The sequence below is a fragment of the Ruegeria sp. 6PALISEP08 genome (assembly GCF_001238295.1).
GTDB lineage: Bacteria > Pseudomonadota > Alphaproteobacteria > Rhodobacterales > Rhodobacteraceae > Ruegeria.
In genome coordinates this window covers 1-44,589 of the sequence record NZ_LGXZ01000019.1, presented here as the reverse complement: position 1 = coordinate 44,589, position 44,589 = coordinate 1, and the positions used below count along the sequence as shown (strand labels likewise).

Here is a 44,589-nt window from a genome sequence, read left to right as displayed (position 1 = left end):
TATTTACGGATTAGGTCTGGGACCTGCAACCCCCATTTTGAAAAAACTTCACATTTCTCGTGGATTTCTTCCGTCAGTTAATAAAAACAACATGTTACGTTAATAAATCAATCTCGCGGGTACACTTTGAACGTGCCGAACACCTGAGAAATAAGGCGAAACACAATTCAGAGGCGGAATCGCGGCGCTCAAAGGATCATGACTGCGGCAAAAGCACTTGCGGACCTTCGGTCTGCGCCCGCCGGGCTTTAGATTGGAAGCTTGAAATCATCGGAAACTGACTTGGGGTTACAATTGTTTTTTTACTTAAATACCGCAGTGTTTCCGAAACCGGTACATCAGGACGCCAAAGACCCGCTGGTCACTGCTGAAAGAAGTTGGGAGCACTGAATTGCAATTTGACTATGTCATCGTTGGCGGAGGTTCGGCGGGATCAGTCTTGGCACACCGCCTCAGCAAAGATCCCAGCATACGCGTATGTGTGCTAGAGGCTGGCGGTCATGGCAATGGCATGGTTGTCCGGGTGCCATCTGCCGTTGTTGCGGCTTTGCCAGGGCGACCACGCATTAACAACTGGGCCTTTGAGACCGTCCCGCAGCCGGGCTTGAACGGGCGCAGGGGCTATCAACCGCGCGGCAAGGCCTTGGGCGGTTCAAGCGCAATCAATGCGATGCTTTATGTCCGAGGACAACGACAGGACTTTGATGGTTGGGCAGACCTGGGATGCGATGGGTGGGATTGGACCGGTGTACTGCCCTATTTTAAACGCGCCGAGGACAATGAACAGGGCGCAGATGACATGCATGGAGATAGCGGACCTCTGCATGTCTCGCACCAAAAAGAACCGCGCCCGATTACCCGCGCCTTTGTTGAAGCCGCTAAGCAATTGCAACACCGCGGCACAGACGACTTCAATCGCGGTGACAATGAAGGAGTTGGCCTTTATCAGGTCACACAATTCCACGATCCGGCGAAAAATGGTGAGCGTTGCTCTGCAGCGGCCGCGTATCTGTTTCCAGCAATGAGCCGCCCCAACCTGACCGTCATCACACACGCCCATGTCAAAGAGCTGGCGTTCGAAGGAAGACGTGCCAGCGGTGTAACCTATCAGACAAAAGGCAAAGGTGCAGACATCACAGTGACAGCTACACGCGAAGTCTTGCTGTGCGCTGGTGCACTGAAATCACCACAACTACTACAATTATCAGGAATTGGTGCGACAGCTGATCTGAAACCGCATGGAATCACGGTACGTCATGAGTTGCCGGGCGTTGGGCAAAACCTACAAGACCATCTGGACTTTGTTCTAACGTACCGCAGCAAAGACACAAACACATTCGGCATTGGTCCTGTTGGGGCCGCCCGACTGCTTGGACATATTTACAGATGGTGCAGGACAGGTGTTTCCATGGCCGCCACCCCGTTTGCCGAAGGCGCAGCTTTTCTGAAAACCAGCCCTGATCTGAAGCGTCCGGATATTCAGCTGCATTTCACAATCGCAATGGTCGATGATCACGCACGCAAACTGCATTACGGATACGGTTATGGTTGCCATATTTGCAAGTTGCGCCCGGACAGCCGCGGAACAGTTGGGCTCCGCAGTGCTGACCCGATGGACACACCCGTCATTGACCCGGCCTTTCTGTCAGACGACAGGGATATTGAGACCATGATCAAAGGTGCGCGGATGACGCGGGATATCCTCGAAGCGCCAGCTTTGGCGAAATACCGGCACAAAGAGATGTTCGGAACAGATACCGCCCGAACCGACGCGGATTGGGAAAAGCACATCCGCGCCCGCGCCGACACTATTTATCACCCGGTCGGCACCTGCAAAATGGGCGTCGATCAGATGGCAGTTGTTGATCCCCAACTGCGTGTGCACGGGTTGGAGGGGCTGCGCATTGTCGATGCGTCAGTCATGCCGACGCTGGTGTCCGGCAACACGAATGCCCCGACCATCATGATCGCTGAAAAAGCGGCGGACATGATCAAGGCAGCTACGGGCTAGGCGCTATTGGCCTTTCATCAAGGCGTCTAGTCCGGCCCGATAGTCTGAGTAGATCAAAGTCACGCCCAGCTCATCCTTGATCCGATTGTTCCGCACACGCTTGTTTTCATTATAGAAGCTACGGGCCATTGGCGTCAGGTCCGCTTCATCAAACGACACCGCCGGTGGCAGCGGAAGACCTTGCAATTCAGCTGCGTAACCAATGACGTCCTGCGGCGGGACGGGTTCATCGTCACATACATTGTAGACGCGGCCCGGATTGGGCTTGGTCATCGAGGCTTCTAGGATTTGCGCGATGTCATCCACATGAATGCGCGAAAACACCTGCCCCGACTTGATAATACGCCGCAGCCCACCGCGTTTAAGCTTGGAAAAGGGACCTCGGCCCGGGCCATAGATACCCGCTAGCCGGAAGATATGAACCGGCAGGCCGGGAATAGACGACCACTGCTGCTCGGCCAGCATGCGCCACTTGCCGCGTTTGGCGGTTGGTGCCGGAGGCGTGTTTTCGTCAACCCATCCGCCCTGATGATCCCCATAGACCGCTGTTGTCGACAAATACCCGACCCACGTGAACTGGGCTGCACGGCGGGCGATTTCATCACCCAACACCGCCAGGACCGGATCACCCTCTGCATTCGGGGCGGTCGAAATCAGCAGATGCGTCACACCATCCAGGTTCGGTTCCTGTCCTGGCCAGATCAACGGTTCTGCACCCGAGTCACGGATGGCTTCCATGCCATCGTTGTCTCGTGTGGTTCCAATAATGCGCCAGCTTTTTGGAGCGACACGTCGGGACAGGGCCTGTGCGGAATAACCATGGCCAAAAGAAAAAAGCGTCTGAATCATATCCCTTTGATGGGCTTCAGTACACCGGGATGCAAGCGCTGCATGGACGCACTTGAATCGAATCTTTGGATGCGGCTTTCTGTTGGGTATGAGCGACAAAAAACCCGATTTGAATTCGGCCTATGCGCTGAACTCTCCTGATGAACACAAACGCCTCTATGCGGAGTGGGCCGGAGATTATGATGACAGCTTCGCCGCGCGCGAAGATTACCAGCTGCACACTCGTACGGCGCGGGCGTTTGTGGGTGCGGGCGGTCAGGGTCCGGTTCTGGATGTCGGCGCGGGCACAGGTCTTTGCGGCGCGGTGTTGTCTGGACTGGGCGTCGGGCCGATTGATGCGACCGATATCAGCGCGGAAATGCTGGATCAGGCCATGCGCAAGGATATCTACCGCGACGCGATCGAAGCAGACCTGACCCAGGGTATCCCGGTGCCGCGTGAAAGCTATTCCGGCATCGTTTCATCCGGGACCTTCACCCATGGCCATCTCGGCCCCGAGGTCTTTCCCGCACTTTTGCGCGTCGCACGGCCCGGAGCACAGTTCGCCATTTCGATCAATGCCCGTCATTTCGAAAAACTGGGTTTCGCAGACACGCTGCGCCAATTGGAGGAGGTTCAGATTCGCAGTCTGACCCTGTCCGAGGTTCGTATTTATGGTGATCTCGCTGCAGGCCTCAACAAAGATGACACGGCATTCATTGCTTTGTTTGAACGGATTTAACCCAAGGCAACCAATTCGGATCCATCAGGTATACATCTGCTTTTTGTATGCGCGCGTGCGCGTTGTCGCCTCAGCCGACCCATCGTGGTAGGTGCCAAACCACTTGTCGAACGGGATTTCGGAGGTACCATAGTTGCACTCGAAATACCGATGGTGAAGCTGATGGAAGAAATCCCCGGCCCGCGCGGCCTCGGTTTCTCCTGCCTTTAACTTTTCGAATCCTGAGTGTGACAGAACCGGGCTGATCTGCTGGAAGGAACTGTGAAACAACAGATGCAGCGGGTGGGACGGCACGATCAGATGTATGAAATAAGTGGTGAAATACAGCAAGTTTTCATACCAGTGGTTCGAAATACCAGACCATGGCCCGATATTGACATTGCGGTGATGCACCGCGTGGACGTGTTTGTAGAGCTTTGGGTGATGCTCCAACCGGTGCACCCAATAGAAGTGCAAGCCGGACCACATCGGAATAAACATCATCCATAAGACAAACCAAACCGGAGCCTCGGCCCAGGTGATCGTCGGCGCCCAGCCATTGGCCATCGCCCAGTAGATGATCCATTGATAAATGGTGGCAACTGTCATGGCGCTACCCAGCGTCCACCAGACATTGTCCCAGACCTGATTGCGGAAGGTGAACGTTCCGTTGTTCCGTGTCAGATCCCGGCGGTCGAACTTTTTATACATGCCCTGCCCTTTGCGCATGTAAAGCCACCAATGCAGACCCCCGGCCACCAGGATTTGCGGCACCATATTCAATAGCCAGATCCGAAACATCCAACCGGGCGCAAAGCTTTGCATTGTCTCTAATGCAGGGAAAAAGAGTACATAAGCGGTTATCGCAAGAACCATGCACAGGGTCAGGGATGTGATCTGTAACCACGCGCCGCTGTACCATTTCAGCACGGCCGCGGGGTGCGGTGGCCAGCAGAACAGAGGGTTCAGGCCCACAGGACCTTCGGGGTGATAGTGCCAGCGGGCGGTCTCGGGATCCGGGGCGATATCTGTCATGAGGTTCTCTCTGGGATATGCAGTCAGGATGCGTAGTCCGAGTCCTCTGCGTCGAGAATCGCCTTGATCTCGCGCAGATGGGCTTCGGCCTGATCGGGGTAATCGTCCAGTTCCTGTGCGGTTTTCTCGGCAATCTCATCCGACAGCACACGCAGGGGCAGGCCCGTTTGCAACGCGCGGATATACGTCTCGGCGGCGCGTTCGAAGTAATACAACCTGTTGAACGTATCTGCAGGGTCGCTGCCTATGATCAAAACGCCATGGTTGCCCATGATCATGACCTTTTTCTTCGGGTCAGTCAGCATTTCGGCGCAGCGTTCGCCTTCGCTTTCGAAGGCCAGTCCGCCGAACTCCTGGTCAATCACATAGCGATTGAAGAAAGTTGCAGTGTTCTGATCGATCGGTGGCAAGGTGCTATCGGCCAGCGAGGCTAAAACAGTTGCAAAGATCGAATGCACATGCATGACACACCGCGCGTGCGGGCAGTGGCGATGGATTGAACCATGCAACCCCCATGCCGTCGGGTCCGGCGCGCCGGGTTGGGACATAACCTCAGGATCATTGGCGTCCAGCAACAGCAAGTCAGATGCGCGGATGCGCGAGAAATGCGCCTGGTTGGGGTTCATCAGGAACTGCGTGCCGTCTTCGTTCACAGCAAGGCTGAAATGATTGGCGACAGCCTCATGCATATTCAACCGCGCAGTCCAACGGAACGCGGCAGCCATATCCACGCGCTCGGACCAGTGATCAATATTGGGGCGAAGGTTGGTGACACTCATGCGATGGCTCCTCTTGCGGCTGAACGTGAAAAAATCCTGCATTTGACCTGCCCGTTTGACCAACGAAAAAAACAGCGCTATCCCATTAGCTGAACTTATGCCGAGGTTATGTCAATGCAGAACAAGCTGCCTCCGCTGGGCTGGCTGCGCACGTTTGAAGCCGCAGCACGGCATCTTTCGTTCACCGGCGCCGCGCGGGATCTGAACATGACGCAAAGCGCCGTCAGCCAGCAGATCAAATCGCTGGAAGGCCATCTGGGGCAGCCCTTATTCCTGCGTCGTCCCAAGGCATTAGAACTGACCGAGGCCGGAATCACCTATCTGCCGGTGGTCCGAGATGCATTTCGAACATTGGTGCGCGGCACCCAAGCCGTCACCGGTGCGCAGCAAAATGCGGTTCAGGTACAGTGCAATATCAGTTTTGCCGTCAACTGGCTGGCCCCGCGCCTACCGGCGTTTCAGGCCGAACATCCCGATGTACAACTGAACATCTTCACCGAACTTTGGGAACCACGAGAGATGGCTGAAGGCGCTGCGGTAGAGATTCGCTTCTCGCTACGCCCATCGGACACCACCCGGACCGAGATTCTGCGCACCGAGCACTATTATCCAGTCTGTGCCCCGGGGTATCAGGTAAACTTGGAAGATCTTCAGGAAAAGCCCTTGTTCGATTGTTCCAACCTGCTGTCCAATTGGTCAAGTTGGGCAGAAGAACAGGATCTAGCTTGGGGAAATCCATCGATAACCTATGCGACAACCTATCTGGTTTGCCTATCCGCAGCGATGGCCGGTGGGGGGCTGTGCCTGGCGCATGACGCAATCGCACAGAATCTGATCGAACGAGGGCAGCTGGTCGCGCCATTTGAACATCGTGCCCGGATGCCCGAAGCATATTATCTGCTTCTTTCGCCCCAGGCCGAGGACACACCCGGCGCAGTGGCCTTTGCGAATTGGGTTCGGCGCGAGATTGGGTCAGGCACGTAAACGGGCAAGCTCTCGCTCATCGTCAAGGCCATTCCGGGCCAATCCGATGGTTGGGCCAGGCAACGCTGGCGCGTACATGCCTGAGTTAGGGTTTGTGATCTGTTAGTGACAGCGTAGAACCGGGGTTGCACCCGCTGGCGCATTCGTGAAAGTTGAGCCATGGAATACACACCTTTCCCAAGTTGGCCCGATGTCGCCCCCAAATTGATAGCAGTTGCAGCCGGACGCGAGTCTGCAGACACGATCATTCAGGGCGGCGTGTGGGTAAACGTACATAGCCGCGAGTTGCTGCCGGATCATTCCGTTGCGATTGCAGCAGGGCGGATTGCATTTGTCGGGCCAGACGCATCGCATTGCATGGGACCAAACACACAGATCATCGACGCCCGTGGGCGCTATATCCTGCCCGGACTATGCGACGCGCATATGCATATCGAATCCGGCATGCTCACCCCCGCCGAATTCGCCCGTGCCGTTATCCCTCACGGTACCACGAGCATGTTCACCGACCCGCATGAGATTGCCAATGTGCTTGGTCTTGAAGGCGTGCGCATGATGCATGACGAAGCGATGATGCAGCCGGTCAATATCTTCACCCAAATGCCCTCCTGCGCGCCATCCGCGCCGGGGTTGGAAACGACGGGGTATGAAATCACTCCCGAGGATGTGACTGAAGCGATGAGTTGGCCAGGCGTCATCGGGTTGGGTGAAATGATGAACTTCCCCGGCGTGATCCACGGCGATCCCAAAATGCTGGCCGAGATTGCAGCCACGCAAAGGGCGGGCAAAACCGTGGGCGGACATTACGCTTCGCCTGATTTAGGGTCTGACTTTGCAGCTTATGTTGCTGGCGGCCCGGCGGATGATCATGAAGGCACGTGCGAAGCTGACGCGATCGCACGTGTACGGCAGGGAATGCGGTCGATGATGCGCTTGGGCTCGGCCTGGTACGATGTCGAAAGCCAGATCACTGCCGTGACCGAGAAGGGGCTGGACCCGCGCAACTTCATTTTGTGTACCGATGACTGTCACTCGGGAACCTTGGTCAACGAAGGGCATATGAACCGCGTGGTGCGCCACGCGATTGCTTGCGGATGCGACCCGCTGATCGCTCTGCAAATGGCAACGATCAATACAGCCACACATTTCGGGCTGGAACGCGAAATCGGATCGGTCACGCCGGGACGGAGGGCGGATATCATTCTCAGCTCTGACCTGACCGAGTTGCCGATCGAGATAGTGATTGCCCGTGGGAACGTGGTCGCGGAAAACGGTGTGATCGCTGTAGACTGCCCGCATTTTGACTGGCCCGAAAAAGCTCGCAACACCGTTCACCTGGGGCACGACCTGAGCTCGGCCGATTTTGAGATCAAGGCGCCAAACGGGGCAAACCGGGTGCAGGCCAATGTCATAGGCGTGGTCGAGAACCAGGCCCCGACCAAAGCGTTGAAAGCCGAACTGCCAATCATTGGCGGGCTGGTCGAAGGCGAAGATGATGTCTGTCAGATCGCTCTGGTCGAGCGGCATCGCGCGACGGGCGGCGTGACGAATGCTTTTGTCTCGGGTTTTGGCTATCAGGGAAAGATGGCCATGGCCTCAACCGTGGCACATGACAGCCACCATATGATCGTTGTCGGCACGGATCGGGAACAGATGGCGCTGGCCGCCAACCGTCTGGCCGAAGTGGGCGGCGGCATCACCCTCTTCCGTGACGGACAGGAACTGGCGCTGGTGGAATTGCCGATTGCGGGCCTGATGTCTGACAGCCCCGCCGCAGAGGTAGCAGCCAAGGCCGACAAAATGGTGCAAGCCATGCAAGACTGCGGGTGCAACCTGAACAACGCCTATATGCAGCACTCTTTGCTGGCACTGGTCGTGATCCCCGAGCTCAGGATCTCGGATCTCGGGCTGGTAGACGTGCGAACTTTCGAAAAAATCGATCTTCTGGAACCTTTGGCATGACGACACTCCTGACCCCCGAAACACTAGCGCCAGAGCAATTTACCGATCCGGCAGCCGCCGTCGCCCGGTTGGAAGAACTTTACACGCAAGCCACAGAATTCCTGTGCGACAGCTTTTCAAAAGCGATGCAGGAAGGTGCGCCATCCGCGCGATACAGAGCCTATTACCCTGAAATTCGCATTCGAACCTCTACCTACGCGCAGGTCGACAGCCGCCTGAGTTTTGGTCACGTCTCAGAGCCCGGCGTCCATGCCACCACCGTGACGCGGCCCGATCTGTTCCGGTCTTACCTGACCCAGCAGATTGCTTTGTTGATCAAGAATCACGGCCAGCCGGTGACAATTGCGGCGTCAGATACGCCTATCCCCGTACATTTCGCCGTGGCGAACAATTCTGATCTGGTTGTGCCACATCAGGGTGCGGCCGCGTTCACCCTGCGCGATGTGTTTGACGTACCGGATCTGAGCACCACCAACGACGATATCGTCAATGGTGTGCATGATCACGAGGACACTGTTGGGCCCTTGTCCCTGTTTACCGCCCAGCGCGTGGACTATTCGCTGGCCCGCCTGGCGCACTACACGGCGACGGATGCGAGCCACTTCCAGAATCACGTGCTGTTCACGAACTACCAGTTCTATGTCTCGGAGTTCGAAAACTACGCCCGCGAGCAATTGGCAGACTCCGCCAGCGGCTATACCAGCTTTGTCTCAACCGGGAATGCCGAGATCACGGACCCCAAAGCGACGATTGAACAGCCGCTGAAACTGCCGCAGATGCCGACCTATCACCTCAAGCGTAAAGACGGCTCCGGAATTACCCTAGTGAATATCGGTGTTGGCCCGTCCAACGCAAAAACCGCAACAGACCATATCGCGGTGTTGCGCCCACATGCCTGGTTGATGGTTGGCCATTGCGCGGGTTTGCGCAACACGCAGGCTCTGGGGGATTTCGTACTGGCCCATGCCTATCTGCGTGACGACAAGGTTCTGGATGACGATCTGCCGGTCTGGGTTCCGATCCCGCCGCTGGCCGAGATTCAGGTAGCACTGGAACGGGCCGTGGCCGAAGTGACCAAGCTGGAAGGTTATGAACTGAAGCGGATCATGCGGACAGGCACCGTAGCCTCGGTCGATAATCGCAACTGGGAATTGCGCGATCAAACAGGCCCGGTCCAGCGCCTCAGCCAATCCCGGGCGATTGCGCTTGATATGGAAAGCGCCACCATCGCCGCAAATGGCTATCGCTTCCGCGTACCCTACGGCACTTTGCTGTGTGTTTCAGACAAGCCGCTGCATGGCGAATTGAAATTGCCGGGTATGGCGTCGTCCTTTTATACCACTCAGGTCAGCCGTCATCTGGCCATCGGTATCAAGGCGATGGAACACTTGCGCGGCATGCCACTAGAGCGGTTACACAGCCGGAAATTGCGTTCGTTTGACGAAACAGCCTTCCTCTGACGCAAAAAAGCAACGTTTTCCCCATATTTTTAGGGGTTTCAGCGCTACTATTCGTTGTGTTCGATCACAATATCCCGTTACAGTTACGCGGTGAGGCCCTATAGATCGGGCACGTTAAGGAGACCAAGAAATGGCAAAGCCTATGACTAAGACTCAGCTGGTTGCTGCTCTCGCTGAGGAAATGGGAACCGACAAGAAGTCGGCGAACGCCGCGCTTGAGGCCGTAACCGGCCTGATCACACGCGAAGTTTCTGCCGGTGGCGCAGTCACTCTGCCCGGTGTCGGCAAAATCTACTGCCGCGAGCGCCCCGAGCGTCAAGTCCGCAACCCGGCCACTGGTGAGACCTTCACCAAAGAAGCCGACAAGGTTGTGAAAATGACCATCGCGAAAGCGTTGAAGGACAGCGTGAACGGCTAAGTTCCGTCTTTTCGACATGATCAAGGGCCGCCGTTCGGGGGCCCTTTTTCTTTTTTACGCCAAATCAATCCAGCTAAATCACTCAGAAACGCAGGCGGAAGTGTCACTGCTTGCGCAACATATATACTATCATCGGATTGCATTGTCCGGCACGATCACGGAATCATGTGCTTTTGAAGGGCTGCCTCACTTTTTGTTTTCAAAACGGGAAGGAACAAATTTTGGCCTCCGCTTACACGTTTGAAACCAAAAGACTACGTGTTCAAGCTTGGAGCGCATCATCGTTGCCTTCAATCGGCACGCTTGAGTTTCGCGAAGAATATTCGCCGCTACTTACACCAACAGTTTTAAAACACCTGCCCGAGGCCTTACAGCTCTCGGATTCTGAAAACGCGATTGAGCGCTGGCTGGAAGAAAGGGTGGCGGAATCTGATCTACTAACCGTCCGCGACAGCAAAGGAATACTGATCGGCCTTCTGATCCTGGCCCAACTTCCAGAGCAGGAGACTTTGGCGACGGTGCATGTCGGATATCTTTTTTCCGAAGCCGCTTGGGGACGGGGATACGCGACGGAACTGATTGCCGGTTTGATCGATTGGTACCGTGACACGCGGACCTCTGTCCTGATTATCGGCGGAGTCGAAAAAGGAAATGCAGCGTCGGCCAGAGTGCTGCAAAAGAACGGCTTTGAAAGGATGAAAGACTATTCCGATCCGGAAACTGACATGTTCAGCAAACGCATAACAGAACATTCCTAGCACTCATTCCTCTGCGCCAAGCAAGGTTCCAAAGGCAAACCCGAAAGGCCGAGTCGGAAGGCATCCTTGTCACTAAACGGGCACCAGCATGGGCGCCCGTTTACTTTGTTCAACGGTCAAATCAGTGAACCGTTTCGATCTTTTGGAAATCCATATCCTGACCTTCAGGCATGGAGTCGATGCTCAGCACCTCATTGCGTTTGGTGATCAGGATATAGACCACGCAGGCCAGATAAAGTCCGACAACAATGGCCCCGATCCACTGGATCTGCAGCCACTGGCTTTGGAACAGCAGCGTCAGCATGAACAACATTGCAACATTGCCCGCCACGTACACCGCCTTACCAAACCGTTCGACCGTCAGGTTCAGGTTGTCAGTGTACAGACGGATCAGCGAGTCCAACGAGTTGATCACAAAAGTCACGCCCACGATTACCATGGCAATGTTGGTAATACCTGCGGTGCTGATGCCGTTCAGATGGTAATAATAAAGAACGGTGAACCAGATCCCCAGCGGGATCGACGGGAAGATCAGCAGCGCGGCCAGCAACTGCCACGTGGTCAAACCGCCTACGAAGCGCGAGGTGAATTGGCCGATCATGATCGACCAAGCAAACCACCAGAACAGGTAGAATGCGTGATAGTCGGTCAGCGGCAGGACAAATTTGTGCAGGTTGGCGAAATAGGCCCCGATATTGCTGCCGGTTTCCACAAAGCCAGTCACGCCCATGCCTGCAGCGGCCCACATGCCCAGGATCAATGCCAGGAACAGGAACGTCGATCCAACCGACAGGATACGCACGTACTTCAAGTCAGTGGACGAGTAGGCTGCTGCCAGAATGACAACGAAAACAATGATGTAGAAGGTGGTTACAACGGACTCCCCGTCTCCGACCTCAGGCAGGTAACCGGGCAGGTAGATCAGGAACAGGCTGGCGGTGAAGGCGCAGGTGCCGATGATGACCACGTTGTTGATCAGCTTGACCAGCGGGATTTCAAAGAACTTCACGCGCGGTTCGATGACGCAGAAATAGAAGGCTGTCAGGAAGTAGAATGCCCAGATCAGGAAACCCCAGAACCCGAATTCGATCGCCAGCGGGTTGGCAAAGGCATAGGCCGGATCCTCGGCATAGCCGCCGAATTCAGTCAGTGGGAACATGATCAAGCCAACATCCAGACCGGATGTGAACAGGATCGCGATGAACGTGAATAGATGAACCGGTGTCACGCCAACACAGCGCAAGTTCCACCATTTCACGACGAAGAAAGCGACCAGGCCTAATGCCAGCAGGACGCCAAAAGATAGAATGTACTCCAGAAGCACCGACAAACCTCCCTTGTTTGGTCAGATCGCACAGCGGATAACTTTAATTGGTCAGTCAATCAATAAAAACATACCGGCGCCTTTCCTTGCATCACGGATGTTTCTTTTTTGACGCGCGGCGCTTGCGACCCATCGGAAAATCGGGAACAGTCCGCGCAAACTGACAGGGGGTCTCCATGGATCTGCGCGCCATAGCCATGGGGCTGACATTTGCCCTGATCTGGTCCTCTGCCTTTACATCGGCGCGGATCATCGTGGCCGATGCCTCTCCTTTGTTTTCGCTGGCCTTGCGGTTTCTGATCTCCGGTGTTCTGGGGGTCATGATTGCCCGCGCGATGGGGCAAAGTTGGAACCTGACCCGAAATCAATGGCGTGCCACGATCCTGTTCGGAATCTGCCAAAATGCCCTGTATTTGGGCCTGAACTTCTACGCGATGCAAACGGTCGAGGCCTCGGTCGCGGCCATTATCGCATCCACTATGCCCTTGTTGGTGGCACTGGCAGGTTGGCTGATGTTCGGGGATAAGCTGCGCCCGCTTGGTGTATTGGGTCTGTTCGCCGGTTTCGCCGGAGTCGCCCTTATTATGAGCAGCCGGATCAGCGCGGGCGTCGATATGTTCGGGGTTGCACTATGCGGTGCGGGGGCGCTTGCTTTGACTTTTGCTACGCTTGCGGTTCGCGGCGCGACGTCAGGCGGGAATTTCATGATGGTCGTTGGCTTGCAGATGCTGGTAGGCTCAGCCGCGCTGTTCCTGGCCGCTCCGATCTTTGAGACCATCTACATTCACCCGACACTTCCGCTGGCGCTGGCGTTCATCTACACAACCCTTTTCCCCGGATTGCTGGCCACATTGATCTGGTTCCTACTATTGGATCGGATCGGAGCCATTCGGGCCGCCACTTTCCACTTTTTGAACCCTGTATTCGGGGTCACGATCGCAGCGATCCTGCTGGGCGAAAAGCTGGGTGCGATGGACGCGGTCGGCGTTGCCGTCACGACCCTTGGCATTCTTGCGGTTCAGATTTCACGACAGGGCGCTCAGGGCAGCAAGGCCTCGACCTGAGACAACAGTTTACGGGAATCGGGTTTGGCGTTCGACCCATAGGTCGCAACCACTTCCCCTTCAGAATCGATCAGGATCTTGTTGAAGTTCCATTTGGGCGTGAAACCGGTCCGGGCGGCAACGGCTTTGTAGAACGGATGGGCGTCTGCGCCTTTCACCGGAGTGATGTCCGTCATCGGCAGGGTCAGCCCATAGTTCATCTCACAAAACTGTTTAACCTCATCTGCCGATTCCAGCTCCTGATTGAATGAATCCGACGGCACCGCAAGAACGACCAGACCTTTGCCGGAATAGGTCTCATGCACCTTTTGCAGAGCCGCATATTGCCCGGTGAATCCACAATGTGACGCGGTGTTGACCACCAGTACAGGCTGGCCGTGCCAATCTTCGATGGCCAATGTGCCCCCGTCGATCGAGTTGAACTCACCGGTCAGCGGCGCGGCTTGAACGGCACGACCCAATAAAACCAAGGCAGTCAAAAGCAGCAATCTGATCATGTCTTGTTCTCCCTTTTAATCTGATACGCGGATCGGCACTCATCAGATCACTTGCACGAGTGCGAGAGCGGTTTGAAATATCACTTTGCATTCCACTCTTAAGCCCCCAGATAATGGCGCAAACAAAAAATTCAGCCGGAGGATTCATGACACGCTTTACCAAAGACCCCACGGCCATCGCTGCGCTTTCGCCCGAAGAGTTTCACGTCACGCAACGCAGTGGTACCGAACGTCCGGGCACCGGGAAATATCTGAATAACAAGGAACCAGGCATCTACGTGGATATCGTATCAGGTGAGCCGCTTTTTGCCTCGGCCCACAAGTACGAGTCCGGTTGCGGCTGGCCCAGTTTCACCAAACCGATCATCCATGAGCATGTGGAAGAGTTTCGTGATACAACGCATGGTATGATCCGGACCGAGGTTCGCTCGAAACACGGCGACAGCCATCTGGGACATGTCTTCCCCGACGGCCCACGTGAACATGGCGGACTGCGCTACTGCATCAACTCAGCCTCGCTCAGATTCATCCATCGAGACGAGATGGAAGCAGAAGGCTATGGCGAATATTTGATTCATGTGGAGGACATCTGATGACCGAACAACGCGCTGTACTGGCCGGAGGCTGCTTTTGGGGGATGCAGGACCTGATCCGCAAACTACCGGGCGTTTCACGCACCCGTGTCGGCTACACCGGTGGCGATGTGCCCAACGCGACCTATCGCAACCACGGCACCCACGCCGAAGGGATTGAGATCTGGTTCGATCCGTCGCAAACCAGCTATCGCGACCTGCTGGAGTTCTTCTTCCAGATCCATGACCCAACAACAGTGAACCGTCAGGGCAATGACCGCGGCATGAGTTATCGATCCGCGATCTATTACGTGGACGACACGCAAAAACAGGTCGCTGTCGATACCATTGCCGATGTGAACGCCAGCGGATTGTGGCCCGGCAAAGTCGTAACCGAAGTCGAACCCGTCGGAGATTTCTGGGAGGCAGAGCCAGAGCATCAGGATTATCTGGAGCGCATCCCGAACGGCTATACCTGTCATTTCCCGCGCCAAGATTGGGTCCTGCCCAAGCGTGCCAGCGCCGCAGAGTAATGCACCACCTACCCGGCCCCTCTGAACATTTCAGAGGGGCTAGCCTGCCGCCACCCGCGGTCGCCCGCTTGCCTCGACCGTAATCATGGCCTCGACAAAAACATCCTTGGCCTCGACCCGCGCCGTTTTGATATCACGCTCAACGATCACCCTGATATCTTCCGCGCCAGCTTCTCTTACCGCGCCCTCAGCCTCGGATCTGAGAACACGCTCTAACAAATCCAGGGCCTCCTCAGACGCCGCGAAATCCTGCGGTCCGTCCCCCAGATGCACACGATACCGACCCTCAGACGGAGATGTGACAGTCCCCGAACGCCGCATGGTCAGCCGGCCAACAACAGCTCCGATTGCATTGGCCACACCCGCGTGTTCCGGCAGGATCATGCGACAATGCAAGCGCTCACCAACTGCAGGGTAATAGCTGGGGGCTGACGCCCCAAGACCGACCACATCTACATTCAAAGCAGCACTCAGCGACAGCAAACCACGATGCTGAGCCAGTCCGCGTTGGGTCAGCACATGGCGCGCCAAGTCATGTGGCGGCAGGCCAAACCCCTCTTGTTCTTCGTCAAAAGCAGCCTCTAACAAGGTCAAACTGGTCTGTTCCGTCAATTGATCCACGATCATCTGCGCCAATGCTTCTGGCGAATTTGCCAGCATGTCCCCGGAGCCGACCCGTTTACGCGCCACCAGTTCCAAGGCCTTGCGCGCCGCCTCGGCGTCCCAAGCATCGACCCGCCCTAACACATGACTCGCATCCGATGGCGTCACGCCCGAGACCTGAACGATCCCGCGATCGACCAAGCGGTTCAGTGCGCCATTCTCCATCCGAGACCGCAACAATGCGCCAAGAGGCAGAACCTGATCGCCCAGACGCTCCAACAGAATCTCTTCCCGCGCGCCGATACCATCGGCATGGATGTTGGGGACTCGGCGCACAATTCGGGTGTCGTGCTCGCCCACTGTTGTGGCTCGCAATTGTTCGTCCAGAATGGCGTGAACAACCTCAGGGGCTTCTGCTGCGATCAAAGACACGGGCAGAACACGCCGTGGCCCCAGAAACACACCGCCCTGCAACCCCTCAGCCACCACATGAACCTGGCTGTCGCCGCCCAGACCATGGGTGCGCATCGCCACAGCCTCGACCATGGTTCGAAACCCACCAACCTGCGCACCGGCCGGGTCAATTGCGGGCTTGCCGTCCCGGATCAGCGCCACATCGGTTGTGGTTCCCCCAATGTCGGACACCAGCGCATTGTCGGCCCCGGTCAGCCAGCGCGCGCCCACAATCGAGGCCGCCGGTCCACTGAGGATCGTCTCAATCGGACGTTCTCGCGCCTGCTCGGCGCTCATCAATGCGCCATCGCCGCGCACCACCATCATCGGGGCCGAGATCCCCAAGGCACGCAATTGATCTTGCGCCCGCCCGATCAGACGGTCGATCATGCCGATCAGCCGCGCATTTAGAACAGCCGTCACAGCACGTTTCGGACCGTTCAACTTGGCCGACAGGTGGTGCGAGCATGTCACCGGCGCGCCGGTCTTTTCCGATACGATCCGCGCCGCCTCCAGCTCATGCGCCGGATTACGGGTCGCGAACTGAGCCGCAATGGCAAAGCCCGAAATCCCTTTATGAGTGTCTAAAAACGCCTCCAGAACGGCGACCTCCAGTGGCGCGGCCTCGCCTCCGGAATGTGTGTGACCACCCGCGATCACAAGGGCCGGATCGTCCTTTAGTGCGTCCTTCAAGCCATGCTTTTGCAGATCGCTGTCCTTGAACCCGATATAGATCAGAGCCACGCGCCCACCCTGCCCCTCGACCAGGGCATTTGTGGCCAGTGTAGTGGACAATGACGCCATAGCGATCTGATCCGGTGCAACCTGCGCCTCTTCCAGCACAGACGAAATCGCATTTCCCACGCCAATTGCCAAATCCGCGCGTGTGGTCAGAGACTTGGCCGAGGCAATCACCTCTTTCTCATCCCGGATCAACACCGCGTCGGTATAGGTCCCGCCTGTATCCACCCCCAAAGACAGCGTCATCGGGTCCTCCTTACTGTTCGCTGCGAATGGGTGTAGCGGTTATGCGCGACGCGTCCAGCCTGTTTGCGGCATTTATGACAGCTGTTCCACCGCCCAGCGCGCCGCATCGGCCACGGTAGGGTCCGGGTCTCCCGTCAGCGCCTGAGCGACAGACCTCAAACCCGGCTGCCCTGAGTTACCAATGGCATAAAGCACATTCCGCACGAATCGATCACGTCCGATGCGTTTGATGGGGGAACCTGAAAACTTCGCGCGAAAACCCGCATCATCCAGCGCGGCCAATTCGGCCAGGGCAGGCGCTTTCAGATCGTCCCGGGCGGCATAACGTATGTCACTTGCGGCAACGGCAAACTTGTTCCAGGGACAAGCCGCCAAGCAATCATCGCAACCATAGATCCGGTTGCCCAACTTCTCGCGCAGGTCAGTCTCCACCGGGCCTTTATGTTCAATGGTCAGATACGATATGCACCGCCGCGCATCCAATTGATACGGGGCTGGAAATGCATCGGTTGGGCAGCTGTCCAAGCAAGCGCGACACGAGCCACAGTGGTCTACTTCCGGCTCGTCCGACGGTAGCTCAATTGTTGTAAAAACAGAGCCTATAAAAGCCCAATTTCCCCATTCCCGACTCACAAGGTTGGTGTGTTTACCCTGCCATCCAAGACCTGCCGCGTGCCCCAAAGCCTTTTCCGGAACCGGCGCGGTGTCGACAAAAACCTTCACCTCACCCCCGGATTCAGAAATCAGCCACCGCGCCAATCGCTTGAGCCGTTTCTTGACCAGATCATGGTAATCCTTGTTTTGCGCATAAACCGAAATCGCACCCCGGTCCGGGTGATTCAGAACCCCTGTCGGATCATGCTCTGGCGTGTAACTTTCGGCCAACATGATCACTGACCGCGCCTCGGGCCATAGGGCAGCCGGATCAGCGCGCCACTGCACGCGCTCGGCCATCCACCCCATCTGCCCATGATATCCAGCATCCAAAAACGCCCCCAGGCGCTCGGGCACTTGTGGAACATCCCACGGACGACACACACGACAGGCCACAAACCCCTCTGCCAGAGCCTGTAGCACCAACTTTTCCTTAAGATCCGGTCCGCTCTTCATCTGGCCAAAAGTATCCTCGGGGGGAATCGCGCACTGGCGCGATGGGGGGCAGAAAGCCCCCCAGTTGCACCCTATCAGAAATCCAGATCGGCGTAATGAGCCGGTGGTCGAAACCCTGGCACTTGATCCGCTAGAATCGACCGAAACGCCGGGCGCGATTTGATCTTCGCGTACCAGTCCTTGACCACGTGACTGCGATTCCAATCCACATCCGAAATATAATCCAGCGACGACAAATGCGCCGCCGCCGCGAAATCAGCCAATGTCATCTGATCCCCGGCCAGCCAACGACGGTGATCTAGCAGCCACGCCATGTAATCCAGATGATACTTGATCGCCTTGGCACCCTGTTTGACATTCTTGCTGTCCGGGTATCCTTGTCCCATCACCTTCTTGTTCACCCGCTCATACAGCAGCTTCGATGTGACCTCGTGATGGAACTTGTCATCAAACCAGCCCACAAGCCGCCGGACTTCAAAGCGGGCTTCGGGGTTTTTCGGCATCAAAGGCGGTTCAGGACGGGTTTCCTCGATGTACTCGCAGATTGCTGCGCTTTCCGACATGATTTGCCCATCCAGACGCAGCACCGGCACTTTACCCGCCGGGTTGCGGCGCAGAAAGTCCGGATCCTGTTCCCAGTATCGCTCCTCGACCAATTCAACCTCGATCTTCTTCTCTCCCAGAGACAAACGGACCTTGCGGCAATACGGTGAGAGGGGAACGTGAAACAGACGCGCCATGGGCTTCCAATCGAACCAGTGAGTACCCGACTGATTTAGCCCTTGAGGGCGACGGGTTTCAATCCTCGAAACAATTTGCGCGACCATCTGCGCGGATGGTGGCCGCCCCATCCAGAATCGCAGCCGCACGCCTGCGCGTGCGCACGCTTGGATCCGTGACCGAACGATTGCGCGGAGATGGCAGAATGGCAGCAATCCGCGCCGCCTGAACCGAGGTCAACTGCGCAGCACTTCTGTTGAAGTAACGCTGCGCCGCGGCCTCGACGCCAAACACGCCATTCCCGGTTTCTGCAACGTTCAGATAGACCTCAAGAATGCGCTGCTTGCTCCAGAAAATCTCAACCACCGGGGTGATCGAGGTTTCCATCGCTTTTCTGACCCAACTGCGCCCCTGCCACAGGAACACGTTTTTCACCACCTGTTGCGTGATGGTCGATGCACCACGATTGCCGCCGCCCTCAAGCGCGTCACGGATGGCCTCGACATCGAAGCCCCAGTGTAGACAGAAATTCGCATCTTCCGCAGCGACCACTGATCGCGCCATAATTGGAGAGATGTCTTCAATCTGGACCCACTCGCGTTCAACCTTGCCCAACCGCCGCCATTCCGACCAGATCGTGTGGGTTACCGGGGGGTTCACAACCGAGTAGAGCAAGACCAGCGCCAGAACGACCCCCACAACCGCAAGAACGGCGAGTGTCATCCAACGACGAATCTGCTGCGCCACTGGTGTTTTCTTCCTGGATGCCTTTTTTTTCTTACCGCCTGATGTGCGGGCTGCTTTCTTCGCCATGTTTCAGCTATACGACGCGTCGTCAGGGTTTGAAACGGCCTAAATTGCGAAGGCGCGTGCCTCGCGCGGATGAATTACCGGACGCGCGGTTTCCAGCGACATCGGTTCCGTCCCGGCCAGTTCGGGAAACAGATGCAGCACTTCGCTTTGCGTTTCACGATCCGAGGCCGACAACGCATGCCCAGGATAGTAGCTTTCGCTTTTCGCTCCATTGGCGAAGACGATCTCATGTTGCTTGAACAAGAGGTGGAAATACTCGATTTCACCGCCTTCGACCCGTGTTACCGTGTCGCCATTGACAAGGGTGTGTGCCGGAACCAGCGCTTCGGCATGGCCGAACAGGTATAATGCCTGCCAGTCTTCAACCAGCATCCGATGCTGAGGTGATACCAGCAAAGGGCGAACTAGGCCAAACACACCGGCGTCCAACCGGATTGGTGCCAGTTTACCTTCCGCAGCAACCACTGTGCGTCCGACCCAGATCAAAGGCTGCGGCCCGTGATCCACCGTTATGACCATGTCGCCAGCTTTCAGATCTTCCACCGCGCATTCGCCTTCGGGGGTCTCGATCATAGTTCCAGATGTGAAACACGGAGGGCCAAGGCTTCCGACCGGCAGCGGGCCTTGTGTGTTAACAAACGTGGTTGATACGAGTGTTCCTGGCTGCAACACCTGCCCGTCCGTCGGGGTGAAAACCCGAGATCCGTCAGCCAGATAAAATGTTGTTCCTACATAGGTAACATTCCCAACGCCTGACACGTTGACTGTTACAGTGTCTCCGGGCCAGGAATTCGTGACATCCTGGCCGTTGACCGTATCTCCGCTGGGCGCGTCAATTTCGCCGTCATCATCTACATCTGTCAGATCCAGACTGGTGACCGTGATGGCTGTTCCCAAGGGCGGAGGGTTTGCAGGATCGAAGGTATAAAACTGATCGCGATACGTTGTTGGCATCAAACTGTCCCCATTTTCACACCACACAGCCGCTTCAACGGCCGATGGCTTTCGCTGGAACGTGGAGGGAGATTGGCGAAATTCACGTGTTCAGGCAAGAATCGCGCAAAAACAGCGTAAACAAACCAAGCCCCGCGTGGTGGAAATGACACGCGGGGCCAATTTTTCGTGCGTTTCAGCCTGCGAAGCTTCGCGGAAGACTTTATTCCGCCGGAACTGCGGTGGCTTCGGTGGTTAGCGGATGACTTAGCTGGTTCAGCATCTCTTTGGGACAAACCTGAAGGAATTTCCCTTTTTCCACATCCCAGTGTTGCAGGATATCTGCGGCTTTCCGGCTATAGGTCTCTTCAGCGTGGCGCGTGATGAGCATTTTCAACTGCTCTACCCAATGCGCGACTGAAACCGGGCAGGTGACCAGTGTTTCCTTGTTCATCAACGCTTCGGCCTTGCCTTCGGGATCGTAAAGATAGGCCATGCCACCGGTCATACCAGCACCAAAGTTGGCGCCGATAGTACCAAGAATCACGGCCACACCGCCCGTCATGTATTCACACCCGTTCGAACCGCAGCCTTCGACCACAACTTTGGCACCCGAGTTACGCACGGCGAACCGCTCACCTGCGCGACCTGCCGCGAACAGGTGTCCATCTGTGGCCCCATACAGGACTGTGTTGCCGATGATCGTGTTCTCATCCGCCTTCAGCGGGCTGACCTGCGGCGGGCGCACAACAATCGTACCGCCCGACAGACCCTTGCCAACATAATCGTTGGCGTCGCCTGACACTTCCAGCTTCAGTCCCGGAGCAGCGAATGCCCCCAAAGACTGACCAGCGGAGCCCTGAAGCTTCACATGCAGGTGGTCGTCCTGGAACGTGTTCCGCATACCAAAGTTCTGCACGATATGGCTGGAAACACGGGTGCCAACGGTCCGATGCGTGTTCTGCACCGCATAGGACAGCTGCATCTTTTCACCGTCTTTCAGGAACCGGGCCGCGTCGCGGACAATCTCGGCGTCCAACGTATCCGGTACCGCGTTGCGATCTTTGTCACGGTTGTAGACGATGTCATGCGCACCATCGACCGTGATCAGCAGCGGATTGAGGTCCAGATCATCCAGATTCGCCGAACCACGGCTGACCTGCGCCAGCAGATCAGCCCGGCCGATGATCTCGTCAATCGACCGCGCGCCGAGGCTGGCCAGCAGTTCGCGCACTTCCTGCGCGTAGAAGGTGATCAGGTTGACGACCTTGTCCGCGTTACCGGTGAACTTGGCGCGCAGGCTTTCGTCCTGCGTGCAGACGCCAACCGGGCAGGTATTCGACTGGCACTGACGCACCATGATACAACCCATCGCGATCAGGGCGGCGGTGCCGATGCCGTATTCTTCGGCCCCCATCATCGCGGCCATAACAATGTCACGCCCGGTGCGCAGGCCACCGTCGGTCCGAAGGGTCACACGGTCGCGCAGATTGTTCATCGCCAGAACCTGATGCGCTTCGGTGAGACCCATCTCCCATGGCAGACCGGCATATTTGATTGAGGTCGCGGGTGACGCGCCCGTACCCCCATTGTGACCCGAAATAAGGATAATATCCGCTTTTGCCTTGGCCACACCGGCCGCAATCGTGCCCACGCCCGAGGACGCAACCAGCTTGACCGTCACTTTGCAGCGCGGGTTGATCTGCTTGAGGTCATAGATCAGCTGCGCCAGATCCTCGATCGAGTAGATGTCGTGGTGCGGCGGCGGCGAGATCAGCGTCACGCCTTTTGTCGAATGCCGCAGACGCGCGATCAGGTCAGTAACTTTCATGCCAGGCAACTGGCCACCCTCACCGGGTTTCGCGCCTTGGGCGACCTTGATCTCTAGCTCTTCACACTGGTTCAGATATTCGGCGGTTACACCGAACCGGCCCGAAGCCACCTGTTTGATTTTGGCCGAAGGGTTATCGCCATTGGGCTCTGGCACGAAATGCGCGGGGTCTTCGCCGCCCTCGCCCGAGTCCGATTTCGCGCCGATCCGGTTCATCGCCACGTTCAGCGTCTTATGCGCCTCAGGCGACAGCGCCCCCAGCGACATGCCCGGCGTGACAAAGCGTTTGCGGATGGAGGTAATCGACTCGACCTCTTCAATCGGCACCGGCTTGCTAAGCGGTTTGAAATCCATCAGATCGCGCAGGTGGATCGGCGGGTTTGACTGCATCTTCGCCGAATACTGCTTCCACAACTCGTAAGAGGCGCGGTTACAGGCCATCTGCATCATGTGCATCGAGGTCGCTTCCCACGCGTGGGTCTCACCCGATTTCCGCGCTTTGTAGAAACCACCGATGGGCAATACATCCAAGGCGCCGTCCCAAGCCTTGGCGTGGGTTTCTTCCAACTTGGCCTGAATACCGGTCACACCGATTCCCGAGATCCGGCTGGTCATGCCCGGGAAATACTCGGCCACCATCGCACGGCTGAGGCCCACGGCCTCAAAGTTCAGACCGCCACGATAAGACGAGATCACCGAAATCCCCATCTTGGCCATGATCTTGAGCAAACCCTGGTCGATGGCTTCACGATACCGCGCGACGTTTTCGGTCAGGGTGCCGTCCAGCAGGCCGCGGCCAATGCGGTCAGCAAGCGAATCCTCGGCCAGATAAGCGTTCACGACAGTCGCACCGCATCCAATCAGGACGGCAAAGTAATGCGGGTCGACACATTCTGCAGAACGTACGCTCAGGGAACAGAATGTGCGCAGGCCCTGGCGTGTCAGATGCGAGTGAACCGCGCTGGTCGCAAGGATCATGGGCATTGCTATCCGACCAGAGCCCGAGCTCATGTCAGACAGGACGATATGCCCTGCGCCGGACCGCACCGCTTCTTCTGATTCGGCTCTAACACGAGCCAAAGCGGTACTCAGCGCGCCGCGACCGGGTTCAAAACTGCAATCGATTTCCGCCAGCGGGGCATCAAAACTCTCGACCAGCTTGTCCCACTGCGCGTTGCCGACAAAGGGGCTTTCCAGAACCACGATCTCGGTCTGGCTGCTGTCTTCGTCCAACACGTTCTTGAGGTTGGCAAAGCGTGTCTTCAGCGACATCACGCGGTATTCACGCAAGCTGTCGATTGGAGGGTTGGTGACCTGGCTGAAGTTCTGGCGGAAGAAATGGCTGAGCGGGCGGTATTGCTTGGACAGAACCGCCGATGGTGTGTCGTCCCCCATGGAAGCCAGCGCTTCTTTGCCGTCTTCTGCCATCGGAGTCAGGATTTGCTCCAGTTCCTCAACCGAATAACCCGCCGCGATCTGACGCTTGCGCAGCTCTTCGCCCGAGAAGATCGGAGCCTCAGTTACGCCCGCCAGCGTGTTGTCCAGATCGTTGATCTTGCCGACCCATTCACCAAACGGCAACGCGCGCGCCAGTTTGTTCTTGATCTGGGTGTCGCGGTACAGCTTGCCCTTTTTCATATCCACAGCCAGCATCTGACCAGGACCAAGCGCGCCTTTTTCGGTCACGGAGGCTTCGTCGATCGGAACCATGCCGGCCTCAGAGCCCGCGATCACCAGACCATCGCCAGTCACTACGTAACGCATCGGGCGCAGACCGTTCCGGTCCAGACCGGCGCAGACCCAGCGACCATCGGTCATGGCCAGCGCGGCGGGGCCGTCCCATGGTTCCATCACCGAGTTGCAGTAGGAATACATATCACGCCAGGCTTGCGGCAGTTCGACCGCCTGTTTGGACCAGCTTTCCGGCACCAACATGGTTTTCGCCATCGGGGCCGAGCGGCCAGCACGCACCAATACCTCAAAAACAGAGTCTAATGCAGCCGAATCCGACGATCCGCCCGCGATGATCGGTTTGATATCTTCCGCATAGTCGCCAAAACTGTCCGAAGTCATCCGGATCTCGTGGCTTTTCATCCAGTTGATGTTGCCTCTCAGCGTGTTGATCTCGCCGTTATGGGCCAACATCCGAAACGGCTGCGCCAGCCACCACTGGGGGAAGGTGTTTGTAGAATAGCGCTGGTGATATATTGCAAACGCCGATTCAAAGCGTTCATCCATCAGGTCGGGATAGAACACGGCCACCTGCTCGGCCAGCATCATGCCCTTGTAGATGATCGAGCGGCAAGACAATGACGCTAGGTAAAGCCCCGAAATCCCCGCAGCAGCGGCGGCTTTTTCAATGCGACGACGGATCACATAAAGCTCACGCTCAAATGTCTCTTCATCTACGCCTTTTGAGTTCGAGATCAGGATCTGCTCGATCTCGGGTCGCGTGGCGTTGGCTTTGTCGCCCAGACACGTCACATCGACCGGCACGTGACGCCAGCCATAGATGTAATAGCCCATGCGCAGCACTTCGGTTTCCACGATGGTCCGGCACTGTTCCTGTGCGCCAAAATCGGTGCGCGGCAGGAACACCTGTCCAACGGCGATCAGCTCATCCATATTGGGTTCGTGACCAGTGCGGCGTATCTGGTCATAGAAGAAAGGAGCAGGGATCTGCACGTGGATGCCCGCGCCGTCACCGGTTTTACCATCGGCATCAACCGCACCCCGGTGCCAAATCGCCTTGAGCGCATCGATCCCCGCGTCCACCACCTTGCGTGAAGGCTTGCCATCGACGGATACAACAAGGCCCACCCCGCAGGAAGAATGCTCTTCTTCCTCAGAATAGAGACCGTTTTCCGCCATCCATTTGCGCTTGGCTTCTTCGGCCCGCACCCAATCGGCATCATATTTGGTCATTGGCTGTCTCCTTCTTCCGGCTGGGCATACATGACTTCGACCTCAGCTTTGGTCATCTGCCGGCGTTCGCCTGCGAACGCATACCCGTCGGGCTTTTTGTCGATATAAAGTTCCAGTTTCAGCGGATGGCGTGTGTCGTCGAACAAGCCCGCTGCCATTTGAGTATGTCCGTGCATCTCACCCGGAAGAGTGATCCGGTACCAAAGCGCCGAACCACAATCGGCACAAAAGGCACGCTCGGCCCAGTCGGATGAGGTATAGTTTTTGACCGGTCCCAACGCGGCGTATCCCGCTTCCGCCGGAAATGTCACCAACATCGAGCTGGTCCAGCGACGGCATTGGTCGCAATGGCATGCACCGAGTGCGTCCTTCGCCGGAGTGGCGGTCACAGTGACCGCGCCGCACATACATTGGCCTTGCAATTCGGGCATCGGACCCTCCTGTCGTTGGGCGTTGGGTTACTCGGCAGCTATAGCCGCCTTGGCGTTGAAACCGTCGATGATCGCGTCGGCACAGTCGCGACCGTCCCGGATTGCCCAAACCACCAGAGAGGCCCCGCGCACGATGTCACCGATGGCATAGACGCCGTCCATTTCGGTTTCACCAGTTTGGAACGCCGCCTTGACAGTGCCCCAGCGGGTCACGGGCAGGTCTGGCTGGCCGAACAGAGCGGGCAGGTCTTCGGGCTCAAAACCCAGCGCCTTGATGACCAGATCGGCCTCTTCCACATAGTCCGCACCTTCGATAACCTCGGGAGCCTGACGACCCGACGCGTCGGGCTGTCCCAGACGCATCTTCTGCACCATCACACCAGTGACCATATCATCACCGGTGAACCCTTTTGGCGCGCTCAGCCACTCAAAAACAACGCCTTCTTCCTCGGCATTTTGCGTTTCACGCTGTGAGCCCGGCATATTGGCCCGGTCGCGGCGATACAGGCACTTGACCGAGGTCGCGCCCTGACGGATCGAGGTGCGCACGCAGTCCATGGCGGTATCACCGCCACCGACCACGACCACCTTTTTACCTTCGGCATTCAGGCGGCCATTGTCGAAATCGTCGACGGCATCACCAAAACTTTTGCGGTTCGAAGCTGTCAGGAAGTCTATTGCCTTTTCGATCCCGGTCAGACCGCTTCCCGGCATAGACAGGTCGCGGGACTTATACACGCCGGTTGCAACAATTACCGCGTCGTGCCGGGCACGAATTTCATCAAACTTGGTGGCGTCAACGTCACAATTCAGCTCGAACCGGACACCGCCGTCAGCCAAAAGGTCATTGCGTCGTTGCACGATGTCCTTTTCAAGCTTGAAACCTGGAATACCGTACATCAACAGGCCACCCGCACGGTCATGACGATCATAAACCGTCACCTGGATTCCGGCGCGGCGCAGCATATCCGCCGCAGCCAACCCACCGGGGCCACCTCCGATGATGCCCACGCTCTCGCTGCGCTCTGCAGCGGGCGCGACAGGTTTCACCCAGCCTTTGTCCCAAGCAGTGTCCGTGATGTATTTCTCAATGGTGCCAATGGTGACTGTGCCGTGACCCGATTGCTCGATGACACAGTTGCCTTCGCACAAACGGTCTTGTGGACAGATGCGTCCGCAGATCTCGGGGAAGGTATTTGTAGCCTGGCTTGTCTCATAGGCTTCTTCCAGGCGACCAGTGGCCGTCAGATGCAGCCAATCCGGAATATTGTTGTGCAACGGGCAATGTGACTGGCAATACGGCACGCCGCATTGGCTGCAGCGACTGGCTTGTTCGGCGGCTTTCTCGGCGGCGTACTCTGCATAGATTTCGTCAAAGTCTTCCTTGCGGTCGCTTGCAGCACGCTTTTCCGGCATGACACGGTCGATCTGCACAAATTTCAGCATCGGTTGCTTGGCCACGGGTCAGACTCCATGAATTGGCTTGGTCTGGTTTCTCTAAGGGATACGATTGGGGATTAAAAGTCAAATATACTGACCTAAATTGAGAAAGTTGGTTGCAGCGAGCTAAATTATTGAGAAATTCTTTATTTTTTAGATCCGAATCGGACCTATATGTGCGCTTTCCTTTTCCCCACCACCCTTATACCCATAATTCGCAAGTATAATGTGACCGCAAATCGGCAGGGCAGATGAGTCTTTTCCACCTGATTCTCGTAGCAATCATTCAGGGAATCACTGAGTTTTTGCCCATTTCTTCATCCGGTCATCTGATCCTTCTGCCAAACCTCACGGGCCTTGAGGATCAGGGACAAGCCATAGATGTTGCGGTTCATGTAGGAACCCTGGGCGCGGTCATTCTGTATTTCTGGTCGGACGTCAAACACGCCCTTGCCGGCCTGCCGCATGCCCTGATCGGCCGGACAGATACCGCACAAGCACGCCTGGCCCTGGGCCTGATCATCGCTACAATCCCGACCGTGATCGCAGGCTTGATCCTGCATCTGACAGGGTTGAGCGATGCCATGCGTTCGATCTCTGTAATCGGCTGGACCATGCTGGGTTTCGGTCTGTTGCTGTATTGGATGGACCAGAAAGGCCCCCAAATCAAAGAAGCCGCCGATTGGGGTGTGCGCGATGCATTCATAATGGGGTTGTGGCAGATTCTTGCCTTGATCCCAGGCACTTCCAGATCCGGGATCACCATCACCGGTGCACGTCAATTGGGTTACACCCGAGAAGATGGCGCGCGGATTGCCATGCTGATGTCGATTCCGACGATTCTGGCATCTGGCACATTGCTGGCATTGGATGTGATACGCGACGCCGATGCGCAGCTGGCGCGTGACGGCGCCATTGCCGCAGCGTTTGCGTTTATTTCCGCCCTTCTGGCGCTCAGCCTGATGATGCGGCTACTGCGCAGCGTTAGCTTCACGCCCTACGTCATCTACCGCGTCATTCTTGGCGCGATCCTGTTATTCATCGCCTACAGCTGATCAGTACGCAGGTTTTTGGCCGAATTCTGAATGTCGTCATACTGACCTGAGGGGCGGAACTTCCACAGGTATTCCGGCAGCACCGATTCCAGCGTGGCCGGCGTGATCCCGAGATCGGCAAAAGATCTGGCACCATCGGACACAACATTGTCGTTCCGCAAGTTCTTGAGCTGATCGCGGGTCAGAATGTTGTTCGGGAACAACTGAAAACTGACGAACTTCACGATATCCAGAACACCCGCCATGATCCGCGCGGCGAAGAACGGCATTCCGATGATGACACGACGACGGTGGATCACTTCCAGCATCTGCTGCATCAAAGCGCGGAAGGTTTTGACCTCGGGCCCGCCCAGTTCATACACGCCGGGTTCGGCCTGTCCCAGAACACCTTTGACCGCTGCATTGGCAACATCATCCACATAAACCGGCTGGAACTTTGTTTGAGCCCCGACCAACGGCAGAAACGGCCCCATGCGCGTCATTCCGGCAAAGCGGTTGAAGAATTGATCTTCGGTGCCAAAAACCACAGACGGCCGCAGGATCACTGCATTTGGCATATGTTTCAGCACGCCCGCTTCGCCCTGCGCCTTGGTCTGAGAATATTCGCTGGCGGCATTGGCATCCGCGCCAATGGCCGAGATATGAACCATCCGTTCAATCCCCTGATCCGCCGCCAATCGCGCGATACGCTCAGCCCCTTCGGCCTGTACGGCACCAAAGTCGTTTTTACCCATCTCGTTCAGCACGCCGACGCAGTTGACTACAACATCTGCACTGTGCATGGCCTGCGCAACCAACGCATCATCGCGGATATTGCACAGCACCGGCTCAACTTGACCAACCACACCATAGGGTTTCACGAACATCGCCTCATTCGGGCGGCGCACGGCCACACGAACGCGCCACCCCTCACTCGCCAGGCGCCGCGCGATGTAGCGACCGACAAACCCCGATCCGCCATAAATCGTCACAAGTTTCGACATGAGAGGGCTCCTGCTGAGAAATTGCGCCCTAGACCTAACGCCCGCAGCCCCTCCAAACAAGGCGCTAATTCGCCGCGAGGGTGTTGAAATTTTCAGGCGTGAAAAGCGGGGCGGGGAGCAAATTCAAAAAACTTTCAAAAATCTACCCGAATCTGGTTGACGCCCTCCGCCACTGGGCTTAAACGCCCCTCCACGACACCTGCCCAGGTGGCGGAATTGGTAGACGCGCTAGCTTCAGGTGCTAGTGTCCGTATGGACGTGGAGGTTCGAGTCCTCTCCTGGGCACCAATCCAACAAGCCTAAATTATTGAAATAAGTTAGCTTTTCCGGATTGCTGGCCTAGTGAGGTCCACAATCAGGTCCACAAAGCCAATGACAAGAACACTCGTGTTAAAACACCTCAGAATCGAAAAGAACGGCACGTACAAGTATCGCAGAAGGGTTCCAGACAGGCTTCAAGCAGTCCTCGGAAAGAGCGAAATTGTCAGGGTTTTGGGTAAGTCTGAAACTGAGGCAATGCGGAACTACCCTTCGATTCACGATCATGTCGATCTTCTATTCAAATCAACGAGTTCGATCTCTTCAACTGCCGAAACTTGGGCGATCAAATCAGCTATAGAGGCTCAATTTCTTGAAGCTGGTATCGACCCTTATTCGAGAGGGCGTTCAGACGACGAAGAGCTTTCTCGCTCAGAACGAGCTGAGTCAATTCTATCCAAGTACCCAACTAACCCAGAGACCGGACAACCCGACCAAGAAGACCTGTCGTTCAAGGACTCTGCGATGATCACCGCTCTACTGCACGGTGTTCAAAACATCGATGCAGAGCTTACCATAAAGCAAGCATTCGCCTTCTACCTGGACGAGAGGCAAGAACCGGACGCGTTCAAGCGGAAGAAACAGGTTCAGAGAATCGCTCGTGCCGAACGCAATCTCCTCAACGTAACCAAGCAGGATATTGCTCTAAAACATGTTACTCGTGCACATGCTAGAGCGCTCAGAGACAACCTTCTTAAGAAAATGTCACCAGCTTCCGTGAAACGGAACATCAACGACGTTAAGGCGGTTTTTTCATTGGCAATTGAAGAACATGACCTCAACACCAACAACCCCTTCAACAAGCTGAAGTATCCCAAACCAGATGATGCATCAGTGGATTTGAGGCACCCTTTACCAGCTATCGTGATCCAAGACATGTATCGGGAATTGGAAAACAACCGGACATTGCAGGATACGCTGTCTTTCCAGCATCAGCTCACGCTCAAACTGGGCTACCGAACCTAGAACGTTTAGCATCAGCTTCCCAGTTGCATTTGATGTATCCAGCCCAAGATCAAGTATTCTCAGCTCGACTCTTTTGACCTCCAACTCCTCGATGATCTCACCCAGATGCTTTACTGAGCGAGCTAATCTATCCAACTTGGTGACAACCAATGTGTCTCCTTCTCGACAAAAGCTCAGAGCGTCCCTAAGCGCTCCTCTGAAAGCTGTAGAGCTTACTTGTTCCTCGAATAGACGCTCACAGCCATTGCCCTTCAGTGACTCTCTCTGAGCTTCTAAGCCAGCATTCTGCTCTAGGGTCGATGTTCTGGCGTATCCAATCAACATGGCGATGGTCTCCTTGTCTGCCATTAGGTTCTAAGGAGTCGAGGCAGAGTGTCTGCCGAATGTGAAAACCGACTCCATAGACAGACAAATCCGCCACCCTAAGGAGCTGACACTAAGGCAAGATCTATTGGCAGACTGGGCGCTGGGCGTATCTCCCCAAAAAGCTACGAAAAAGAAGGGGTGGGGGTTTTGCTATTACTAATTCAAAAACCGAGACCCTTTATTACCCTTATTGTTGGATTAAGAGACAATGTAGCGACGTCTATGCTCCTAAGGGGCCCACGTGCTTAGACGCTGCGTTTTCCCAGATATCGCCCGGCCCGTCATAGTCACTATGCGATATCGCTAATGCATCTGAAACGCTCTTGCCAATTATCCTGCAATCTTTTGACAACTCATGCAAAGTGCTAGCGTCTGCCACTTCCACTTTGTGATCGATAAAGCTAGGTCGCGTTAGATAGAAAGTCGTTTTAGCTTTGCCTCCCCCAAAAGTTGAAGCGAATGAAAACTCATCGAGTTCTTCTTCATTTGGTGACACAGCCACACACTTTATGTTCGCAATAAAGACACCCAAAACTGGCTGTTCTTCGAAGAAAAAGTCTCCGGTTATCTCCAAGAACCTTTCTCGCGTCAACTCAGGTAGGTCTGTTGCAGCTTCTCTTGTGAACAAATTAACCCTTATGAATAAGGCCCGGCCCGGTTGAATGATAACGGCTTCATTGTGGTCATCGGCCCCATCAGTCCCGGCTAAATGGCAATAATAGGTTGATGAGGGTTGCAGGAAGCTCAACTCGACAACCGGTTGAACTGTTGGAGCTGTCAAACGCGACGTTTCTGTAGCGTTTACATCCAGGTATGCCAACCATCGCGTGACCTCAAATCGCAACCCTTTTAGTGCTACGGCCTTCGTTTCAGTGTTTTCTAAGCCGACAATTAAATGGGATGCTCCATAGGTAGGTTTCTCATGGACTGCTGCATGAAAGAAACGAGCTACAACACCTTTGCTACTTGATGGAGTTTTTTTTTCAGCCGTTGCTTTGCTTAACGAACCAATGTGCCGTTTCAAAGAGCGATAAAGAAGTGCATTCCGATCTTTTGGCTTACATATCTCCGCGTGATCAGCGTCTATCGCAATAGGAACATTACTCAAGTGTCCAGGGTCGGCACTGTCGGATGTAACTACAAGTGCTACTTTCATTGTTTTGTGCGTTTCGTAGTAAGAGAGTGTCTTGATGTCCTGCTTGTTCGCATTGTTGCGGTATGAGTTGAATAATTCTGTCATCTCTCCACCACTATTCGACAGCTTGCTTATGAACGTGGAACTTACCCTTGGAGCCAACAAATTAAGAACTTTTGCCATGGTCGCGCCCTTATGTGGGGTCGCAATAAAGGCAACAAGGCTCAATTCGTTAGCGATGTTGTTCCAAGTTTCATCAGTGCTCTCTTTTGCAGCACGCAGCATCGCTTTAGCCATTATTCCGCCAAGGCTATGGCAGACGAAAACAATAGGCCGGTTTCCCAATCCATCAGTCGCCATATGCTCCAAAAGGTGATCTGCCCGAGCACCCAAGTGCATCTCTTTGTCTCCAAACTTCTCAAAAATGCTAGCGGGATAGCCAGCCGTCCAAACGCAAAGACCTGGTATATCCTCTACCAACCAACTGGGCCAAAAAACCTTCTCTTTATCAGGTTGTTTTGAAACCCAGGTATCTCTTGGATCGCCTGTCAAACCATGAATGAAAACGACGTCCAATTTAGCGTTGGTCTTGTCACCACATACGTGAGAAAAGCTTCCTTCAGCAGTCATAAAATCCCCCTTACAAATGTTGAAACAAATCGAAATGATTGACCTTTAGCTTTATCAATACTGGCCATGCAAAGGAACTTCTATCCGTTTTAATTCGGCGCACACGGTGTGCAAATTGTGACAAATGCCAGCTCAAAAGAAAGTGCGTTAGCTTTAGTATAACACTAAACGCTACTTGGTCAGAATCCCGGCGGAACACGCATCAAACAAAGAAATTTTGGATTGCTTTAGCTGTGCTTGTAGCGCGTAGCGGCGAGGTGGACACCGCAGAGTTGTCTTGCTTGGATAAAGAACCTAAATTCAAGAGGTTAAGCTGTCAAAAAACTCTGAAATACGATTGCAAGCATAAGACTGCCAGTGGCGCGGTTGTCGATTCATTTTTGGGTACGCTTTTTTGAATAATGAAGCTCGCCAGCCTTTTGGACTTTTCAGGTTGCCGGACACGCACTTGCTTTCTGCGAGTCCACATTTAAGTCCACAATCTGGTCTTGAAGGAAAGTAACTAATTGATATAATTAAGTTAAATAGTGCAATCAGGGCCTCTCTTGGGCACCATATCCCATAGGCCAAAATGGTTTGACGGATGTGACTTTTTCCTGACACCAACAGCCAGACACCCCGCCGGCCTCGCAAGCGGTTGCATCTGATCGCGTGCATAAAGAAGCGAAGCGCCATCAGTGAGCGCTTCTATCGATTCTCGCCAATCAGGCAACAGGTTGTTCCGAAACGATTTCTCCGAAGCGCGTGAAAAACTTACCGGATAGTTTCTTGGCCGTGCCTGCGATCAGTCGACTGCCCAGCTGAGCGATCTTGCCGCCAATATCGACCTTGGCGGTGTAGGACAAAACCGTCTCGATCCCCTCTTCGGTCAAGGTCACTTCTGCACCGCCCTTGGCAAATCCAGCTGCCCCACCCTTGCCTTCACCGGCCAGTGAGAACCCTTCCGGAGCATTCGCCGTATCCAGCGTGACTTCTCCGGCAAAACGCGCTTTGACGGGGCCGATTTTAAGAACCACCTTTGCCTCAAGCTCGGTTGGCGATTTCTGGGTCAGCTCTTCACAGCCAGGGATACAATCTTTCAAAATATCGGGATCATTAAGAGCACGATAGACCACGTCACGGGGCGCAGAGATGCGGATTTCGTCGGTCAGTTCCATTCAGTTTATCCTTTGATCAACAACATCTTGGGAATACGCGAAGTGCGACCTCTGCCGCCTCCTGCGCAGTGAGTTCCGGGCGCGCAGTTTTTCTGCGGCGCAAGCGTTCAAGCCAACTTTTCATCATGAGAAACCTCCGTCGATTTGTCGCTGTTCCGCCACATCACGATCTCGGCCAAGATCGACAACGCGATTTCATGCGGGTCGATGGCATGAATATCCAACCCCGCCGGCGATTTCAGACGCGCGACTTTTGAGGGATCCATGCCTTGCGTAATCAGTTTTGCTGTAAGCGTTTCGGCTTTGCGGCGGCTGGCCACCATCGACACGCGCGCTGCCGAGGTTTCCAGCGCCGCGTTCAGTGCCGCCGCATCCTTGCGCCCCTGTGCCGCCACTACCACAAAATCCTGCGGTTCGACACCCAGTGCCTCAACCTGATCCGGATTGAATCGTATGTGATCACCGGCGACCTCAGGCCCGCTTTCGATAGCGGTACGGAACCCCGCCAGCGCCCCATGTGCCGCCAAGGCGGTGGCAATCAGCCCGTCACCAAAAATGACCAGCCGTGGCGCGTGTCTATAGGGTTCTACCAAAAGATCGACAGTGCCACCGGAGGGGCAACCGCTTTTGAAGGTTTGCACCCCGTCCGGGTCCGTCATGTTCACCACCTTTTCCGAAGGTTTGACACGGATCATCTGCGGCGCCCCGCTGACCAACGCCTGCTGTGCCGACATTCGAACCGCGCGTTGCACACAAGCCCCCCCAAGATGACCCAGGATCTGACCGTCCCGCGTGATGACGGCCTTGCCGCCAGCCTTGGCCGAAGTTGCGTCCGCCGTGCGCAGCACCGTCGCCACACAGAAGGCTTCGCCGGTTCCGCGAAGCTGCTCTATTGTGTCAAAAATATCGAAATTCGCCATTGTTAGACTCCTTTCATAACTGTCGGAACTGCGGCTCCAATGCCGCCAAAGCGTCAAGAGTATTCGCGGGCAAATGGGCGTCCAGATAAGGTTCCGCCGCCCGCATCGCCGCCGCGATAGGCTGATATTCCTTCCAGCCTTTCAGTGGGTTCAGCCACACGATCCGCCGCGCCTTGCGCTTGATCCGTGCCAGCACATCACCAAGCGCCTGTGGGTTAGAGCTGCAATACCCATCCGAGAGGATCAGAACCACCGTCCGCCCATTGAGCGCCCGCGCACCATAACCCGAAAGAAATCGATCAAGACTGCCAGAAATATCGGTGCCGCCACCAAATCCTTTGGCCATCAATGACAAGCGTCCCGCCGCCCGCAGTGTATCATGATCCCGCAGGGCATCGGTTACGCGCATCAGTCGCGTATGAAACAGATAGGCATCGGCTTCGGTCCCGCTGCCGATCAACCCTTTCAAAAAGGCCAGGAACACACGGGAATACACGGTCATCGAACCGCTCACATCGCACAACGCAACAATTCTCATTGGACGCGGGGGGCGCGCGCGGCGATACAAATCCAACGGCTCGCCACCACGTGCCAGGCTGGCCCGTTGTATTCGGCGCATGTCCAACGCGGGACCTCGCAACGCTTTTTTACGGCGACGTGACCGACGATCTCGCATGGCGCGTGCCAAGGCCAATGCAGCCGTTTCGGCTTGCTTTAAAGCCTCTTCGTCCATCAACTCACGCAAATCCCGGCGCGAGAGGTTGGCCGTTCGGGTCGCGATCAGCTTCCCGTCCATCCCCTCGGCCGCCCCATCACCCGGATCCGGAGTGGTGGCGTTCCCGGTATCACTCTGCGAGGTGCCTGTTCCCTGATCTTGGCTCTGCCAGATCATGGGCTTCGCAGATTGCACCCGAACATGGGCATTTTGCGCAACGCCCGCACGCTGCTTTCCTGCGTTGAACCAGTACGCGTCGAACAACTCATCAAATCGCCGCCATTCTTCAGCATCCCCGGTCAAAACCGCGCACAACGCCTGACGCGCCCGCTCGGCATCCGTCGCCTTCACTGCTGACAAGGCCACCAACGCATCCCCAGTTTCCTTTGGCCCGACCCGCAGCCCGTTCATGCGCAAATGCTCAACGAACCCCGACATGCGATCTGCCAGCCCCGCAGCCCGAGAGGGAAAGTGCGTTACTCTCATCACGCGACCTTTCCGATTAGGCGGTCCATGACCTCGGGCGGGGCCGCGTCATAATCGGCAGCAGTCTTCAGCAAGCAAACCAGAGTGGACTGAACCTCATCGCGGGATTTGGCGAGGTCATTGACCCCCAAGCCAGACAGTGCAGCCGCCCAGTCGAGCATTTCTGCAATGCCTGGTGTTTTCTCAAGGTCTTCGCTCCGCAGCGCCTGGACGACGCCGATAATCTGACGGGCCAAAACACCTTCAACCTCAGGCATCCGCGCCCTCAAGATCGCCATCTCTGTTTCCTTCGATGGATAATCAAGGAAACTGTAAAGGCACCGCCTGCGCAGCGCATCCGACAAATCCCGCGTCCCGTTGGCAGTCAGGATTACGATGGGCCTCACCTGCGCTTTTACGGTTCCCAGTTCCGGGATGGTGATCTGAAAGTCAGAGAGGATTTCCAGCAAATACGCCTCGAACTCCTCATCCGCACGATCGATCTCATCAATCAATAAAACCGGCGGCTTTTCTTCGGATATAGCTTCTAACAAAGGTCTTTTGAGCAAATATTCATCTGAAAAAAGCTGAGCTTCATCGGCTCCTCCGCGCGCCTCACTCGCACGGATCGCCAGCAACTGCCGCTGGTAATTCCACTCATAGATCGCGTGGCTGGCGTCCAACCCTTCGTAACACTGCAGCCGGATCAAACGCGTGTCCATCCACCCCGCCATGGCTTTGGCGACCTCGGTCTTGCCAACACCGGCCGGACCTTCCAGCAACAACGGCCGCCCCAAGGTCTGTGCCAGATGCAGCGCCATAGACAAACGATCATCGGCGACATAGCCCTGCGCGGCCAATTCGTTCTGTACATCCTTCAGAGTCAAAACCAGGATCCAATCTTCATCTGGCCAAAAATATCTCGGGGGAGGTTCGGAGGGGGCAGAGCCCCCTCCGTTTGGTCGGACCGGCAAAGCCGGTTCGAAACAGGTTACCCGTGCATCCCCAACCCATTGGCGATCTTCCAAATCCGCCAATGATCATGCGGCATGTGGCTTTGCACCAAGCCAAAGGGCCGGAACGCATCATGCACCGCGTTCGAGAACGCAGGTACGCCGCCAACATTCGGACTTTCCCCAACCCCCTTTGCACCAATCGGATGGTGCGGAGACGGCGTCACCGTAAAGTCGGTGATATAGTTCGGCGTCTCCCACGCGGTCGGCAGGAAGAAGTCCATCAGCGTGCCTGTCTTCACATTACCCATCTCATCATAGGCAATTTCCTGACCCATCGCGATGGCAAGCGCTTCGGTTACACCACCATGGACCTGCCCGTCGATGATCATCGGGTTGATCCGGGTGCCGCAATCGTCCAGCGCGTAGAACTTCCGAACTTCCCATTCGCCGGTATCCACGTCGATTTCCATAACGCAGATATAGGCCCCAAACGGATAGGTCATGTTCGGCGGATCATAATAGCTGACGGCCTCCAGACCCGGTTCCAACCCGGGAATGGCCTGATTATAGGCCGCAAAGGCGATCTCCTTCATCGTCTTGAACCGCTCAGGTGCGCCTTTGACAGCGAACCTGTCCACGTCCCATTCAACGTCGTTATCATGGACCTCCAGCAAATAGGCCGCGATCATCTGCGCTTTAGCGCGGATTTTGCGTGCGGCCATAGCGGTCGCCGCACCAGCCACAGGCGTTGACCGGGACCCATAGGTGCCCAAACCGTAGGGCGCGGTGTCGGTGTCGCCTTCCTCCAGCGTGATGTCATCAGCAGGCAGGCCAATCTCGGTGGCGATGATCTGGGCAAAGGTCGTGGCATGGCCCTGACCCTGACTGATCGTCCCCAGTCGCGCGATAGCAGATCCCGTCGGGTGAATGCGGATTTCGCAACTGTCGAACATGCCAAGCCCGAGGATATCGCAATTCTTGACTGGCCCTGCCCCGACGATCTCGGTGAAATGCGTCAGACCAATCCCCAGCAGCTTGCGGGTTTTGCCAGCCTTGAAGTCCTCGATCCGCTGCGCCTGTTCGGAACGCAGCCCTTCATAGTTCACGGCCTTCAGTGCCTTCTCCCAAGCGGTGTGATAATCGCCCGAATCGTATTCCCAGCCCAGCGCGGACTGGTACGGGAACTGATCGGCCTTGATGAAATTGATCCGGCGCAGCTCGGCCGCGTCCATGTTCAGTTTGATGGCCAAAACCTCGATCATCCGTTCGATAAAATAGGCGGCCTCAGTCACGCGGAAGGAACAACGGTAGGCCACCCCACCCGGAGCCTTGTTTGTGTAGACACCATCAACAGCCAGATAAGCGGTGGGGATGTCATAGGACCCGGTGCAGATGTTCATGAACCCAGCTGGAAACTTGGTCGGGTCGGCACAGGCGTCGAACCCACCATGATCGGCAGTTGTGTGACACCACAGTCCGGTGATCTTGCCGTCTTTGGTGGCTGCGATCTTGCCCTGCATCCAGTAATCGCGGGCAAAGGCGGTGGACATCAGGTTCTCCATCCGATCCTCAACCCATTTTACCGGCTTGCCGGTCACAATCGAGGCCACGACCGAGCAAACATAACCTGCATAAGCCCCAACCTTGTTGCCGAAACCGCCGCCAATATCAGGGCTGATCACACGGATGTTGTGCTCGGCCAGACCCGAGATCAGCGACACAACAGTCCGGATCGCATGAGGCGCCTGAAACGTGCCGTAAAGCGTCAGCTTGCCGGTCACCTTGTCCATCGAAGCCACGCAGCCGCAGGTCTCTAGCGGGCACGGGTGGGTGCGATGGTAATACACCATCTCTTCAGCGACCACGTCGGCTTCGGCCAGAATGGCCTCAGTCGCGTCCTTGTCGCCCTGTTCCCAGGTGAAGATATGATTGTGATGCTTGCGGGGACCATGCGCGCCTTCGGTCTGACCTTCGAGGTCTTCGCGCAGCACCACGTCGGATTTCAGCGCCTCGAACGGGTCAGTAATGACGGGCAGCTCTTCGTATTCAACCTCGACCAGTTCCACCGCATCCGCCGCGATATAACGGTCTTCGGCCACGACATAAGCTACCTCCTGGCCTTGGAACAGCACCTTGCCGTCCGCCAGCACCATCTGCTTGTCACCGGCCAAAGTCGGCATCCAGTGCAATCCCAGCGGGGCCAGATCCTCAGCGGTCAGAACGGCGACCACTCCGGGTACGGCCAAGGCCGCCTCTTTGTTTACAGTGACAACGCGGGCATGTGCGTAGGGGGAGCGCACAAAGTCGCCAAACAGCATCCCATCCAGCTTGATGTCATCAACGTAGTTGCCCTTGCCCTGGGTAAAGCGCACGTCTTCGACGCGTTTACGGGCGCAGCCCATACCTTTGAGATTGGCGGCGCGTTCTTCGGGGGTCAGAGTCTGATCGTTCATTCCGCAGCCTCCTTCTGAGCGTTCATCATGTCAGCCGAGGCCGAGATGGCTTTGACGATGTTCTGGTATCCGGTGCAGCGGCACAAGTTCCCGGCCATACCGAAACGGATTTCTTCTTCGGTCGGGTTCGGGTTTTCCTGCAACAGGCGATGCGCGCGGGTGATCATACCCGGCGTGCAGAAACCGCATTGCAGCCCGTGATGTTCGCGGAACATCTCTTGCAGCACACCAAGGCTGCCATCGTCATTGGTCAACCCTTCGACGGTTGTGATATCGGCACCGTTCACCTGCGCCACGAAAGTCGTGCAGGATTTGACGGACTTGCCGTCGATATCCACGGTGCAAGCACCACAATGGCTGGTTTCGCAACCAATATGCGGACCGGTGATTTTCAGATCTTCCCGCAGGAAGTGGATCAGCAACGTGCGCGGCTCGGCCAGACCTTCGACCTGTTTGCCGTTCACGGTGAGTTTGACGTGCATTTTCGACATGATGTCCTCCCCTCAACCCGCGCGGTTCTGAGCGCGGTCGATGGCGCGGCGCAGCATTACGGCGGCCACATGTTTCTTGAATTCGACAGGTCCGCGATTGTCAGCAACCGGATCGATCGCATCGAGCATTGCGGCCACGCAACCTTCGACGTCCCCACCAGCCAGTGCATTGCTCGCGTCTTCGGACCAAATGGGCGTGTCGGCCAGATTGGTCATTGCGACCGAAGCAGTGCCGTTGCCGACCATCACCGCGGCGGCTGCAGTGGCGTAGTCGCCAATCTTGCGCTTTTGCTTTTCATAAGCCTGACCAATTCCCGCGCCCGGCTTTGGAATAGAAATCCGTGTCAGGATTTCCTCCTCCTCGCGGGCTGTGAAATATGCCGCCTCGTAGAATTCCCGCGCTGCTACGCTGCGATTGCCGTCCGGCCCCGACAGTTCGAAGGTGGCATTCAGGCATTGCATCAACCCAGGCATGTCATTGCCCGGATCACCATTGGCCACATTTCCGCCAACGGTACCCACGTAGCGCACCTGAGGATCAGCGATTTGCAGCGCGGCTTCGCGGATCAGAGGAATTGCCGAGGCCAGCCCGTCATGCGTGATCAACTCGTGCTGCGTCACCATCGCGCCCAAAGTCACGATGTCTGACTCGATCTCGATCCCCTTGAGTTCCTCGATAGCCTGAAGATCAACCAGATGGCTCATGTCAGTCATGCGCAGTTTCATCATGGGGATCAGGCTGTGACCGCCCGCAATCACGCGGGCCTCGTCTCCGTGTTCCTGTAGAATGCCAATGGCCGAGGCGATATCGCCTGGCCTGTGATACTCAAAACCGGCTGGTATCATGTTTTTCCTCCCTGGGTCCGAGCGGTATGCCTTGGGGGACCTGAGGAAAGGAAAGAGCGGTGGATCTAGCCGATCCAGTTAAGGAAAACGGGGCGCGCAGCTTGTTTCACGAAATGCGAATGGGCGGCACGAGTTGCGATCAAAGGCCCAGCGCCTCGCGAATGTCCGTTAGACGTGATCGGCTGACCGGCACTTTGGTCAGCGCATCCACACCATCGAAGTAACAAGTGCCGTTGTCCTTGTGCCGCTCGAAACTCGAGACATGTTTGGGATTCACCAGATAGCTGCGATGCGCCCGCAAGAACCCTTCGGGATGCAGTCGCGTTTCCGCATCGGTGATCGACCATGGGCAGAACAGTTTCTCTGCACCCATATAAAGGACGGTGTAATGCCCCTCGGCCCGAATGGCGGCAATCCGGGAAGGTTCAGCAAAGAACGTTTGGCCTTCACGCTCAAACGGGACACCGGCGCGCATCTGCGTTGGTTCGGGCATGGGTTCTGGGGCAGCGGCAGCGGGCTCGGCCTCGGGTTTTGGTTCAATGAACGTGATACCGGTCAGCAAGAAGGCGCCACAGATCAGGAAGACGGATACGGTCACCCCCATCGCCAACACTTGATTGTCCAGCGCAGGGCCCGCACCACCGGGGCTTTCGCTTGCAACAAAATCGGTCAAGCCCGTGGCGACAAAATGCATGGTAAACACTGCCAGCCCGAAACAAACCGTGCCCAGAAGTATGTTGCGTTGGGTTCGGTTGCCATAAGCGACCCAAATAGCGGCCACGGACAATATCACCGATGCCAAAGTCGACAGAACAACGTCGAACACATTGTACACAGGACGGCACAGCTGCATTCCCGCCATGCCGACATAATGCATCACGACGATACCCAGCCCCACAATCACCCCGGACCCAATCATCGTTTGCACCGATCGGGGTCTGAAATGCAGCAGCAAAAGCGCCAACCCGACCATTAGGATCGCAACCAGCGCCGACATGAGTGTGATCAAGGCATCGTAATAAAACAGGATTGGCAGTTGCAGACCCAGCATCGCCACAAAATGCATCGACCAGATGCCACCGCCGAGAACGACAGCGGCCAGGGCCACCACTAGCTTGCGCCGCTGACTGTCCAGCTTTGATGCGCCATGCGTCAGGTACAGACCGGTGAACCCGGCCATCAGGGCCACGGCAAGCGATGCCGCCACCAACCAGGCGTTATGCGAGTAATCCAGCATTTCGGTTTGAGCGCCCTCCCCGACGTGAAGGCGACGTTAGCAAACGGATTCGGCTGGGACAATTCACAGTTGGATTTTGCAGGCCTCAGGCCTGCTTTTGAGCCTCGGCCTCTTCCGCAACCTCAACAGCATCTGCTGTCACTTCGACCACGTCTTCTTCTTCCGCAGGCTCCACAACCTCGGGCTCTTCTGATTGATCCTCAAGCGCACCAACGATCAAAGGCAGCATGTGTACACCAGTCGCGCTTGCGATCTCGGGCGTTTGAGGCGTCTGCCAGATGAGCGTATCAAAACTGCCGCAATTCAGACAGACCGGCCCCCATTCAGGTTGGATATCATGGCAATTGGTGCATACCCATTGCGGACCGCGCGGCGCATTCAACGCTTTGGCGAGCCAGCCTTGCACAACAGCGTCCGAGGCACCCTCACCCCGTTCAATCGCAGCCATCAACGTATAAGCCCGCGCATCACCCTGTTTTTCGACCACATCCCCCAGCGCGCGGCGGGCTTCGGGGAAATCTTCAGCCACAATGTTCAATTCGGCCAGAATCAAACGAGTTTCCATATTCTCAGGGTGAATACGGGTCAGCGCGGTGAACCGTTTGATCCGCTGGTCCGGGGTCTCATCCGGCGCAATCTCGGCGAAAGCGTGGGCAAGGTCAGGGTGCGGCTGCGCCTCCCATGCCTTTTTCAGGATCTTTGTCGCCAGCCGGGGTTTGCCTTTGGCAATATACGCACGGGCCGCCATGGCCGCGGCAGGCACCAGATCAGGCGACAGACGATTGGCTTCGATCGCGTGTTCCTGTTGTTCTAGGCTCGCGTCTTCATCCAGAATGACCTTTGCTTCGGACAGTGCGAGAACCGCATCACGACGCTTGAACACGTCGCGCGGCAGATACCCCGCTTTCAACTTAGAGGTCAGTGTCGATCGCGCCCCGGCCCAATCCTGCGCCTTGGTCTGAAGGTTCAAAAGAACGTCTTGCGTTTCTTCATGGCGCGGTTTGATCGCCAGCGCTTTTTCGGCCAGCTTGCGGGCGGTTTCATCATCACCTTCAGCCAGTTTCTGCTTCATGATCCCGCGCACGCCAACAAAACGAGTCGCATTGTTGGTCACAAGTTTCTTGTAAGTGTCCGCCGCTTTCTTGGTGTCCCCTGTCATCTCAGCGGCTTGCGCCACCAGCAGGTTGGTTAGATCCGGCTTGTTCAGCAACTTCTCGGCCTTGTTGGCTTTGGTCATCGCTGCGCGCCCTTCACCCGAAGCCAATGCCATCAGACCATCCGCCAGCGCCTGATATCCGCGCTGTTCGCGACTGCGGTCGAAATACCGCGACAGGGCCGTTTCATCGCCATTGAGGAACTTCAGCGTGGCAACCAGCAGGCTGAGCAGCTTGAAGAACAGCCAGACCGCAAACACCAGTACACCCAGCGTAATCACGGACTGCAAAGGCCCTAGCGTAAATTCCGTGCCTGCGACGGTGATCTGCACCCCACCGCTGGTTTGCATCAGGAAGTGACCGCCCAGCGCCAGCAGGCCGATAATCGCAACAAAAACAAGGATCTTAAACAGTGACCACAGCATGGCAGGTCCTTCAGTTCGAGTTCAGGCTGGAAGCCAATGAGTTCGCCGCATCGACGGCAGAGACCCGTGTCTGGGCCGCCTGCTCCCAATCGGCCATCGCGGTCTGCGCCGCTTCGGGAAGTGATTTCAGTTCGTTCAGCGCCTTGGACAGATCTCCATCCGCCAGCGCAGACTGCGCGCGTGACAGGACTGCGTCAGGTCCATCCCCATCTTGAGGCGTGACCGAACGCGCGCCTGTCTGCCGTTGCAAGAACGCGATCAGGCCCGCGCCTTTATCCGCATCGCGCGCGCTCGCAAGCGCGGTCCGGGCTGCAGGGTCAAATGACGCCCGCAAAGAAGACAAGGTTTCCACGCCTTTCTCAGCGGGCCCAGTCAAAGCACCCGGCACATCTATGCCGCCCGCTTTCAATTCAGCAACCAGTTCGGAAAAGGGTTGGCCCGCGTCCAACTGCCCACGCAGACGAGACAAAACCGCGGCGTTTGTCGCTGTTTGCGCGTCGGCGGATGCTTTCGCCTCAAGAGCCTGCGCATCCGACACCATCTTTTCAACCTCAGCCCGTTGCGCGGCTAGCGAGTCTTGAAGCTTTTTTAGTTCAGCCTCAAATGCGGCTGTGGCTTCAGGTGACGTATTGGATTCAATTGGGGCTTTCTCAAGTGCTGCGATCCGATCCGACAATGGCGAAACCTGACCAGACAGCGTCTCAACCGAGGACCTGACCGCGTTCAGGTCACCTTCGACGGGGGTCAGTTTGTCCGACAGCGCTTTGATCTGATCCGTCAAGCCAGAGGTATCCGGGCTGTTTGTCAGCGCTTGTGAGAGCTTGGCGATTTGATCCGACTGATCCGCCAGTTTCGATTCCAGCGCGGCCAGGGCTTCCGAGTTGTCCGTACCACCCGGCAACAGCCCGCCATTGCCCAGCGCAAACCCAACAGCGGCCGCAATGGCACCACCCAGCAAAGCGGGCACAAAGCCACCGCGTTTTTCCACCACACGCTCAACAGTCTTATCTTCGACCGAAACGGTCTCTTCCGTTGGCGCTTCGGCTTCGGCTTCGGCTTCGGCTTCGGCTTCGGCTTCGGCTTCGGCTTCGGCTTCGGCTTCGGCTTCGGCTTCGGCTTCGGCTT

General features: G+C 56.3%; 37 protein-coding genes, 1 tRNA gene and 1 pseudogene. 13 read left to right on the top strand and 26 right to left on the bottom strand.

Features of this window, described 5'->3' with window-relative positions; translation table 11 throughout:
• Positions 1 to 391: 391 nt before the first annotated feature.
• Positions 392 to 2,011: a GMC family oxidoreductase gene (locus ALB80_RS20405; protein ID WP_050605945.1), complete on the top strand. Its 1,620-nt coding sequence runs from the start codon at positions 392 to 394 to the stop codon at positions 2,009 to 2,011.
• A 3-nt stretch (positions 2,012 to 2,014) separates the two neighbouring features.
• Here the strand turns inward: ALB80_RS20405 and ALB80_RS20400 are convergent, their stop codons facing one another.
• A complete protein-coding gene (locus ALB80_RS20400; RefSeq protein ID WP_050605944.1) occupies positions 2,015 to 2,860 on the bottom strand; it encodes an SDR family oxidoreductase in 846 nt (281 codons plus the stop codon).
• Positions 2,861 to 2,948: 88 nt separating this feature from the next.
• Here ALB80_RS20400 and ALB80_RS20395 point away from each other — a divergent pair, with 88 nt between their 5' ends.
• On the top strand, positions 2,949 to 3,581 hold the full coding sequence (locus ALB80_RS20395) for a class I SAM-dependent methyltransferase (protein WP_050605943.1): 633 nt from the start codon (positions 2,949 to 2,951) through the stop codon (positions 3,579 to 3,581).
• 24 nt (positions 3,582 to 3,605) lie between these two features.
• On the opposite strand, the gene ALB80_RS20390 is transcribed toward ALB80_RS20395, so the two are convergent.
• Together ALB80_RS20390 and ALB80_RS20385 are read right to left on the bottom strand one after the other, a co-directional pair.
• Positions 3,606 to 4,595, bottom strand: a complete 990-nt coding sequence (locus ALB80_RS20390; protein ID WP_050605942.1) for a sterol desaturase family protein — start codon at positions 4,593 to 4,595, stop codon at positions 3,606 to 3,608.
• A 23-nt stretch (positions 4,596 to 4,618) separates the two neighbouring features.
• The gene (locus tag ALB80_RS20385) at positions 4,619 to 5,374 is read right to left on the bottom strand and encodes a class II aldolase and adducin N-terminal domain-containing protein (protein ID WP_050605941.1); all 756 of its coding nucleotides are present in this window, start codon (positions 5,372 to 5,374) and stop codon (positions 4,619 to 4,621) included.
• A 114-nt stretch (positions 5,375 to 5,488) separates the two neighbouring features.
• Here ALB80_RS20385 and ALB80_RS20380 point away from each other — a divergent pair, with 114 nt between their 5' ends.
• The 5 genes from ALB80_RS20380 to ALB80_RS20355 all read left to right on the top strand — a co-directional run bounded on the left by ALB80_RS20380 (position 5,489) and on the right by ALB80_RS20355 (position 10,956).
• Positions 5,489 to 6,358 (top strand): LysR family transcriptional regulator, encoded by an 870-nt coding sequence (locus ALB80_RS20380; RefSeq protein ID WP_050605940.1) that lies wholly within the window; start codon positions 5,489 to 5,491, stop codon positions 6,356 to 6,358.
• Between the two features lie 159 nt (positions 6,359 to 6,517).
• Positions 6,518 to 8,320 carry an adenine deaminase gene (ade, locus tag ALB80_RS20375; RefSeq protein WP_050605939.1) on the top strand — a complete coding sequence of 601 codons (1,803 nt, stop codon included), beginning with the start codon at positions 6,518 to 6,520 and terminating at the stop codon, positions 8,318 to 8,320.
• Positions 8,317 to 9,780 carry an AMP nucleosidase gene (locus ALB80_RS20370; RefSeq protein WP_050605938.1) on the top strand — a complete coding sequence of 488 codons (1,464 nt, stop codon included), beginning with the start codon at positions 8,317 to 8,319 and terminating at the stop codon, positions 9,778 to 9,780. The genes ade and ALB80_RS20370 overlap by 4 nt, the downstream gene beginning before the upstream one ends.
• Positions 9,781 to 9,910: 130 nt before the next feature.
• Positions 9,911 to 10,198, top strand: coding sequence for an HU family DNA-binding protein (locus ALB80_RS20365; RefSeq protein WP_050605937.1), 288 nt, complete (start codon positions 9,911 to 9,913; stop codon positions 10,196 to 10,198).
• Positions 10,199 to 10,365: 167 nt separating this feature from the next.
• Entirely contained in the window at positions 10,366 to 10,956 is a 591-nt protein-coding gene (locus ALB80_RS20355; RefSeq protein ID WP_172677928.1) for a GNAT family N-acetyltransferase, read from the top strand.
• 121 nt (positions 10,957 to 11,077) lie between these two features.
• Here ALB80_RS20355 and ALB80_RS20350 read toward each other — a convergent pair whose 3' ends face one another.
• On the bottom strand, positions 11,078 to 12,274 hold the full coding sequence (locus ALB80_RS20350; RefSeq protein ID WP_050605947.1) for a BCCT family transporter: 1,197 nt from the start codon (positions 12,272 to 12,274) through the stop codon (positions 11,078 to 11,080).
• Between the two features lie 182 nt (positions 12,275 to 12,456).
• Here ALB80_RS20350 and ALB80_RS20345 point away from each other — a divergent pair, with 182 nt between their 5' ends.
• A complete protein-coding gene (locus ALB80_RS20345) occupies positions 12,457 to 13,344 on the top strand; it encodes a DMT family transporter (RefSeq protein ID WP_050605934.1) in 888 nt (295 codons plus the stop codon).
• Here the strand turns inward: ALB80_RS20345 and ALB80_RS20340 are convergent.
• Positions 13,320 to 13,841, bottom strand: coding sequence for a glutathione peroxidase (locus ALB80_RS20340; protein WP_050605933.1), 522 nt, complete (start codon positions 13,839 to 13,841; stop codon positions 13,320 to 13,322). The two genes, ALB80_RS20345 and ALB80_RS20340, sit on opposite strands and share 25 nt — an antisense overlap.
• Before the next feature lie 146 nt (positions 13,842 to 13,987).
• Here ALB80_RS20340 and msrB point away from each other — a divergent pair, with 146 nt between their 5' ends.
• Entirely contained in the window at positions 13,988 to 14,434 is a 447-nt protein-coding gene (msrB, locus tag ALB80_RS20335; RefSeq protein WP_050605946.1) for a peptide-methionine (R)-S-oxide reductase MsrB, read from the top strand.
• Complete coding sequence (gene msrA, locus ALB80_RS20330; protein ID WP_050605932.1) at positions 14,434 to 14,946, top strand: peptide-methionine (S)-S-oxide reductase MsrA; 513 nt, start codon at positions 14,434 to 14,436, stop codon at positions 14,944 to 14,946. The genes msrB and msrA overlap by 1 nt, the downstream gene beginning before the upstream one ends.
• 39 nt (positions 14,947 to 14,985) lie before the next feature.
• On the opposite strand, the gene ALB80_RS20325 is transcribed toward msrA, so the two are convergent.
• From ALB80_RS20325 to ALB80_RS20290, 8 genes are all read right to left on the bottom strand, one after another.
• Positions 14,986 to 16,989 carry a hydantoinase/oxoprolinase family protein gene (locus tag ALB80_RS20325; RefSeq protein WP_050605931.1) on the bottom strand — a complete coding sequence of 668 codons (2,004 nt, stop codon included), beginning with the start codon at positions 16,987 to 16,989 and terminating at the stop codon, positions 14,986 to 14,988.
• Positions 16,990 to 17,061: 72 nt separating this feature from the next.
• Entirely contained in the window at positions 17,062 to 18,099 is a 1,038-nt protein-coding gene (queG, locus tag ALB80_RS20320; RefSeq protein WP_050605930.1) for a tRNA epoxyqueuosine(34) reductase QueG, read from the bottom strand.
• A 74-nt stretch (positions 18,100 to 18,173) separates the two neighbouring features.
• The gene (locus tag ALB80_RS20315; RefSeq protein WP_050605929.1) at positions 18,174 to 18,839 is read right to left on the bottom strand and encodes a glutathione S-transferase family protein; all 666 of its coding nucleotides are present in this window, start codon (positions 18,837 to 18,839) and stop codon (positions 18,174 to 18,176) included.
• Positions 18,840 to 18,897: 58 nt separating this feature from the next.
• Positions 18,898 to 19,632, bottom strand: a complete 735-nt coding sequence (gene mtgA, locus ALB80_RS20310) for a monofunctional biosynthetic peptidoglycan transglycosylase (RefSeq protein ID WP_050605928.1) — start codon at positions 19,630 to 19,632, stop codon at positions 18,898 to 18,900.
• A 39-nt stretch (positions 19,633 to 19,671) separates the two neighbouring features.
• The gene (locus ALB80_RS20305; protein ID WP_050605927.1) at positions 19,672 to 20,586 is read right to left on the bottom strand and encodes a Hint domain-containing protein; all 915 of its coding nucleotides are present in this window, start codon (positions 20,584 to 20,586) and stop codon (positions 19,672 to 19,674) included.
• A gap of 202 nt (positions 20,587 to 20,788) precedes the next feature.
• Entirely contained in the window at positions 20,789 to 25,321 is a 4,533-nt protein-coding gene (gene gltB, locus ALB80_RS20300; protein WP_050605926.1) for a glutamate synthase large subunit, read from the bottom strand.
• Positions 25,318 to 25,752 carry a GFA family protein gene (locus tag ALB80_RS20295; protein WP_050605925.1) on the bottom strand — a complete coding sequence of 145 codons (435 nt, stop codon included), beginning with the start codon at positions 25,750 to 25,752 and terminating at the stop codon, positions 25,318 to 25,320. Before ALB80_RS20295 ends, gltB begins: the two co-directional genes overlap by 4 nt.
• 27 nt (positions 25,753 to 25,779) lie before the next feature.
• Positions 25,780 to 27,213, bottom strand: coding sequence for an NAD(P)-dependent oxidoreductase (locus ALB80_RS20290; protein ID WP_050605924.1), 1,434 nt, complete (start codon positions 27,211 to 27,213; stop codon positions 25,780 to 25,782).
• 230 nt (positions 27,214 to 27,443) lie between these two features.
• Between ALB80_RS20290 and ALB80_RS20285 the strand changes: the two genes are divergently transcribed.
• Positions 27,444 to 28,247: an undecaprenyl-diphosphate phosphatase gene (locus tag ALB80_RS20285; RefSeq protein ID WP_050605923.1), complete on the top strand. Its 804-nt coding sequence runs from the start codon at positions 27,444 to 27,446 to the stop codon at positions 28,245 to 28,247.
• Here ALB80_RS20285 and ALB80_RS20280 read toward each other — a convergent pair.
• Positions 28,238 to 29,230, bottom strand: coding sequence for a complex I NDUFA9 subunit family protein (locus ALB80_RS20280; RefSeq protein WP_050605922.1), 993 nt, complete (start codon positions 29,228 to 29,230; stop codon positions 28,238 to 28,240). The two genes, ALB80_RS20285 and ALB80_RS20280, sit on opposite strands and share 10 nt — an antisense overlap.
• A 201-nt stretch (positions 29,231 to 29,431) precedes the next feature.
• Here ALB80_RS20280 and ALB80_RS20275 point away from each other — a divergent pair.
• Positions 29,432 to 29,518 (top strand) — tRNA-Leu (locus ALB80_RS20275).
• An 84-nt stretch (positions 29,519 to 29,602) separates the two neighbouring features.
• A complete protein-coding gene (locus tag ALB80_RS22305) occupies positions 29,603 to 30,514 on the top strand; it encodes a DUF6538 domain-containing protein (protein WP_050605921.1) in 912 nt (303 codons plus the stop codon).
• Here ALB80_RS22305 and ALB80_RS22025 read toward each other — a convergent pair.
• The 12 genes and pseudogenes from ALB80_RS22025 to ALB80_RS20215 form a co-directional block, all read right to left on the bottom strand.
• A pseudogene (locus tag ALB80_RS22025) lies at positions 30,464 to 30,838 on the bottom strand (recombinase family protein); the annotation flags it as partial. The gene ALB80_RS22305 and the pseudogene ALB80_RS22025 overlap by 51 nt on opposite strands.
• 262 nt (positions 30,839 to 31,100) lie before the next feature.
• Complete coding sequence (locus ALB80_RS20265) at positions 31,101 to 32,645, bottom strand: triacylglycerol lipase (protein WP_050605920.1); 1,545 nt, start codon at positions 32,643 to 32,645, stop codon at positions 31,101 to 31,103.
• Between the two features lie 704 nt (positions 32,646 to 33,349).
• A complete protein-coding gene (locus ALB80_RS20260) occupies positions 33,350 to 33,802 on the bottom strand; it encodes a carbon monoxide dehydrogenase subunit G (RefSeq protein WP_050605919.1) in 453 nt (150 codons plus the stop codon).
• A 107-nt stretch (positions 33,803 to 33,909) separates the two neighbouring features.
• A complete protein-coding gene (locus ALB80_RS20255; RefSeq protein ID WP_050605918.1) occupies positions 33,910 to 34,722 on the bottom strand; it encodes an XdhC family protein in 813 nt (270 codons plus the stop codon).
• Between the two features lie 13 nt (positions 34,723 to 34,735).
• Positions 34,736 to 35,923, bottom strand: coding sequence for a VWA domain-containing protein (locus tag ALB80_RS20250; protein WP_050605917.1), 1,188 nt, complete (start codon positions 35,921 to 35,923; stop codon positions 34,736 to 34,738).
• Positions 35,923 to 36,789: a MoxR family ATPase gene (locus tag ALB80_RS20245; protein WP_050605916.1), complete on the bottom strand. Its 867-nt coding sequence runs from the start codon at positions 36,787 to 36,789 to the stop codon at positions 35,923 to 35,925. The genes ALB80_RS20250 and ALB80_RS20245 overlap by 1 nt, the downstream gene beginning before the upstream one ends.
• Before the next feature lie 104 nt (positions 36,790 to 36,893).
• Positions 36,894 to 39,311 carry an aerobic carbon-monoxide dehydrogenase large subunit gene (locus tag ALB80_RS20240; RefSeq protein WP_050605915.1) on the bottom strand — a complete coding sequence of 806 codons (2,418 nt, stop codon included), beginning with the start codon at positions 39,309 to 39,311 and terminating at the stop codon, positions 36,894 to 36,896.
• Positions 39,308 to 39,802, bottom strand: coding sequence for a (2Fe-2S)-binding protein (locus ALB80_RS20235; RefSeq protein ID WP_050605914.1), 495 nt, complete (start codon positions 39,800 to 39,802; stop codon positions 39,308 to 39,310). Before ALB80_RS20235 ends, ALB80_RS20240 begins: the two co-directional genes overlap by 4 nt.
• 12 nt (positions 39,803 to 39,814) lie before the next feature.
• Positions 39,815 to 40,648, bottom strand: a complete 834-nt coding sequence (locus tag ALB80_RS20230; protein ID WP_050605913.1) for a xanthine dehydrogenase family protein subunit M — start codon at positions 40,646 to 40,648, stop codon at positions 39,815 to 39,817.
• 139 nt (positions 40,649 to 40,787) lie between these two features.
• Positions 40,788 to 41,885 (bottom strand): MHYT domain-containing protein, encoded by a 1,098-nt coding sequence (locus ALB80_RS20225; protein WP_050605912.1) that lies wholly within the window; start codon positions 41,883 to 41,885, stop codon positions 40,788 to 40,790.
• Positions 41,886 to 41,970: 85 nt separating this feature from the next.
• Positions 41,971 to 43,464, bottom strand: a complete 1,494-nt coding sequence (locus ALB80_RS20220) for a heme biosynthesis protein HemY (protein ID WP_050605911.1) — start codon at positions 43,462 to 43,464, stop codon at positions 41,971 to 41,973.
• A 10-nt stretch (positions 43,465 to 43,474) separates the two neighbouring features.
• Positions 43,475 to 44,589 (bottom strand): COG4223 family protein (locus ALB80_RS20215; protein WP_050605910.1); only part of this gene is annotated, 1,115 nt, incomplete at its 5' end.

Excerpts from the sequence above, each read along its gene's own strand:
- ALB80_RS20400 (WP_050605944.1), bottom strand. The coding sequence starts at position 2,860 with ATGATTCAGACGCTTTTTTCTTTTGGCCATGGTTATTCCGCACAGGCC.
- ALB80_RS20395 (WP_050605943.1), top strand. The coding sequence starts at position 2,949 with ATGAGCGACAAAAAACCCGATTTGAATTCGGCCTATGCGCTGAACTCT.
- ALB80_RS20390 (WP_050605942.1), bottom strand. The coding sequence starts at position 4,595 with ATGACAGATATCGCCCCGGATCCCGAGACCGCCCGCTGGCACTATCAC.
- ALB80_RS20385 (WP_050605941.1), bottom strand. The coding sequence starts at position 5,374 with ATGAGTGTCACCAACCTTCGCCCCAATATTGATCACTGGTCCGAGCGC.
- ALB80_RS20380 (WP_050605940.1), top strand. The coding sequence starts at position 5,489 with ATGCAGAACAAGCTGCCTCCGCTGGGCTGGCTGCGCACGTTTGAAGCC.
- ade (WP_050605939.1), top strand. The coding sequence starts at position 6,518 with ATGGAATACACACCTTTCCCAAGTTGGCCCGATGTCGCCCCCAAATTG.
- ALB80_RS20370 (WP_050605938.1), top strand. The coding sequence starts at position 8,317 with ATGACGACACTCCTGACCCCCGAAACACTAGCGCCAGAGCAATTTACC.
- ALB80_RS20365 (WP_050605937.1), top strand. The coding sequence starts at position 9,911 with ATGGCAAAGCCTATGACTAAGACTCAGCTGGTTGCTGCTCTCGCTGAG.
- ALB80_RS20345 (WP_050605934.1), top strand. The coding sequence starts at position 12,457 with ATGGATCTGCGCGCCATAGCCATGGGGCTGACATTTGCCCTGATCTGG.
- ALB80_RS20340 (WP_050605933.1), bottom strand. The coding sequence starts at position 13,841 with ATGATCAGATTGCTGCTTTTGACTGCCTTGGTTTTATTGGGTCGTGCC.
- msrB (WP_050605946.1), top strand. The coding sequence starts at position 13,988 with ATGACACGCTTTACCAAAGACCCCACGGCCATCGCTGCGCTTTCGCCC.
- msrA (WP_050605932.1), top strand. The coding sequence starts at position 14,434 with ATGACCGAACAACGCGCTGTACTGGCCGGAGGCTGCTTTTGGGGGATG.
- ALB80_RS20325 (WP_050605931.1), bottom strand. The coding sequence starts at position 16,989 with ATGACGCTGTCTTTGGGGGTGGATACAGGCGGGACCTATACCGACGCG.
- queG (WP_050605930.1), bottom strand. The coding sequence starts at position 18,099 with ATGAAGAGCGGACCGGATCTTAAGGAAAAGTTGGTGCTACAGGCTCTG.
- ALB80_RS20315 (WP_050605929.1), bottom strand. The coding sequence starts at position 18,839 with ATGGCGCGTCTGTTTCACGTTCCCCTCTCACCGTATTGCCGCAAGGTC.
- mtgA (WP_050605928.1), bottom strand. The coding sequence starts at position 19,632 with ATGGCGAAGAAAGCAGCCCGCACATCAGGCGGTAAGAAAAAAAAGGCA.
- ALB80_RS20305 (WP_050605927.1), bottom strand. The coding sequence starts at position 20,586 with ATGCCAACAACGTATCGCGATCAGTTTTATACCTTCGATCCTGCAAAC.
- gltB (WP_050605926.1), bottom strand. The coding sequence starts at position 25,321 with ATGACCAAATATGATGCCGATTGGGTGCGGGCCGAAGAAGCCAAGCGC.
- ALB80_RS20295 (WP_050605925.1), bottom strand. The coding sequence starts at position 25,752 with ATGCCCGAATTGCAAGGCCAATGTATGTGCGGCGCGGTCACTGTGACC.
- ALB80_RS20285 (WP_050605923.1), top strand. The coding sequence starts at position 27,444 with ATGAGTCTTTTCCACCTGATTCTCGTAGCAATCATTCAGGGAATCACT.
- ALB80_RS20280 (WP_050605922.1), bottom strand. The coding sequence starts at position 29,230 with ATGTCGAAACTTGTGACGATTTATGGCGGATCGGGGTTTGTCGGTCGC.
- ALB80_RS22305 (WP_050605921.1), top strand. The coding sequence starts at position 29,603 with ATGACAAGAACACTCGTGTTAAAACACCTCAGAATCGAAAAGAACGGC.
- ALB80_RS20265 (WP_050605920.1), bottom strand. The coding sequence starts at position 32,645 with ATGACTGCTGAAGGAAGCTTTTCTCACGTATGTGGTGACAAGACCAAC.
- ALB80_RS20260 (WP_050605919.1), bottom strand. The coding sequence starts at position 33,802 with ATGGAACTGACCGACGAAATCCGCATCTCTGCGCCCCGTGACGTGGTC.
- ALB80_RS20255 (WP_050605918.1), bottom strand. The coding sequence starts at position 34,722 with ATGGCGAATTTCGATATTTTTGACACAATAGAGCAGCTTCGCGGAACC.
- ALB80_RS20250 (WP_050605917.1), bottom strand. The coding sequence starts at position 35,923 with ATGAGAGTAACGCACTTTCCCTCTCGGGCTGCGGGGCTGGCAGATCGC.
- ALB80_RS20240 (WP_050605915.1), bottom strand. The coding sequence starts at position 39,311 with ATGAACGATCAGACTCTGACCCCCGAAGAACGCGCCGCCAATCTCAAA.
- ALB80_RS20235 (WP_050605914.1), bottom strand. The coding sequence starts at position 39,802 with ATGTCGAAAATGCACGTCAAACTCACCGTGAACGGCAAACAGGTCGAA.
- ALB80_RS20230 (WP_050605913.1), bottom strand. The coding sequence starts at position 40,648 with ATGATACCAGCCGGTTTTGAGTATCACAGGCCAGGCGATATCGCCTCG.
- ALB80_RS20225 (WP_050605912.1), bottom strand. The coding sequence starts at position 41,885 with ATGCTGGATTACTCGCATAACGCCTGGTTGGTGGCGGCATCGCTTGCC.
- ALB80_RS20220 (WP_050605911.1), bottom strand. The coding sequence starts at position 43,464 with ATGCTGTGGTCACTGTTTAAGATCCTTGTTTTTGTTGCGATTATCGGC.